This window comes from Glaciihabitans sp. INWT7, from assembly GCF_014217685.1.
Taxonomy (GTDB): Bacteria; Actinomycetota; Actinomycetes; order Actinomycetales; family Microbacteriaceae; genus Lacisediminihabitans.
Window position 1 is genome coordinate 2,663,706 of sequence record NZ_CP043653.1, and the last position, 57,671, is coordinate 2,721,376.

General features: G+C 65.8%; 48 protein-coding genes, 3 rRNA genes and 1 pseudogene (2 of these 52 cut by a window edge). 13 read left to right on the top strand and 39 right to left on the bottom strand.

Translation table 11 applies throughout. From position 1 onward, the window contains the following. Positions 1 to 751: the 5' portion of a 16S rRNA (cytidine(1402)-2'-O)-methyltransferase gene (gene rsmI, locus F1C58_RS12835; protein ID WP_185201472.1), read on the bottom strand. 59 nt of this gene lie to the left of the window's left edge; only the first 751 of its 810 coding nucleotides appear in the window; it begins with the start codon at positions 749 to 751; the stop codon falls past the left edge of the window. Between the two features lie 40 nt (positions 752 to 791). Between rsmI and F1C58_RS12840 the strand changes: the two genes are divergently transcribed. Both F1C58_RS12840 and F1C58_RS12845 read left to right on the top strand, forming a co-directional pair. Then, positions 792 to 2,426 (top strand): dolichyl-phosphate-mannose--protein mannosyltransferase, encoded by a 1,635-nt coding sequence (locus F1C58_RS12840; RefSeq protein ID WP_255461106.1) that lies wholly within the window; start codon positions 792 to 794, stop codon positions 2,424 to 2,426. Positions 2,427 to 2,468: 42 nt separating this feature from the next. Continuing rightward, positions 2,469 to 3,089, top strand: coding sequence for a hypothetical protein (locus tag F1C58_RS12845; RefSeq protein WP_185201474.1), 621 nt, complete (start codon positions 2,469 to 2,471; stop codon positions 3,087 to 3,089). Positions 3,090 to 3,156: 67 nt separating this feature from the next. Here the strand turns inward: F1C58_RS12845 and F1C58_RS12850 are convergent, their stop codons facing one another. Next, on the bottom strand, positions 3,157 to 5,052 hold the full coding sequence (locus F1C58_RS12850; RefSeq protein ID WP_185201475.1) for a thioredoxin domain-containing protein: 1,896 nt from the start codon (positions 5,050 to 5,052) through the stop codon (positions 3,157 to 3,159). A 61-nt stretch (positions 5,053 to 5,113) separates the two neighbouring features. Here F1C58_RS12850 and F1C58_RS12855 point away from each other — a divergent pair, with 61 nt between their 5' ends. After that, positions 5,114 to 5,830 (top strand): MBL fold metallo-hydrolase, encoded by a 717-nt coding sequence (locus F1C58_RS12855; RefSeq protein ID WP_370543659.1) that lies wholly within the window; start codon positions 5,114 to 5,116, stop codon positions 5,828 to 5,830. A 13-nt stretch (positions 5,831 to 5,843) separates the two neighbouring features. Here F1C58_RS12855 and recN read toward each other — a convergent pair whose 3' ends face one another. The 11 genes from recN to F1C58_RS12910 all read right to left on the bottom strand — a co-directional run bounded on the left by recN (position 5,844) and on the right by F1C58_RS12910 (position 20,183). Then, positions 5,844 to 7,550 (bottom strand): DNA repair protein RecN, encoded by a 1,707-nt coding sequence (gene recN / locus F1C58_RS12860; RefSeq protein WP_185201477.1) that lies wholly within the window; start codon positions 7,548 to 7,550, stop codon positions 5,844 to 5,846. Next, complete coding sequence (locus tag F1C58_RS12865; RefSeq protein WP_185204149.1) at positions 7,547 to 8,494, bottom strand: NAD kinase; 948 nt, start codon at positions 8,492 to 8,494, stop codon at positions 7,547 to 7,549. Before F1C58_RS12865 ends, recN begins: the two co-directional genes overlap by 4 nt. 92 nt (positions 8,495 to 8,586) lie before the next feature. Further along, positions 8,587 to 9,396, bottom strand: coding sequence for a TlyA family RNA methyltransferase (locus tag F1C58_RS12870; RefSeq protein ID WP_185201478.1), 810 nt, complete (start codon positions 9,394 to 9,396; stop codon positions 8,587 to 8,589). Then, positions 9,389 to 9,601: a hypothetical protein gene (locus F1C58_RS12875; RefSeq protein WP_185204216.1), complete on the bottom strand. Its 213-nt coding sequence runs from the start codon at positions 9,599 to 9,601 to the stop codon at positions 9,389 to 9,391. The genes F1C58_RS12870 and F1C58_RS12875 overlap by 8 nt, the downstream gene beginning before the upstream one ends. 15 nt (positions 9,602 to 9,616) lie before the next feature. Further along, complete coding sequence (locus tag F1C58_RS12880; protein WP_185201479.1) at positions 9,617 to 10,639, bottom strand: HAD-IIA family hydrolase; 1,023 nt, start codon at positions 10,637 to 10,639, stop codon at positions 9,617 to 9,619. A gap of 4 nt (positions 10,640 to 10,643) precedes the next feature. Next, positions 10,644 to 11,639 (bottom strand): hypothetical protein, encoded by a 996-nt coding sequence (locus F1C58_RS12885; RefSeq protein WP_255461107.1) that lies wholly within the window; start codon positions 11,637 to 11,639, stop codon positions 10,644 to 10,646. Positions 11,640 to 11,770: 131 nt separating this feature from the next. Continuing rightward, positions 11,771 to 11,887: ribosomal RNA gene (gene rrf / locus F1C58_RS12890) — 5S ribosomal RNA — on the bottom strand. 175 nt (positions 11,888 to 12,062) lie between these two features. Further along, positions 12,063 to 15,183: ribosomal RNA gene (locus tag F1C58_RS12895) — 23S ribosomal RNA — on the bottom strand. A 563-nt stretch (positions 15,184 to 15,746) separates the two neighbouring features. Beyond that, positions 15,747 to 17,265 (bottom strand): 16S ribosomal RNA (locus tag F1C58_RS12900). The 16S, 23S and 5S rRNA genes sit together here, the layout of an rRNA operon. A gap of 701 nt (positions 17,266 to 17,966) precedes the next feature. Beyond that, complete coding sequence (tyrS, locus tag F1C58_RS12905) at positions 17,967 to 19,268, bottom strand: tyrosine--tRNA ligase (RefSeq protein ID WP_185201480.1); 1,302 nt, start codon at positions 19,266 to 19,268, stop codon at positions 17,967 to 17,969. A 27-nt stretch (positions 19,269 to 19,295) separates the two neighbouring features. Beyond that, positions 19,296 to 20,183: a DUF817 domain-containing protein gene (locus F1C58_RS12910; RefSeq protein WP_185201481.1), complete on the bottom strand. Its 888-nt coding sequence runs from the start codon at positions 20,181 to 20,183 to the stop codon at positions 19,296 to 19,298. Between the two features lie 124 nt (positions 20,184 to 20,307). Here F1C58_RS12910 and F1C58_RS12915 point away from each other — a divergent pair, with 124 nt between their 5' ends. Together F1C58_RS12915 and F1C58_RS12920 are read left to right on the top strand one after the other, a co-directional pair. After that, a complete protein-coding gene (locus F1C58_RS12915; RefSeq protein ID WP_185201482.1) occupies positions 20,308 to 20,922 on the top strand; it encodes a DNA-binding protein in 615 nt (204 codons plus the stop codon). Next, the gene (locus F1C58_RS12920) at positions 20,919 to 21,488 is read left to right on the top strand and encodes a hypothetical protein (RefSeq protein ID WP_255461108.1); all 570 of its coding nucleotides are present in this window, start codon (positions 20,919 to 20,921) and stop codon (positions 21,486 to 21,488) included. Before F1C58_RS12915 ends, F1C58_RS12920 begins: the two co-directional genes overlap by 4 nt. 52 nt (positions 21,489 to 21,540) lie before the next feature. Here the strand turns inward: F1C58_RS12920 and F1C58_RS12925 are convergent, their stop codons facing one another. The 19 genes from F1C58_RS12925 to infC all read right to left on the bottom strand — a co-directional run bounded on the left by F1C58_RS12925 (position 21,541) and on the right by infC (position 40,007). After that, complete coding sequence (locus F1C58_RS12925) at positions 21,541 to 22,098, bottom strand: DNA-3-methyladenine glycosylase (RefSeq protein ID WP_185201483.1); 558 nt, start codon at positions 22,096 to 22,098, stop codon at positions 21,541 to 21,543. Positions 22,099 to 22,108: 10 nt separating this feature from the next. Next, the gene (locus F1C58_RS12930) at positions 22,109 to 22,255 is read right to left on the bottom strand and encodes a hypothetical protein (protein ID WP_185201484.1); all 147 of its coding nucleotides are present in this window, start codon (positions 22,253 to 22,255) and stop codon (positions 22,109 to 22,111) included. Continuing rightward, positions 22,252 to 23,688 (bottom strand): argininosuccinate lyase, encoded by a 1,437-nt coding sequence (gene argH / locus F1C58_RS12935; RefSeq protein ID WP_185201485.1) that lies wholly within the window; start codon positions 23,686 to 23,688, stop codon positions 22,252 to 22,254. Before argH ends, F1C58_RS12930 begins: the two co-directional genes overlap by 4 nt. Further along, the gene (locus F1C58_RS12940) at positions 23,685 to 24,890 is read right to left on the bottom strand and encodes an argininosuccinate synthase (RefSeq protein ID WP_185201486.1); all 1,206 of its coding nucleotides are present in this window, start codon (positions 24,888 to 24,890) and stop codon (positions 23,685 to 23,687) included. The genes argH and F1C58_RS12940 overlap by 4 nt, the downstream gene beginning before the upstream one ends. A 42-nt stretch (positions 24,891 to 24,932) precedes the next feature. After that, positions 24,933 to 25,853, bottom strand: coding sequence for an ornithine carbamoyltransferase (gene argF / locus F1C58_RS12945; RefSeq protein WP_185201487.1), 921 nt, complete (start codon positions 25,851 to 25,853; stop codon positions 24,933 to 24,935). After that, complete coding sequence (locus F1C58_RS12950) at positions 25,850 to 27,049, bottom strand: acetylornithine transaminase (protein WP_185201488.1); 1,200 nt, start codon at positions 27,047 to 27,049, stop codon at positions 25,850 to 25,852. The genes argF and F1C58_RS12950 overlap by 4 nt, the downstream gene beginning before the upstream one ends. Then, complete coding sequence (gene argB, locus F1C58_RS12955) at positions 27,049 to 27,945, bottom strand: acetylglutamate kinase (protein ID WP_185201489.1); 897 nt, start codon at positions 27,943 to 27,945, stop codon at positions 27,049 to 27,051. Before argB ends, F1C58_RS12950 begins: the two co-directional genes overlap by 1 nt. Next, entirely contained in the window at positions 27,945 to 29,096 is a 1,152-nt protein-coding gene (argJ, locus tag F1C58_RS12960; protein ID WP_185201490.1) for a bifunctional glutamate N-acetyltransferase/amino-acid acetyltransferase ArgJ, read from the bottom strand. The genes argB and argJ overlap by 1 nt, the downstream gene beginning before the upstream one ends. Next, positions 29,093 to 30,136 carry an N-acetyl-gamma-glutamyl-phosphate reductase gene (gene argC, locus F1C58_RS12965; protein WP_185201491.1) on the bottom strand — a complete coding sequence of 348 codons (1,044 nt, stop codon included), beginning with the start codon at positions 30,134 to 30,136 and terminating at the stop codon, positions 29,093 to 29,095. Before argC ends, argJ begins: the two co-directional genes overlap by 4 nt. A gap of 231 nt (positions 30,137 to 30,367) precedes the next feature. Further along, the gene (gene pheT, locus F1C58_RS12970) at positions 30,368 to 32,884 is read right to left on the bottom strand and encodes a phenylalanine--tRNA ligase subunit beta (RefSeq protein ID WP_185201492.1); all 2,517 of its coding nucleotides are present in this window, start codon (positions 32,882 to 32,884) and stop codon (positions 30,368 to 30,370) included. Continuing rightward, a complete protein-coding gene (gene pheS, locus F1C58_RS12975; RefSeq protein ID WP_255461109.1) occupies positions 32,884 to 33,939 on the bottom strand; it encodes a phenylalanine--tRNA ligase subunit alpha in 1,056 nt (351 codons plus the stop codon). The genes pheT and pheS overlap by 1 nt, the downstream gene beginning before the upstream one ends. Positions 33,940 to 33,982: 43 nt before the next feature. Continuing rightward, entirely contained in the window at positions 33,983 to 34,801 is an 819-nt protein-coding gene (locus F1C58_RS12980) for an amino acid ABC transporter permease (protein WP_185201493.1), read from the bottom strand. Next, positions 34,798 to 35,445: an amino acid ABC transporter permease gene (locus F1C58_RS12985; RefSeq protein ID WP_185201494.1), complete on the bottom strand. Its 648-nt coding sequence runs from the start codon at positions 35,443 to 35,445 to the stop codon at positions 34,798 to 34,800. Before F1C58_RS12985 ends, F1C58_RS12980 begins: the two co-directional genes overlap by 4 nt. A 78-nt stretch (positions 35,446 to 35,523) precedes the next feature. Beyond that, positions 35,524 to 36,372: a glutamate ABC transporter substrate-binding protein gene (locus tag F1C58_RS12990; protein WP_255461110.1), complete on the bottom strand. Its 849-nt coding sequence runs from the start codon at positions 36,370 to 36,372 to the stop codon at positions 35,524 to 35,526. Positions 36,373 to 36,426: 54 nt separating this feature from the next. Continuing rightward, entirely contained in the window at positions 36,427 to 37,215 is a 789-nt protein-coding gene (locus F1C58_RS12995; protein ID WP_185201496.1) for an amino acid ABC transporter ATP-binding protein, read from the bottom strand. A gap of 109 nt (positions 37,216 to 37,324) precedes the next feature. Beyond that, complete coding sequence (locus F1C58_RS13000; RefSeq protein ID WP_185201497.1) at positions 37,325 to 38,131, bottom strand: RNA methyltransferase; 807 nt, start codon at positions 38,129 to 38,131, stop codon at positions 37,325 to 37,327. A gap of 168 nt (positions 38,132 to 38,299) precedes the next feature. Continuing rightward, a complete protein-coding gene (gene rplT / locus F1C58_RS13005) occupies positions 38,300 to 38,686 on the bottom strand; it encodes a 50S ribosomal protein L20 (protein WP_185201498.1) in 387 nt (128 codons plus the stop codon). Between the two features lie 31 nt (positions 38,687 to 38,717). Further along, positions 38,718 to 38,912, bottom strand: coding sequence for a 50S ribosomal protein L35 (rpmI, locus tag F1C58_RS13010; RefSeq protein ID WP_185201499.1), 195 nt, complete (start codon positions 38,910 to 38,912; stop codon positions 38,718 to 38,720). Between the two features lie 30 nt (positions 38,913 to 38,942). Continuing rightward, positions 38,943 to 40,007, bottom strand: a complete 1,065-nt coding sequence (gene infC / locus F1C58_RS13015; protein ID WP_255461111.1) for a translation initiation factor IF-3 — start codon at positions 40,005 to 40,007, stop codon at positions 38,943 to 38,945. Between the two features lie 248 nt (positions 40,008 to 40,255). On the opposite strand from infC, the gene F1C58_RS13020 reads away from it, so the two are divergent. Then, a complete protein-coding gene (locus F1C58_RS13020) occupies positions 40,256 to 40,618 on the top strand; it encodes a DUF1844 domain-containing protein (RefSeq protein ID WP_185201500.1) in 363 nt (120 codons plus the stop codon). 117 nt (positions 40,619 to 40,735) lie between these two features. On the opposite strand, the gene F1C58_RS13025 is transcribed toward F1C58_RS13020, so the two are convergent. Genes F1C58_RS13025 through F1C58_RS13045 form a run of 5 tightly spaced genes read right to left on the bottom strand, consistent with a single transcriptional unit; the run spans position 40,736 to position 45,173 of the window. After that, on the bottom strand, positions 40,736 to 40,933 hold the full coding sequence (locus F1C58_RS13025) for a hypothetical protein (RefSeq protein WP_185201501.1): 198 nt from the start codon (positions 40,931 to 40,933) through the stop codon (positions 40,736 to 40,738). An 11-nt stretch (positions 40,934 to 40,944) separates the two neighbouring features. Next, complete coding sequence (locus F1C58_RS13030; RefSeq protein ID WP_185201502.1) at positions 40,945 to 42,072, bottom strand: bifunctional 2-methylcitrate synthase/citrate synthase; 1,128 nt, start codon at positions 42,070 to 42,072, stop codon at positions 40,945 to 40,947. A 10-nt stretch (positions 42,073 to 42,082) separates the two neighbouring features. Then, positions 42,083 to 42,979, bottom strand: a complete 897-nt coding sequence (prpB, locus tag F1C58_RS13035; protein ID WP_185201503.1) for a methylisocitrate lyase — start codon at positions 42,977 to 42,979, stop codon at positions 42,083 to 42,085. Then, positions 42,979 to 44,481, bottom strand: a complete 1,503-nt coding sequence (locus tag F1C58_RS13040; protein WP_185201504.1) for an MmgE/PrpD family protein — start codon at positions 44,479 to 44,481, stop codon at positions 42,979 to 42,981. The genes prpB and F1C58_RS13040 overlap by 1 nt, the downstream gene beginning before the upstream one ends. Further along, complete coding sequence (locus tag F1C58_RS13045) at positions 44,478 to 45,173, bottom strand: GntR family transcriptional regulator (protein WP_185201505.1); 696 nt, start codon at positions 45,171 to 45,173, stop codon at positions 44,478 to 44,480. Before F1C58_RS13045 ends, F1C58_RS13040 begins: the two co-directional genes overlap by 4 nt. Positions 45,174 to 45,298: 125 nt before the next feature. On the opposite strand from F1C58_RS13045, the pseudogene F1C58_RS13050 reads away from it, so the two are divergent. Then, positions 45,299 to 47,236, top strand: a pseudogene (locus tag F1C58_RS13050) (propionyl-CoA synthetase). Here the strand turns inward: F1C58_RS13050 and F1C58_RS13055 are convergent. Then, positions 47,226 to 47,702 (bottom strand): Lrp/AsnC family transcriptional regulator, encoded by a 477-nt coding sequence (locus tag F1C58_RS13055; protein ID WP_185201506.1) that lies wholly within the window; start codon positions 47,700 to 47,702, stop codon positions 47,226 to 47,228. The pseudogene F1C58_RS13050 and the gene F1C58_RS13055 sit on opposite strands and share 11 nt — an antisense overlap. A 167-nt stretch (positions 47,703 to 47,869) precedes the next feature. Between F1C58_RS13055 and pdhA the strand changes: the two genes are divergently transcribed. The 6 genes from pdhA to hrpA all read left to right on the top strand — a co-directional run bounded on the left by pdhA (position 47,870) and on the right by hrpA (position 57,108). Continuing rightward, on the top strand, positions 47,870 to 48,985 hold the full coding sequence (gene pdhA, locus F1C58_RS13060; RefSeq protein ID WP_185201507.1) for a pyruvate dehydrogenase (acetyl-transferring) E1 component subunit alpha: 1,116 nt from the start codon (positions 47,870 to 47,872) through the stop codon (positions 48,983 to 48,985). Then, the gene (locus F1C58_RS13065) at positions 48,982 to 49,962 is read left to right on the top strand and encodes an alpha-ketoacid dehydrogenase subunit beta (RefSeq protein ID WP_185204217.1); all 981 of its coding nucleotides are present in this window, start codon (positions 48,982 to 48,984) and stop codon (positions 49,960 to 49,962) included. Before pdhA ends, F1C58_RS13065 begins: the two co-directional genes overlap by 4 nt. Then, positions 49,962 to 51,257, top strand: coding sequence for a dihydrolipoamide acetyltransferase family protein (locus F1C58_RS13070; protein ID WP_185201508.1), 1,296 nt, complete (start codon positions 49,962 to 49,964; stop codon positions 51,255 to 51,257). Before F1C58_RS13065 ends, F1C58_RS13070 begins: the two co-directional genes overlap by 1 nt. Positions 51,258 to 51,264: 7 nt before the next feature. Then, positions 51,265 to 52,008, top strand: a complete 744-nt coding sequence (locus tag F1C58_RS13075) for a 3-hydroxyacyl-CoA dehydrogenase (protein ID WP_185201509.1) — start codon at positions 51,265 to 51,267, stop codon at positions 52,006 to 52,008. Then, positions 52,005 to 53,201: an acyl-CoA dehydrogenase family protein gene (locus F1C58_RS13080; RefSeq protein WP_185201510.1), complete on the top strand. Its 1,197-nt coding sequence runs from the start codon at positions 52,005 to 52,007 to the stop codon at positions 53,199 to 53,201. The genes F1C58_RS13075 and F1C58_RS13080 overlap by 4 nt, the downstream gene beginning before the upstream one ends. A 97-nt stretch (positions 53,202 to 53,298) precedes the next feature. Then, positions 53,299 to 57,108 carry an ATP-dependent RNA helicase HrpA gene (gene hrpA / locus F1C58_RS13085; RefSeq protein WP_185201511.1) on the top strand — a complete coding sequence of 1,270 codons (3,810 nt, stop codon included), beginning with the start codon at positions 53,299 to 53,301 and terminating at the stop codon, positions 57,106 to 57,108. A 4-nt stretch (positions 57,109 to 57,112) separates the two neighbouring features. Here the strand turns inward: hrpA and F1C58_RS13090 are convergent, their stop codons facing one another. Further along, positions 57,113 to 57,671 carry the 3' portion of an ABC transporter ATP-binding protein gene (locus F1C58_RS13090; RefSeq protein WP_219731976.1) on the bottom strand. The gene runs 533 nt beyond the window's last position, so only the last 559 of its 1,092 coding nucleotides appear in the window; the start codon falls outside the window, past its right edge — the gene reads right to left on this strand; the stop codon is at positions 57,113 to 57,115.

Sequence of the window (57,671 nt, forward strand, 5' to 3'; positions counted from 1 at the left end):
CCACTTCGGATGCCGCGTCCTTGAGCTTCGATCCCGCCGAAACGAGCGACTGCACCTGCGCGATCCCGGCAGCGAGATCGACCTCTTGCGCAGCCCCGCCCTCGACCACGATGCAGATCTCGCCCCTGACGCCGAGAGCAGCCCACTCGGCGAGTTCTGCGGCGCTCCCCCGACGCACTTCCTCGTAGAGTTTGGTCAGCTCGCGGCAGACCGCGACCCGACGATCCGGCCCGAAGGCCGTCGCGATATCCCCGAGGGCATCGGCCAGGCGGTTCGGCGACTCGAAGAACACCATGGTGCGGGGTTCCCTGGCGAGCTGGCGAAGGGAGGCGAGACGAGCTTTGCGCGGCAGGAAGCCCTCGAAGGTGAATCGATCGGTGGGCAGTCCCGAGAGCGCGAGAGCGGTGATCACCGCCGAGGGTCCCGGCAGCGCGGTGACGGTCACTCCGGCGGCCGCGGCCGCCGTCACGATGGAGAACCCGGGGTCGCTGATCGCCGGCATGCCCGCATCGGTGAGCACGAGCACATCCGTATCGCGCGCGAGTTCGGCGATCTCGGCGGCCTTCTCGACCTCGTTGTGTTCGTGCAGGGCGATCAGTCGCGGTCGGTTCTCGATGCCGAGGGCACGCATGAGGTGGATGGTGACTCGCGTGTCTTCCGAGGCGATCACCTCGGCGTTGGTCAGAGCCTCCACCAGCCGGCGGGAGGCATCGCCGAGATTGCCGATCGGAGTCGCAGCGAGGATGATCACCTGCCCATCCTTGCAGCGAACCCTCGTTACCATTGCACCTGTGACCAGAGCCGACTTCGACGCCGTGGTCGGCGCGCCGCGAGCCTCTGGGCCGTCCTCGCCTCCGGTCGAACCGACCGGCACCCGCCTCGACGCGTGGTGGGGTCGACTTCTCGGCCTGCCGGGAGCGGAACGGCTCTGGTACTGGGGCGGCCCGATCGCCGTCACCCTGCTCGCGGCCGTGCTCCGTCTCGTGCGCCTGGGCGACCCCCGGTCTCTCGTGTTCGATGAGACCTTCTACGTGAAGGATGCCTGGACGCTCCTCCACCTCGGCTACGAAGGGTCCTGGCCCAACAACGCCGATCAGGCCTTCAACGCCGGCGATGTCAACACCTTCACAAGCGACGGCTCCTATGTCGCCCATCCCCCTCTCGGCAAGTGGATGATCGCCCTCGGACTGCGCGTCTTCGGCGCGGAGGACACGGTCGGCTGGCGCATCAGCACCGCCGTCGTCGGCATCCTCGCGGTGTTCCTGCTGGTGATCGTGGCCCGCCGGCTCTTCAACTCCACCCTGCTCGCCACCATCGCCGGGGGCCTGTTCGCGATCGACGGTCACGCGATCGTGATGTCGCGCACCGCGCTCCTCGACAACTTCGTCATGATCTTCACGCTGTTGGGATTCGGGGCCGTCCTTCTCGATCGCACCCAGAGCTCCGCCCGCCTGTCGCTGTGGCTCGCACGCCGGGCACGGGCCGGCCGCGGCATCGACTGGGGGCCCGCGATCTGGTGGCGGCCCTGGCTGCTCACCGCGGGCATCCTCTTCGGAGCGGCCACCGCCGTCAAGTGGAGCGGACTGTACTTCCTCGCCGCTTTCGCCGTCTACACCCTGGTGGTCGACGCGCTGGCCCGGCGGGCCGCGGGCATCCCCTTCTTCATCAGCGGCACGATCTTCAAGCAGGGCCCCGTCACCTTCCTGCTCACCATCCCGCTCGCCGCGGCCACCTATCTCGCCAGCTGGACCGGATGGTTCGTCACGAAAGACGGCTACTTCCGCAACTGGGCAGAAGTGCCCGGCAATGCCGCCACCGGGTTGTTCGCCGGGGTGCCGCACTCGGTGCAGAGCTTTCTGCACTATCAGGCGAGCGTCTACGACTTCAATGTCAACGAACACACCTCCCACCCCTACTCGGCGAATCCCTTCACCTGGCTCTTCCTCGTGCGTCCGACCGCCTTCTACTACGTCGGCCAGACCTCCGGGCAGGGGGGTTGCACCGTGTCGAGTTGCGCGGAATACATCACCTCCATCGCCAACCCCATTCTCTGGTGGGCTGCGACGGCCGCCCTGTTCTACCTCGTCTACCGCCTCGTGCGGTATCGGGAGTGGCGTGTCGGCCTCATCCTGATGGGTATGGTCGCCGGCTACCTTCCCTGGCTGCTCTACTCCACCCGCACCATCTTCCAGTTCTATGCGATCGTCTTCGAGCCCTACATGATCCTCGGGCTGGTGTTCGTGATCGGACTGATCCTCGGTCGACCTCAGGATTCCACCTATCGCCGAACGCGCGGAATCGGCCTCGTTGCCGTGTTCCTGTTCTTCGTCGTGCTGGTCAGCGCATTCTTCTACCCGATCTGGACGGGCCTGCAGGTGCCAGAGATCTTCGCGCGACTCCACTACTGGCTGCCCGGCTGGCGCTGATCCGCTGCGGGGCAGCACAGGAAGGTCCCGTAGCATGACGCCATGTCCGCGCGTTCCGTTCTCGCCTACGTCACCGTCGCCCTTCCACCCCTCGCGCTCGCCGCTGTCGGGGTCACCCACCCGATGCACCTCACCGCGACGTCGGCGGAATACTGGCGCAACCTCCACATCGCGATCCTGCCGGTGTTCCCTCTTCTCGCCTTCGCTCCGTGGTTGGTGGCGCGGCATGCCGGCGCCCTCGTGGCGTGGATCGTCGGTGTCCTCGGGTTCGTCTACGCCGCCTTCTACACCGCACTCGATGTGCTCGCGGGCATCGGAGCCGGCGGTCTCAAGCTCGACGGCATGGGCATGGCGACGGGCACGGTCTTCGGTCTCGGCAGCCACATCGGCGAGGTCGGAAGCGTGTCGTTCATCGCGGCAAGCGCGATCGCGGCGGCGACGGCGATGGCCCGCGTCCGCCTGGCCGCCCTCCCCGGCGCGGTGCTCGTGGTCGTCGGCGCGGTGCTATTCCTTCAGGAACACATCTATTTCCCCGTGGGGGTGATCGGCCAGCTCTGTCTCGCACTCGGCTGGCTGTGGCTCTGTGTGCTGATCGAACGGGCGTCGCGCGACCGCGGGCCTCTGATCGAGGCCGTGGACGAAACCGCGGTGCCGACCGTCTGACGGCCCAGCGCACCACAGGGTCAGCGCACCACAGGCCCAGCGCACCACAGGCCCGCGTACCGAGGGGTCAGCCCACGAGATCGAGCGCCTCGGCCAGTTCCCGCAGGTCCACGACGGGAAGTCGGCAGACGAAGTCCCAGCAGAGGTAGGCCGCTTCGCGATCCCGTCCCTCGAACAGCGCAAAGCCGGCGTTCGCGAAACTCGCGGCCTGCGCGGGGGTCACCACGACGCTGAGCAGGCCGCTGCGGTAGCGGCACCGGGCAAGGACGGCCAGATCCGAATTCGGGTCTTCACTCACCACAACGAGCTGCGCGATCGGCTGAGAGAGGGCGGATGCCACCGCGAGGGTCGCCCCGAACGACACCGGGCGCGGCACGGCGAGAGGCAACAGGCTCTTGACCACCCGCTCGGCGGCGTCGCGGTACCGCGGACCGCCCCCGAGGAGGTGCAACGAGACGCAGGCCCGCGCCATCGAGCTCAGCCCGGAGGGATAGGCCCCTTCCGAGGGGTCGTTCTCGATGGCAGTGCCCTGCGCCACCAGCACGGGGTCGGCCCCTCCCGGCACGCCGAAGACGCCGGAACCTGCGGCGTCGAGCGCCCGATCCACCAACGATCGGGCCACCGAGGCATAGCGTCCCTCTCCGGTCGCCGTCGCGAGATCGAGCAGCCCCGATGCCAGCATTCCGTAGTCCTCGAGTGCGGCGTGCGCCGTCGACAGCCGTCCGCCGATCGATGCTCGCACCAGCGTGCCGTCGTGCCGCAGGTGACCGTCGATCACCGCGTCGGCGGCCCGTCGGGCGGCCTCGATCCACTCGTCATGACCGAGAGCGTAGCCAGCGGTCGCCAACGCTCCGATCGCCAGCCCGTTCCAGCCGGTGAGGATCTTGGCATCGATCGGCGGAGGATCCTCTGCCGCACGCTCTGCAGCGCCGAGGGCGAAGTACGCCCCTTCTCGCCGGACTCCGTCGATGGTGCTTTCGCTGTCTTGCGCCGAGGCGAATCCCCCGTCCGGCTGTTGCATGACCCCGATGAGAAAAACGGTGATGCCCTCCGCGACCTCCACGGCCCAGTCCCGCGCCTCGGCGTCGAGCTGGGCGAGCCGGGTGAACGCGGTGAGCAGCTGGGCGTTGTCGTAGAGCATCCGCTCGTAGTGCGGATCCTGCCAGTCCCGTTTCGTGGCGTACCGGAAGAATCCGCCCTCCAGGCGGTCCCTCAGCGCGGCCGTGGGCTGGCCGGCGGCGACGTGCCGACCGGAGAGCGCGGCGAGTGAGCGGGAGGCGAGCGCCTGGGCCGGTGGAGAGTCGGCGCCACGCTCGAGCAGGAAGAGCAGCACCGGCGCGACCGGGAATTTGGGCGCACCGCCGAAGCCCCCGAATTCGGAGTCTTCGTAGGCGAGCAATTCCGCGACCGCCGAATCGAACGCACCAGTGCCGATCTCGCTCGAGCCGGCGGAAGCGCCATCGGCCGGCTGCCGGAGAGCGTCCGCGATCGCGGCCGCCGTGGATTCGACCTGGGGCCGTCGAGCGGTCCAGGCATCCGCCACCGCATCGAGCACCTGTCCGAACGACGGAGTGTCTCCCACCGCTGTCGGCGGCCAGTAGGTGCCCGCATAAAAGGCCTTGCCCTCGGGCGTGACGAAGACGTTGAGGGGCCATCCCAGGTTTACGGTGAAGGCTCCGGCGGCGGCGAGGTAACTCGCATCCACATCGGGATGCTCCTCCCGATCTACCTTCACCGCCACGAAGTCCGCGGCAAGGCGGGAGGCGATCACGGGGTCGCTGAAGGTCTCACGCGACATCACATGACACCAGTGGCAGGTCGAGTACCCGATCGACACCAGCACCGGCACATCCCGTCGCCGCGCCTCGGCGAAGGGCTCATCACCCCAGGGGAACCAGTCGACGGGATTCGCCGCATGGGAGCGAAGATAAGGGCTCACAGCATCCGCGAGTCGATCGGCCATGTCTCCAGCGTAGGCTCGCACTGTGTCTACGACAGCCATCACGTTAATCGGCGGCCCCACCGTGCTTCTGGAGTACGCCGGCCTGCGGATCGTCACCGATCCCACCTTCGATGCTCCCCAGGTCTATGAGGATCCGGATGAGACCACCCTGGAGAAGACAGCCGGTCCGGCCATCGCCAGGACGGATCTCGGCCCGGTGGACCTCGTGCTGCTTTCGCACCACGGCCACAAGGACAATCTCGACTGGGAGGGTCTCGAACTCATCGCGCAGGGCATCCCGACCCTGAGCACCCGCCAGGCTGCCGACGACCTTTTCGGCGGCAGCGTCATCGGTCTCGACAACTGGGAGAGCTACGATTTCGGCACCGTGACGATCACGGCGATGCCCGCCCTGCACGGGCCGCCCGGATCGGAGCCGATGGTGGGCCCGGTCATCGGTTTCATGCTCGAAGCCGAGGGGGAGCCGACGGTCTACGTGAGCGGCGACAACGCGTCCCTCCCGCTCGTGCGCCAGATCGCGGATCGGTTCGCCCCGGTCGATATCGCGCTGCTGTTCGCCGGAGCGGCCCGCGTCGACGAGATCGATGCCGACCTCACCCTCAACTCGAGCGATGCCGCCACCGCGGCGCAGTCACTGGGGGCTCGGCTCGTCGTCGGCCTCCACACCGAAGACTGGACCCACTTCAGCCATACGCGACCCCAACTCGAGGCCGCCTTCGCGGGCACCGGCATCCTGGCCGACACCCCTCGCGGTGTACGCGTCGAACTCGGACGTTAGGCGGATCAGCCGGCTAGCGCGACTCGCTGTCGAGTCCGCGCGCGGTCTCGATGAGTTCGCGGGCATGCTGAAGTCCGCTCTCTGATCCACTCAGGCCGGAGAGCAACCTCGCCATCTCCTCGATCCGCTCCTCGCCCTCGAGCTGTTGCACACTCGAGGCGGTCACCGCTCCGTCGCTGTCTTTCACGACGCGCAGATGGTTGGTCGAGAATGCGGCAACCTGGGCGAGATGGGTCACCACGATCACCTGCGCGGAATGGGAGAGCCTGGCCAGGCGCCGGCCGATCTCGATGGCGGACGCACCCCCGACACCGGCATCCACCTCGTCGAAGATGAAGGTGGGCACGGGATCATTGCCCGCGATCACCACCTCGATCGCCAGCATCACCCGCGAGAGCTCCCCGCCGGAGGCCCCGCGGCCCAGGGCGCGCGGCTCCGCGCCGGGATGCGGTGCGAGCAGGATCGCCACGACGTCGCGTCCGCTGAGCCCGTAGTCCTGCCGCTCCGTGACTTCGACGGTCAACCGCGCGTTGGGCATCGCGAGTGCCACGAGCTCCTCGCTCACCCTCTCGCCGAGTTGCACCGCGAAGTCGCGCCGCACCCTCCCCAGCTCGTCGGCGAGCTCGATCACCCTCGCACGATCGGAGTCGACCTCCGCGCGAAGGCTGTCGATGCGGTCGGAGTCCTGGTCGAGTTCGAGCAGCCTCGAGCTTCCGCTGTCGAGATAGCGGATCGCATCGTCGAGAGCAGGCCCAAACTTGCGGCTGATCTCCCCCAGCTCCGAGCGCCGGTCCTGCACGATCTCCAGTTCGCGGGCGCTGTCGCCGTCGAGGCCCCCGAGGTAGCTCGACAGCTGTGCGGACACGTCGGCGACGAGATAGCTGGCGCTGGCCAGCGCTTCCACGATCGGGGCGAGGGTCGAATCGTGGCCGGATACCCGTTCGAGCTGGCGGCGAGCCGAGTCGAGCAGCCCGAGCGCGTCCCGCGGCTCCACCAGGTCATCGGATGACACGAGCTCATGCGCCTCGGAAGCGGCGAGCCGCAGGTCCTCGAGATTGGTCAATCGGTCGGCCCGTTCGGCGAGCTCCACGTCCTCACCGGGCTGCGGCGCGACGGACTCGATCTCCGCCATCGCCTGGCGGAGTTCTGCGGCTTCGCTCTGCCGGGACTCCTGCTCCGCCACGATCACGTCGAGTTCGCCCTGGTTCGCCTGCCACCGCCGGTAGGTGGCCTGGTAGTCGTCGAGAACCGTCGACAGCGCTGCTCCGGCGAAGCGATCGAGGGCCTCGCGCTGCGCCGTCGACGAGCGCAAGCGCACCTGGTCGGATTGACCGTGCACGACGACCAGTTGTTCGCCGAGCTCTGCGAGCACGCTCACCGGCGTTGTGCGACCGCCGACGGTGGCGCGGCTGCGTCCCTCCTGCGAGACCGAGCGGGCGAGGATCAGTTCGCCATCGTCGAGGTCGCCCCCGGCATCACGCACCCGTTCCGCGACGGCACCATCGTCGTCGACCAGCCAGCGCCCTTCGACGACGGCCGAGCCGCTCCCCTGGCGGAGCACCGAACTGTCCGAGCGATCCCCGAGGAGAAGACCGAGAGCGGTGACCACCATGGTCTTTCCCGCACCGGTCTCGCCGGTGATCGCCGTGAATCCGGGACCGAGGGGAAGTCGCGCTTCGCCGATCACGCCGAGGTCGCGGATGAAGATCTCTTCGATCATGCGATCGCGCCGTCGCCCGGCCCACGCCAGCCGCTGGTCGGGAGGTGGAATTTGTTCACCAGCCGGTCGGTGAATGGCCCGCGGTGCAGGCGGGCGAGTCGCACCGGCACCGGTGAGCGTCGCACGATCACCCTCGCGCCGGGCGGCAGGTAGTGGGTGCGTCGACCGTCGCACCAGAGCACCCCGGTGCCCTGCGTGCGGGCGAGAACCTCCACGGCGAAGACCGACTCCCGCCCGACCACCAGCGGGCGGCCGAACAGCGCGTGCGGGCTGAGGGGCACGAGAAGCATCGCCTCGAGTTCCGGCCAGACGATCGGTCCGCCCGCTGAGAATGAATAGGCCGTTGATCCGGTGGGGGTCGACATCACCACTCCGTCGCAGCCGAATGATGAGAGAGGACGGCCATCGACCTCGATCACGACCTCGAGCATCCGCTCTCGGCTGGCCTTCTCGACCGTCGCCTCGTTGAGAGCCCAGGTCTCGTAGATCACCTCGGCGTCGACCTTGACGCGCACGGCAAGAGTCATGCGCTCTTCGACCTCGTAGTCTCGGCTCAGAGCGCGTCGCACCGTGTCCGTGAGGTTGTCGCGTTCGCTCTCCGCGAGGAAACCGACGTGGCCGAGGTTGACTCCGAGCAGTGGGGCCGTGCAGCCCCGCGTGAGCTCCGCCGCCCGCAGGATCGTGCCGTCACCGCCGAGCACGATGGCCAACTCGACATCCGCGACAGTCACACTGTCGCCGAGCACCGCGATCGCGCTCAGTTCCGGGGCGTTGTCGAGAACATCGTCGTGCTCGTCCTTTTTCATGACGGGAGTGACTCCGGCAGCCAGAAGCTGCCGGGAGACCGTCACGGCCGCATCGAGGGAGTCCTGGCGCCCCGTATGGGCGACCACGAGCATGAAGCGTTCGGACACCGGTTCTCCTTGTGCTTCTCGGGTGATCATCGGCTGGGGATCACTGTCGGGGTCACTCACTGTCGGGGTCACTCACCATCGAGATGTCCGCTGTGCTCATGTTCACTGTGTGCGACTGTGCCTCAGCTGGGGTTTGGTCGAGAGAGCTCGAGCACGCGCTCTCTCCATTCTGTCGGATTGCTGCCCGTGAGCGCGCTGAACCAGACCAGATACTCATGGTTTCCGGCAGCACCGAGGATTGGTGAGGAGATGAGGCCCGCCGTGGGCAGCCCGAGGTCCCACGCTGCCCAGAGCACGTCGCTGATCGCGTCGGCACGAAGTCCGGGATCGTGCACGATGCCCTCCTTCACGCCGGTGCGGCCGACTTCGAACTGCGGCTTGATCAGCAGGAGAAAGTCCGCCTCGGTACCGACGGTGGAGACCAGGGCCGGCAGCACTGTGGTCAGGGAGATGAAAGACAGGTCCGCCACCACGATGCTTACTCGCACGGCGTGGCCGGCCGCGGCATCGAGCGTCGGCACGGTGAGCTCGCGCGCGTTGAATCCTTCGATCACAGTGACGGCCCGATTGCTGCCGATGAACGGATCCAGCTGACCGTGTCCCACATCGAGGGCGACGACCGAATGAGCACCACGCTCGAGCAGCACCTGGGTGAATCCGCCGGTCGAGGCTCCGACATCCAGGGCGTCGCGGCCGGTCACCGGCACGGCGAAAGCGTCGAGTGCCGCGAGGAGTTTGTGGGCGGCACGACTCACGTAGTGGTCTATCGCCGTCAGCGCGAGCACCTGGTCGTCCCCGACCCGGGCGGAGGGCTTGATCACGGTTTTCCCGTCGACGGTGACCGAGCCATCGGCGATCAGTCGTGCGGCATGGGTGCGGGACCGGGCGATCCCCCGTTCCGCCAGGGCGGCATCCAATCGCGCTTCAGCCATGCGAGTTCGACGTGTCGACGCCCCCGTCTCGAACCGATCCCTCGAGCGTTGCCTGCAGGCGGTCGTGGATCTGCACGAAGGCGGCAGCCCGAGATTCGAGCGGTTGGTCCTCGATCACGCGCAGGCGCGGCAGCAGGGCGCTCGCATCGTCGGCGGAAGCGCTGGTTGCGGCGGCCGAGGTCTCGTCGATCGACTCAGGAGTCATAGTCCAACGGTACCGTCACGAATAGAGCTCGGGCGCGACGTCGAGCCCATAGATCGGCAGTCCGGATCCCCAGATGAGAGCCGTCGCCGCGCGCAGCAGATCGATCGGCCGATCGCCGGCGCGATCGATCGTCACAGTGGACTTGGCGAGACGCACGGCGGCGCCGCGCACGGTGACGACCGTGTCGCCGCTGCGGGGATCGGTGGTGCTCACGGCCCGCGGATACTCCTCAGCCAGCTCGCGCAGATCGCCGAGAATGTAGGTGGGGCGGGACTTGGCATTGGCCGCGAGGGCCTGCTTCCGCCCGTCGATGCCCGTGAGCACGAGCACCGAGTCCATCCCGGCGCGATTAGCACCCAGGATGTCGGTGTCGAGGCGATCTCCGATGAACAACGCCTTCGTTCCCCCGAAACGACGTACGGCCTCCTCGAAGATGGCGATCTCCGGCTTTCCGGCGACAACGGGTAGGCGACCGACGGCATTGTGCACCGCACCGACCAGAGTTCCGTTGCCGGGAGCGATGCCTCGCGCCACCGGGATCGTCCAGTCGGTGTTGGTCGCCACCCACGGTCGCTCTGGGTCGTCGTTGAGCGCGAACGAGGCCTCGGCCAGGTCCTTCCAGCCCACATCGGGGGCGAAGCCTTGGATGACGGCGGCCGGCTGGTCGAGCGCCGACCGGGTCACCACGAAGCCGGCCTGCTCGACGACCGAGGTGAGCCCCTCGCCGCCGACCACGAGCACCGTCGCTCCCGAGGGGACGAGCTCGGCGAGCAACCGGATTGCGGCCTGCGGCGAGGTGACGACGTCGTCCTCCACCGCTCTCAACCCGAGGCTCGCGAGGTGTTCGGCGACGGATGCGGCCGTGCGCGACGCATTGTTCGTCAGATACCCGATCCGTCGGGTCTGTCCATCGGCACTGCCGCTGGCCGCATTGAGGCTCTCGACAGCGTGCGGGATGGCCGCGTCGCCCTTGTAGACCACTCCGTCGAGGTCGGCGAGCACGAGGTCGACACCGTCCAGGGGTGTGCGGTCGGTCATGCCGTCAGTCACCCGCGGGCTCTTGCTGGTCTTCTTCGAGAACAACACCGTCCTGGTCCTCCTCCACAATCTCGATCACGTCGTCCTCCGGCTCGCGGTCGCCGGCTTCGATGGCATCGGACGCACGATCGGACCGCTGCCACCACTCCTCTGCCTCGGCCTCGCGGCCCAGATCCTCGAGCACGGCCGCGTAGGCATCGAAGAGGGCGGGACTCCACGAGAAGGCAGTGTTCGGATCGAGCTGCGGGATCTGCAGTTCGTCGAGCGCCGCATCCGTCTGCCCCAGGTCGAGGCGTGCCCCGGACATCGCGATGGCGAGCAGCACCTGCACCTCGACGGCGAGGGAGCTCCTCGGCACGGAACGACCGAGCTCGAGCGCACGATCCGGTCGCCCAAGGCCGCGCTCGCTGTCGACCATGAGCGGCAGCTGGTCGTCACGACCGGAGATCCGGCGATAGGTTCGCAGTTCACGCAGGGCGAGCGCGAAGTCGCCGATCGAATACGCCGTGATGGCCAGGGTCTCTCGCACAACCGCGATCCGGCCGGCCCGGCGGGCGGCGGAGACCGCGTGCGCATGAGCCAGAACCGGATCGGTGTCGATCAACCGTGCCACCATCGCCAGATGCTGGGCGACACCGTCGGCATTCTCTTTGCTCAGGGTCTTCAGTTGCGCCCTGGCAACGCGATCGAGATCCTTGGCCTGCACTTCGTCCGGGATGACGGGATCGTCGTGGCGCGAGCGCACAGACTTCGTGCCGAAGGGATCGCGGTCCTCGATCTCCTGGGCGGAACGCCCCTGGTATCCGGTGCCGGGTCGACGCTCCCGCGGATTCTTCGACAGGTCTGCGTCGGGACGGCCGCGCTGCGGTCGATCCCCCTGGCCGGCGGGACGAGGCGGCCTGCCCGACGCCGGAGCGCCACGCTGGGGTCGGCCGTCGGCCGCTCGTGAGGCGGCGGGACGGTCGCCCGGCCGCTGGGAGCGATCTTGGAATTCGGACACGAATTACCCCTGGATCTGTCGTCACTGGTGAAGTTATGGAATAGCGGCGCGCGTTCGCAACGCGCGCGTTAAAGCAAAATGGCCACCCAACCGCGTCTGTTAAACGTGGTGGGTGGCCATCTTACAAAGAAGTCCGGCGGTGTCCTACTCTCCCACAAGGTCCCCCTTGCAGTACCATCGGCGCAGAGAGTCTTAGCTTCCGGGTTCGGAATGTGACCGGGCGTTTCCCTCTCGCTATGGCCGCCGAAACACTATGGATATAGGTTTCGAATTAGCCAACAGCTCAGCAGATCAGACCTCTCGAAAGAGACCATCACAACTGGTGTTGTGCTGATTCCCGACCGTACATCGGGAACCACTCAGTGGACGCAGAGCATCTCATTCCCACCGGTACCCTTACGGGCCCAGGATGGGAAGAAAAGTGTTATCAAGTTATCGGCTTATTAGTACGGGTCAGCTCCATGGGTCTTTAGTCCCCACTTCCACATCCCGCCTATCAACGCAGTGGTCTAGCTGCGAGCCTCTCGACCTAAGTCATGGAAATCTCATCTTGAAGCTGGCTTCCCGCTTAGATGCTTTCAGCGGTTATCCATTCCGAACGTAGCTAATCAGCGGTGCTCCTGGCGGAACAACTGACACACCAGAGGTTCGTCCATCCCGGTCCTCTCGTACTAGGGATAGATCTTCTCAAATTTCCTGCGCGCGCAGAGGATAGGGACCGAACTGTCTCACGACGTTCTAAACCCAGCTCGCGTACCGCTTTAATGGGCGAACAGCCCAACCCTTGGGACCTACTCCAGCCCCAGGATGCGACGAGCCGACATCGAGGTGCCAAACCATGCCGTCGATATGGACTCTTGGGCAAGATCAGCCTGTTATCCCCGAGGTACCTTTTATCCGTTGAGCGACAGCGCTTCCACAAGCCACTGCCGGATCACTAGTCCCGACTTTCGTCCCTGCTCGACTTGTCAGTCTTACAGTCAAGCTCCCTTGTGCACTTACACTCGACATCTGATTGCCAACCAGATTGAGGGAACCTTTGGGCGCCTCCGTTACTTTTTAGGAGGCAACCGCCCCAGTTAAACTACCCACCAGGCACTGTCCCAGAACCGGATTACGGTTCGTAGTTAGATATCCAAAGTGACCAGAGTGGTATTTCAACAATGACTCCACCTGAACTAGCGTCCAAGCTTCAAAGTCTCCCACCTATCCTACACAAGCCACTCCGAACACCAATACCAAGCTGTAGTAAAGGTCACGGGGTCTTTCCGTCCTTCTGCGCGTAACGAGCATCTTTACTCGTAGTGCAATTTCGCCGAGTTCGCGGTTGAGACAGCTGGGAAGTCGTTACGCCATTCGTGCAGGTCGGAACTTACCCGACAAGGAATTTCGCTACCTTAGGATGGTTATAGTTACCACCGCCGTTTACTGGGGCTTAAATTCTCAGCTTCGCCTTGCGGCTAACCGTTCCTCTTAACCTTCCAGCACCGGGCAGGCGTCAGTCCGTATACATCGTCTTGCGACTTGGCACGGACCTGTGTTTTTAGTAAACAGTCGCTTCCCACTGGTCTCTGCGGCCGTATGGTGCTCCAGGAGCAAGTCCTTTCACACCGCGGGCCCCCCTTCTCCCGAAGTTACGGGGGCATTTTGCCGAGTTCCTTAACCACGATTCTCTCGATCTCCTTGGTATTCTCTACCTGAACACCTGAGTCGGTTTGGGGTACGGGTGACTTGAACCTCGCGTCGATGCTTTTCTTGGCAGCATAGGATCACTGATTTCGTCCGTGAGGACTACCCATCGGGTCTCAGGCTATGTGAACGACGGATTTGCCTATCGTTCGCCCTACATCCTTAGACCGGGACAACCATCGCCCGGCTCAGCTACCTTCCTGCGTCACACCTGTTAATACGCTAAACGCACCAGCATAGGGTCGCACGCTAGGCCCCACGCTTCACCCCGAAGGGATCCATCTAGGGGATTCAGATGCTTAGCATTACTGGATTATCTTGGGCGGTTCTTCATCAGTACGGGAATATCAACCCGTTGTCCATCGACTACGCCTGTCGGCCTCGCCTTAGGTCCCGACTTACCCAGGGCGGATTAGCCTGGCCCTGGAACCCTTGTTCTTTCGGAGGACGGGTTTCTCACCCGTCTTTCGCTACTCATGCCTGCATTCTCACTCGTGTGGCGTCCACGGCTGGTTTACACCGCCGCTTCACTCGCCACACGACGCTCTCCTACCACTCCGTACGCCTGGACCCACAAGTGGGCCGGGCTACTATACGAAATCTACAACTTCGGTGGTGTGCTTGAGCCCCGTTACATTGTCGGCGCGGAATCACTTGACCAGTGAGCTATTACGCACTCTTTCAAGGGTGGCTGCTTCTAAGCCAACCTCCTGGTTGTCTATGCAACTCCACATCCTTTCCCACTTAGCACACGCTTTGGGACCTTAGTTGGTAGTCTGGGTTGTTTCCCTCTCGACGATGAAGCTTATCCCCCACCGTCTCACTGCTGCGCTCTCACTTACCGGCATTCGGAGTTTGGCTAACGTCAGTAACCTTTTGGGGCCCATCAGCTATCCAGTAGCTCTACCTCCGGCAAGAAACACGCAACGCTGCACCTAAATGCATTTCGGAGAGAACCAGCTATCACGAAGTTTGATTGGCCTTTCACCCCTATCCACAGCTCATCCCCTCCATTTTCAACTGAAGTGGGTTCGGTCCTCCACGACGTCTTACCGTCGCTTCAACCTGGCCATGGATAGATCACTTCGCTTCGGGTCTAGACCCAGCGACTATTTCGCCCTATTCAGACTCGCTTTCGCTACGGCTACCCCACTCGGGTTAACCTCGCCACTGAGCACTAACTCGCAGGCTCATTCTTCAAAAGGCACGCTGTCACCCCTACTAAGGAGGCTCCAACGGTTTGTATGCAAACGGTTTCAGGTACTATTTCACTCCCCTCCCGGGGTACTTTTCACCTTTCCCTCACGGTACTTGTCCGCTATCGGTCTTCTGGGAGTATTTAGGCTTATCAGGTGGTCCTGACAGATTCACACGGGATTTCTCGGGCCCCGTGATACTTGGGATACTTCTTCAGCCATTGCGACATTTCGACTACGGGGTTGGCACCCTCTGTGACTGGCCTTTCAATGCCATTCGTCTATATCGCGTTGTAACTGTTGCAGTACGGCAGTAACTGCTAAAAAGTCCCGCAACCCCGACCATGCAACGCCTGCCGGCTATCACACATGATCGGTTTGGCCTCTTCCGGTTTCGCTCGCCACTACTTACGGAATCGCTTTTGCTTTCTCTTCCTGTGGGTACTGAGATGTTTCACTTCCCCACGTTCCCTCTATCCGCCCTATATATTCAGGCGGAAGTCATCAGGTTGTATTGCTACGCCTGGCGGGGTTTCCCCATTCGGAGATCCTCGGATCAAAGCTCTATTATCAGCTCCCCGAGGCTTATCGCAGATTTATACGTCCTTCTTCGGCTCCAGAAGCCAAGGCATTCACCGTTTGCACTTAGAAACTTGATGACAAAATTACACAAAGAACCAGCAATCGCGTTGAATAAACAACGCTGCTTGCTAGATCTTTATTGAAGAGATCAACCCATCAAGGCGGATACCAACCGAAGCCGGTGACCATTTTGACGGGCAGTCTCTAAGATGCTCGCGTCCACTGTGTAGTTCTCAAAGTACGGGCGGTACTTCGTCTTACCTGTGCTTGCCGTGTCATCAGTAATGATGGGCCGGTAGTTCGCCAGGGATCGAAGTCCGAGGTCCGTGGTGACTCCCCCGAAGGGCAGTCTCCAGCGGGTCCAGAGGTCGGTATCCGACCCACCCGTGAAGGAAAGGCCGGCCCGGTCCCTCAGGACCCAACAGCGTGCAGAAGACCAGGTTGATGATCCGAAGTTTTCCTAACCCCTGTAAACAGAGGTTGTACTGGCTTGACGAATCTTCGTCCTGGTCACAATGTCAATGTTCCACCCATGAGCGTCACCGGAGAACGTATGCCTCCGAAATGACTTGGCAGTTAGTTCCAACGAGCGGATGCCTGTAAACAGGGCGTCTTCAGTTGGACTGCACGTGCTCCTTAGAAAGGAGGTGATCCAGCCGCACCTTCCGGTACGGCTACCTTGTTACGACTTAGTCCTAATTACCGATCCCACCTTCGACAGCTCCTTCCTTGCGGTTAGGCCACTGGCTTCGGGTGTTACCGACTTTCATGACTTGACGGGCGGTGTGTACAAGGCCCGGGAACGTATTCACCGCAGCGTTGCTGATCTGCGATTACTAGCGACTCCGACTTCATGGGGTCGAGTTGCAGACCCCAATCCGAACTGAGACCGGCTTTTTGGGATTCGCTCCACCTTGCGGTATTGCAGCCCTTTGTACCGGCCATTGTAGCATGCGTGAAGCCCAAGACATAAGGGGCATGATGATTTGACGTCATCCCCACCTTCCTCCGAGTTGACCCCGGCAGTCTCCTATGAGTTCCCACCATTACGTGCTGGCAACATAGAACGAGGGTTGCGCTCGTTGCGGGACTTAACCCAACATCTCACGACACGAGCTGACGACAACCATGCACCACCTGTATACCGACCTTGCGGGGCGACTGTTTCCAGCCGTTTCCGGTATATGTCAAGCCTTGGTAAGGTTCTTCGCGTTGCATCGAATTAATCCGCATGCTCCGCCGCTTGTGCGGGCCCCCGTCAATTCCTTTGAGTTTTAGCCTTGCGGCCGTACTCCCCAGGCGGGGAACTTAATGCGTTAGCTGCGACACAGAATCCGTGGAATGGACCCTACATCTAGTTCCCAACGTTTACGGCATGGACTACCAGGGTATCTAATCCTGTTCGCTCCCCATGCTTTCGCTCCTCAGCGTCAGTTACGGCCCAGAGATCTGCCTTCGCCATTGGTGTTCCTCCTGATATCTGCGCATTCCACCGCTACACCAGGAATTCCAATCTCCCCTACCGCACTCTAGTCTGCCCGTACCCACTGCAGGCTGGGGGTTGAGCCCCCAGTTTTCACAGCAGACGCGACAAACCGCCTACGAGCTCTTTACGCCCAATAATTCCGGATAACGCTTGCACCCTACGTATTACCGCGGCTGCTGGCACGTAGTTAGCCGGTGCTTTTTCTGCAGGTACCGTCACTTTCGCTTCTTCCCTACTAAAAGAGGTTTACAACCCGAAGGCCGTCGTCCCTCACGCGGCGTTGCTGCATCAGGCTTGCGCCCATTGTGCAATATTCCCCACTGCTGCCTCCCGTAGGAGTCTGGGCCGTGTCTCAGTCCCAGTGTGGCCGGTCACCCTCTCAGGCCGGCTACCCGTCGTCGCCTTGGTGGGCCATTACCTCACCAACTAGCTGATAGGCCGCGAGTCCATCCTTGACCGAAATTCTTTCCAACTCCTAGCCATGCGGCTGAAGTTCGTATCCGGTATTAGACACCGTTTCCAGTGCTTATCCCAGAGTCAAGGGCAGGTTACTCACGTGTTACTCACCCGTTCGCCACTAATCCAGGGAGCAAGCTCCCTTTCATCGTTCGACTTGCATGTGTTAAGCACGCCGCCAGCGTTCATCCTGAGCCAGGATCAAACTCTCCGTAAATGTTTGATTGCACGAACGACCGAAGTCGAACGGCACATCTAGTGCAACCAGCCACCGGAATGGGCGGACAGGTTGCAAGTTTGAAACTGACAGAACAAATCAATACTGACTTGCTTTGTTGTTTTATATCTTTTCCAAAGGAATCCGATGCGGTTCGACGGCTAGAAACCGCTTACACCGCATACGGGTTTTTGGCATTTGACATTGTGCACGCTGTTGAGTTCTCAAGGATCGGATGCTCCTGGTTTTCACCTCGCGGCTTCTACCCAGGGCCATACCATTCGCAGCAAGTGCGCCGTGAAGACGCTGTTTGACTGCAGTAAAACTTGTGTTTGTCACCCTCGCTCTCGCGCCGGGCAACTTGTCTAACTTACCACCTTCGCGGTACTTGTCAAATCGACCTTCGCGGCTTGAAAAGCGCGCGATGAACCGGTTCGATATACTCACGAGGTGGGTTCTTCATCATAAGATCTGAAAACGATCTCCTACAAGAGGTTGACCGCTATTTGACTTAGATTGTGTCCCTCTTGAAGCCGGTAAGCTCTTCCGCTTTCCGAACCTTTGAGGTGACAAGAAAGAAGATTACGTGTCTATCGGGGGTCGGTCAAATCACGACCGCAACCCGGGCGTGTCGCCCTGAAGTACGGGGTTTTCTCGACGCTGCGACGGGAAGCCTGCCCTGTGGTTGGTGAACACGGCGCCTATTCGATGAAGATGCCGGCGAGAGTCTTCTTGCCTCGCCGAAGCACCGCCATGCCACCGGGGAGTGCATCCGTCTCGAGAGTGAGCGAGGCATCCCCCACCTTCATGTTGTTGAGGTATACCCCTCCCTGCTCGACCGCTCGGCGCGATTCCCCGAGACTGGCGGCGAGGCCCGTGTCTACGAGCAACTGCGCCACGGGAGTGTTCGCTGTGGTGGTGGTGTGGGGCAACTCTCGAAGTGCCGCTTCGAGAGTGACGGGATCGAGTTCATGCAACTCACCCTGGCCGAAGAGGGCCGCGGATGCCGCAATGGCAGCCTCCGTCGCATCCGTGCCATGCACCAGGATCGTCACTTCGCGGGCGAGTGCTCGCTGGGCCTCCCGGCGGAACGGTTCCGTTGCGACCAGGCCGGCGAGTCGCTCGATTTCGGCCCGGGTGTTGAAGGTGAAGATCTTCAGCCGTTCGATCACATCGGCATCGTCGGTGTTGAGCCAGAACTGGTAGAACGCGTAGGGACTGGTGAGCGCGGGATCGAGCCACACCGCATTCCCCTCGCTCTTGCCGAACTTCGTGCCATCGGAATTGGTGATGAGGGGCGTGCCGATCGCGTGGGCCGAAGCCCCTTCCGCCTTTCGGATCAGGTCGGTGCCGCTGGTGAGGTTGCCCCACTGGTCACTCCCCCCGGTCTGGAGCACACAGTCGTAACTGCGGAAGAGCTCGAGGAAGTCCATCCCCTGCAGGATCTGGTAGCTGAACTCCGTGTAACTGATGCCGGCGTCGCTGTTGAGGCGCGCGCTGACGGCATCCTTCTTGAGCATGGTGCCGACCCGGAAGTGTTTGCCGACATCCCGAAGGAAATCGATCGCGCTCAGGGGGGCAGTCCAGTCGAGATTGTTGACGAGCCGGGCCGGGTTGTCACCCTCGAAACTCAGGAACTTCGAAACCTGCGCCTGGAGGTAGCCGACGAACTCGGCAACCGTCTCCTTGGAGTTGAGAGTGCGTTCGGCGGTCGGCCGGGGATCGCCGATGAGTCCGGTGGATCCCCCCACGAGCCCGAGGGGCCTGTGCCCGGCGAGCTGGAACCGGCGCATCAACAGCAGCTGCACCAGGTTGCCGAGGTGCAGGCTGGCGGCCGTGGGATCGAATCCGCAGTAGTAGGTGATCGGCGCTCCCGACAACAGCGACCGCAGTTCGGCCTGGTCGGTGGAGACATGGACGAGCCCGCGCCAGACCACCTCGTCCCAGACCGTATCGAATGACTCGTCATTGCGCTGGGAGGACAGGACTTCGGATGCTGGCACGGCCCCAGATTACCAGCGGGGCACCGATCAGGGCCGGGCTTGCGGCTCGCTCGCCTCGAGTGCTCTTGGCGGGTAGACCCACGCCACCAGCACGACGGAGATGATCATCAGCAGCACCCACGACACGAGTTTGGTGATCGAGACCGGTTGCCAGCCGTGCAACTGGTTCGGGTAGGACCACGCATTCGCCCAGGTCGCGATGTTCTCGGCGATCCAGATGAACAGCGCCACGAGCACGAAGGCGAGCACCGTCGGCATCCGCAACCGAAGTCGGAAGACCCGGAAGTGCATGATGCTGCGACCGAAGAGCAGCCCGACGACGACGAGCAGTATCCAGCGGAAGTCCCAGATGTAATGGTGGGTGAAGAAGTTGGCATAGATGAGAGCCGCGAGCACTGCGGTGAGCCAGCGTCGCGGATAGCGGTCGAACCGCAGGTCGAACAGGCGGAACACCCGAACCATGTAGGAGCCGACGGCGGCGTACATGAACCCGCTGTAGAGCGGCACGGAGTAGAGATGCAGCACGCCCGGCCCCTCGTAGATCCAGGATCCGACACTGGTCTTGAAGAGCTCCATCCCCGTGCCGACGAGATGGAACAGGATGATGACACGCAACTCCCGCACGGTCTCGAGCCGGAGGGCGATCATGAGCACCTGGATGACCACGGCTGCGATCGTCACGAAGTCATTGCGAGCGAGGCCCGCGCCTTCGGGATACCAGAGGCGGGTGGCGAAAAGCACCGCGAGCAGCGCCGCTCCGAAGATGCAGGCCCAGGCCTGCTTGAGCCCGAACACGAGGAACTCGACGACGCCGCGCCAGAGCCGGCTATCCGGCGCCCGGGCAAGAAGGTCGCGAGCCCGCGCGTCGATGAAGCGCTCGACCGGCGTGAAGCCCGCATCCCCCTCAGCGCTCATCGGTTCAGGCTAGCCGAGGAACGGAATCGCATCGCGCGATATCACCCTTCTGAGGTTGATTTGATGATATCAACCACTTAGGGTTGATTTGTTCGGATCAACCCCCCGGGCATGAGAGGCGAGGATGTTCGCGATCACCGCGGATCAGGTCGACAGTCGGCACCGACCGGATATCGCCGCTGCGACGATGCTCGCACTCGAATCACTGCTCGGCGCCGGGCTCGTGCTGCCGGTGGATCGCACGGCCGGCGACGAGATCCAGTTGCTTCTCGACACAGCCGACACCGCCCTCACCGCGATTCTCGCGCTCACCCGGGATGGCGAGTGGAGCGTGGGATGCGGGATCGGCGACGTGACTATCCCGCTGCCGAAAAACGCGCGTGAAGCCGGCGGGGCCGCGTTCGTCGCCGCCCGGGAGGCGGTGAATGACGCGAAGAGACGAGATACTCGCTTCGCTCTTCGCAGTCCCGCGACGACTGAGGCCGCGGATGCCGAGGCCTTCGTCGACCTGCTCCTGAACCTGCGAGGGCGGCGGAGCACAGAGGGTTGGGAGATCTGCGACCTGCTCCTCGCCGGCAATAGCCAGGCAGAAGCGGCGAAACAGCTCGGGATCACGCCCCAGGCCGCGAGTAAACGAGCCCGCAGCGCGGCACTCCGCGTCGAGTTCGCGGCGAGGTCCCCCCTCGAACGTAGGCTCGCTGCCGTAGACCTCAGTGCAGGCGAAGGGAGAACGTCGTGATCGTGCAGGTCGTGTTGTGGGTCTTGGCCATCGCCGTCATCGCCGCGGCGCTCGCGGTCTGTCTCGCCGCCATCCGCTTTCGGCTGCCGTCCCTCGCGCTTCTCGCTGCGGTGCCGGTGATCGCGGGGCTCGTCGGGCTCGCCCTCCGCGCCGGGGTTTCTGCGCCGAGCAACGCCGTGGCCGTGGTCGCGGGGATTCTGCTCGCGTTGCTCGGCATCATCGGCGGGAGCCCGGTCACCATCGCCGTGCTCGGCTTCTCCAGCCGGGGTTCGGCACCGGCTGTCGCGGGAGAACACGGCGGAATCGTGGTGAACGACGGGGTCCCGCCGCAGATCCATCGCGCCGAGGTGCTGCGGGGAGGCACGATCATCGGCTACCTCGAACGTCTGGCGCTCATCGCCGCCATCGTGCTCGGCCACCTCGAGATCGTGGCGGTGCTGATCGCCGTGAAGGGGCTCGGCCGGTTCTCCGAGCTCGACAGTCCGGAGATCCGTGAGCGGTTCATCATCGGCACCCTGGTCAGCCTGGTCTGGGCGGGCGCGTGCGCCCTGCTCATCGTGCTCTAGCGGGTCACCCGCGCCGCTTCGGCACATGCGCCTTGTACGGCGAAACGCTGCGCTATCCCGGCAGCCAGAATCGCCAGGGGTAGTCGTCTGACCCTCCCGCGCCGGACACCCCGGTGCGCGGACCGGTCGCGAACGGCAGCGGATGCTGCGGCAGGCTCAACTCGAACGGCGGCGCAGCGAGATCCGCTCCCTCTTCGCCGAGGGTGATGCCTAGCGCCACGACCAGTCGGGCGGGCCCGCGTGCCAGGTCGGCATCCGTCTTCGATGTCGTGCGCCGCGCCCGGGCCAGCTCGACTCCGCAAACCACCTCGCCGCCGCGCATCAGCACGGCGGTCGCCGTGCCGGCGGGCGAGCACGTCACGTTGGCGCACACGTGCATGCCATAGGTGAAGTACGTGTAGAGATGACCCGGTTCTCCATACATCACCGCGTTGCGCTTGCCCGGGCCGCGATACGCGTGCGATCCAGGATCGCGCTCTCCGAGATAGGCCTCCACTTCGGTGAGGCGCACCGCGACGGTGCCCTCGAGCGTGGTGTGGCTCAGGATCGCCCCGAGCAGAAGCGGCGCGACCTCGGTGGACGGGGCTTCGAAGAACTGCCGGTCGAACATCGCCGGGTGCTTAGAAGAGCCTCGCGCCGCTGGTGATGAAGAGGATCGCGGCGATCACGAAGAGCACGGCGGCCACCCCGAAGACGCTCCACATCACGATCTTCTGGGTGCGATTCTGTTCCGGCTTCTGAGGACGGTTGTCTTTGCTGAGAGTCATTGCCAGGCTTCCTTGAGGGTTCGGACGCGGCGGGTGAGCGCTGCGAGCTGCTCCGCGACACGCTCGGGGGCGGTGCCGCCGGAACCGGTGCGACTGCCGATCGATCCGGCGACCGTGAGAACGCTCCGCACACCGGCAGTGAGATGCGGGGAGATCGCCAGGTAGTCGGCATCCGAGGGTTCGTCGAGCTCGAGGCCGTGGCGCTCGCAGAAACTCACCAGCGTGCCGCTGATCTCGTGGGCCTCTCGGAATGGAACGCGCTGGGTGACGAGCCACTCGGCCACATCCGTCGCGAGCGAGAATCCCTGGGGCGCGAGTTGCGCCATGCGATCGGTGTTGAACACGAGTGTCGCGACCATCCCCGTGAAGGCGGGGAGCAGCACCTCGAGCGTCTCGACCGAGTCGAACACCGGCTCCTTGTCTTCCTGGAGATCACGGTTGTAGGCGAGCGGCAGGCCCTTGAGGGTGGCGAGGAGACCGGTGAGGTTGCCGATCAGGCGCCCCGATTTGCCCCGGGCGAGTTCGGCGATATCCGGATTCTTCTTCTGCGGCATGATCGACGACCCGGTCGAGTAGGAGTCGTGAAGGGTGACGAAACCGAATTCGCGGGTGTTCCAGAGGATGATCTCCTCGGCGAACCGGGAGAGATTGATGCCGACGAGGGAGAGGATGAAGGCGAACTCGGCCACGACGTCGCGGCTCGCAGTCGCATCGATCGAGTTCTCCATCGGGCCGGTGAGTCCGAGCTCTGTCGCGACCAACTGCCCGTCGAGTCCGAGGGAACTCCCCGCGAGAGCGCCAGAACCGTAGGGCGAGAACGACGCCCTCACCGACCAGTCCCGCACGCGTTCGAGGTCGCGCACCAGAGGCCAGGCGTGCGCGAGGAGATGATGGGCGAGTAGCACCGGCTGGGCATGCTGCAGGTGTGTGCGACCGGGCATGGCGGCATCCGGATGCGCCTCCGCCTGCGACGCGATCGCGTCGATGAGGTGGGTGAGCAGTTCGGCGATCGCCCGGCCGTGATCGAGCAGGTAGAGCCGCACGAGGGTCGCGATCTGGTCGTTGCGGCTGCGCCCGGCGCGCAGCTTGCCGCCGAGCTCGGGGCCGGCGATGTCGATCAGCCCACGCTCGAGGGCTCCGTGCACGTCTTCGTCCGACTCGCGCTCGAGAAAGCTCCCGTCGGACCAGGCCTCACGCAGGGTCTCGAGGGCCGCATCCATCACGACCAGTTCGTCGGCCGTGAGGTAGCCGGCCGCCGCCAGAGCCTTGGCATGGGCACGGGACCCCAGGATGTCGTAACCGCCGAGCTGCCAGTCGAACTGCGTCGACTTGCTGAGGCGAGCGAGCTCGGGCGACGGGCCGGAAGCGAAGCGGGCGCCCCAGAGGGCACCCTCCGTCGTGGATCCGATATCGCCGCCCGAGCCTGTGGTCACGACTGCTTGCCCGCCAAGTCGCGGCGGGCCGAGATCTTGCTCGGCAGCGACCAGATCTCGATGAAGCCCTTCGAGAGCGACTGGTCGAATGTGTCGCCGGCGTCGTAGGTCGCGAGGTTGAAGTCGTAGAGGCTCTGCTCGCTGCGCTGGCCGGTCACGGTGGCCCGACCGCCCTGCAGCTTCAGGCGGATGTCCCCGCTCACGTACCGCTGGGTGTCGTCGATAAACACATCGAGAGACCGCTTGAGGCTCGAGAACCAGAGCCCGTCGTAGACCAGGTTCGACCACTCAGCCTCGACACCGCGCTTGTAGCGGCCGAGGTCGCGCTCGAGCGTCAGGCTCTCCAGCGCTTCGTGCGCTTCGATGAGAGCCATGGCCGCCGGGGCTTCGTAGACCTCACGGCTCTTGATTCCCACGAGACGGTCCTCGACCACGTCGATGCGGCCGACGCCGTGCTTGCCGGCCAGCTCGTTGAGCTTCTCGATCATCTGCAGCGCGCTGTACGACACGCCATCGAGAGCGACCGGGATGCCGGAGGCGAAGGTGATCGTGACCTCGTCGGCATCCTTTGCCACGGTCGGATCCATCGTGTACTCGTAGAGTTCCTCGATCGGTGCGTTCCACGGGTCCTCGAGGAAGCCGGTCTCGACGGCACGACCCCAGACGTTCTTGTCGATCGAGTACGGGCTCGCCGCGCTCTGGCGGATCGGCAGGTTGTGCTCGTTGGCGTAGATGATGGCCTTGTCACGGGTGAGCGCGAGGTCGCGCACCGGGGCGATGCTCGTGAGCTCCGGAGCGAGTGCCGCGACGGCCGCCTCGAAGCGCACCTGGTCGTTGCCCTTGCCGGTGCAGCCATGAGCGACGCTGTCGGCGCCGAGCTGCTTGGCGACGATCGCGAGATGCTTGGCGATGACCGGTCGGCTGAGCGCGGAGACGAGCGGATACCGCTTCTGGTAGAGCGCGTTGGCCTTGAGCGCCGGCATCAGGAAGTCGTCGGCGAACTCGTCCTTCGCGTCGACGACGATCGCCTCGACGGCACCGCAATCGAGGGCGCGCTGACGGATGTCCTCCATGTCTTCGCCCCCCTGACCGACGTCGACGGCGAGGGCCACGACCTCCTTGCCGGTGGCATCCTTCAGCCAGCCGATACCCACCGAGGTGTCGAGGCCGCCGGAGTAGGCGAGGACAACGCGTTCTGCCATGTGTGGTGCTCCTTGTTTTAGTAGGTCAGTTTATTCGGTGCGCTACTGCTGCAGCAGCCAGGCCATCAGGGCCTTCTGCGCGTGCAGGCGATTCTCCGCCTCATCCCAGACCACGCTCTGCGCACCGTCGATGACCTCGGCGGTGACCTCGTATCCCCGGTCGGCGGGAAGGCAGTGCAGGAAGAGCGCGTCGGGTTTCGCGAGCGCCATGAGCTCGGTGTCCACCCGGTAGGAACCCAGCGTGGTGAGACGCTCGGCCTTCTCCTCCTCTTTGCCCATCGATACCCAGGTGTCGGTCACGACCACGTCGGCGCCGGCGACGGCTTCCACCGGATCCGTGTAGAGAGTGACCGATCCGCCTGTCTTCGCCGCCGCGCGATCGGCGGCCTCGACCACAGAATCGGTGGGGGCGTAGTCCACCGGCGAAGCGACGCGCACGTGCATTCCGGCGGTCGCACCCGCGAGCAGATAAGACTGGGCCATGTTGCTCGCGCCGTCCCCGAGGAAGGTGACGGTGAGGCCGGCAAGGGATCCGCGGTGCTCACGGATGGTGAGCAGGTCGGCAAGCAACTGGCAGGGGTGGAAATCATCCGAGAGCCCGTTGATCACCGGGACTGTGGTGCCGAGAGCCATCTCCTCCAGCCCAGACTGGGCGAAAGTGCGCCAGACGATGGCGGCGACCTGACGTTCGAGCACGCGGGCCGTGTCGGCGGCAGTCTCCTTGCCCCCGAGCTGGCTGTTGGCGGTGGAGATGATGAGCGGAATGCCACCGAGCTCCGCGATACCGACGGCGAACGAGACGCGCGTGCGCGTCGACGACTTGTCGAAGATCACGGCGACGGTCTGCGGCCCCGCGAGGGGGCGAGTGCCGAAGCGATCCTTCTTGAGTTCGACCGCGAGGTCGAGGATCGCGGTCTGTTCGGCCTGGCTGAGGTCGTCGTCGCGCAGGAAGTGTCGGGTCATTTCGCGTCCAATGTGAGGGTCTGCAGGGCGAGGCTGAACTTCTCGCGGAACTCGTCGAGCTCGGCATCTCCGACGATGAGTGGCGGGGCGATTCGGATGCTCGAGTCGTTGGGGGCATTGATGATGAGCCCGTTGGCGAAGGCCGCCGCCGAGAGTGCCCCGGCGACGGGCTGGGAGAGACCGAGGCCGATGAGAGCCCCCTGGCCACGGATCTCGGTGATGAGCGGAGAGCCGAGGGCGTCGATGATGGCGTGCAACTTCGCGCCGATCGCCGAGGCGTTCTCGATCAGTCCGGCCCGCTCGATCTCGCCGAGCACGGCGTTTCCTGCCGCTGTTGCCAGCGGGTTCCCCCCGAAGGTGCTGCCGTGCTGGCCCGGCTGGAACAGCTCGGATGCTGCACCGAAGGTCACGAGCGCACCGATCGGAACCCCTCCGGCAATGCCCTTCGCCAGAGCGAGAGCATCCGGGACGACAGCGGTCTGCTGGAAGGCGAACCAGGTGCCGGTGCGTCCCACGCCGGTCTGGATCTCATCCAGGATCAGCAGCGCGCCGTTCTCGGTGGCGAGTTCCCTGGCGCGCTCGAGGAATCCCTGCGGAAGGTCGAGCACACCCGCCTCTCCCTTGATCGGCTCGATGAAGATCGCTGCGACCGTGTCATCCATCGCCGCTTCGAGCGCCGCGATGGTCGTGTCGATGTGCTCAACTCCGGGCAGCAGCGGTTCGAAGGCCTCACGCAACGCGGTCTTGCCGGTGAGCGAGAGCGAGCCCATCGTGCGCCCGTGGAAGGAGTTGATCAGGGAGAGGATGCGCGTGCGCCGACCGTCTCCCCGGTTGAGGCGGGCGAGCTTGATCGCCGCCTCGATCGCCTCGGCCCCCGAGTTCGCGAAGAACACCCGGCCAGCATCGCCCGCGCCCGTGATGCGACGCAGGCGTTCGGCGAGCTCGAGCTGGGGCGGGGAGGCGAAATAGTTGGAGACGTGCGCGAGCGTCGCTACCTGGCGACTCACGGCATCCACGAGCACCGGATGCGCGTGGCCGAGCGCGTTGACGGCGATGCCCGCGAGGAAGTCGAGGTAACGGTTGCCGTCGACGTCCCACACGTGGGCACCCTCACCGCGTTCGAGCATGGCGAGCGGGGGCGCGAGGGAGCCCATCATCGCGTCGCCGAAGCGTTCGCGCCAGTCGTGCGTGTCCATCACAGGTCCTTTCCGGAAACCACTTCGGTGCCGATCCCCTCGGCGGTGAACGCCTCGAGCAGGATCGAATGCAAAACGCGACCATCGATGATGGCGGCCTTGGGAACTCCGCCGTCGACCGCGTCGAGGCACGCCGTCATCTTGGGGATCATCCCGGATTCGAGGGACGGGAGGAGCTGACGCAACTGGGTCGAGTCGATCGTGGAGATGAGGGAATCGCGATCGGGCCAGTCGCGATAGAGACCGGCGACATCGGTGAGGATCACGAGTTTCTCCGCCTGGAGGGCGATGGCGAGGGAGGCCGCGGCCGAGTCGGCATTCACATTGAGGGACTGCCCGGGGTTGTCGGCATCCGGAGCAATGGAGGAGATCACGGGGATCTGACCGGCGTCGAGGATGGCGTGGACTACCGCCGGATCCACGGCCGTGACGTCGCCGACGAGCCCGAGGTCGACGTGTTCCCCGTCGACCACCGTGCCGCGCCGGGTGCCGGAGAACAGCCCGTCGGTCTCGCCCGACAGAGCCTGCGCGTCGATGCCGTGGGAGTCGATGAGGGTCGCGATCTCCGGGCCGACGCGGGTGGTGAGCACTTCACGCACCACCGAGATGGCCTCGGCGGAGGTCACGCGGAGGCCTCCACGGAATTCGTTCGGGATGCCCCGGGCGGCGAGCTCGGCGGAGATCTGTGGCCCCCCGCCGTGCACGACGACCGGTCGGACGCCCACCTGACGCAGGAAGACCATGTCTTCGGCGAAGGCGTGCTTGAGCTCGTCGTTGACCATGGCGTTGCCGCCGAACTTGACCACGATGGTCTTGCCGTGGAAACGCTGCAGCCACGGCAGGGATTCGATGAGGGCGGATGCCTTCGCGGATGCTTCCCTCGAGTGCGCGCCCATCAGCTGGAGTACGCGCTGTTCTCGTGCACGTAGTCGTGGGTGAGGTCGTTCGTCCAGACCGTGGCGGTGGACGACCCGGCGTGCAGGTCGATCAACAGGTGCATGGCGCGACCGGTGAGGTCGACGCTCTCCCGCGGCTGATCGGGCTCGCCCTTGTGCGCGACCCGAACGCCGTTCATCGACACGTCGATGTCGTAGGGGTCGAAGGCGGCCTGCGTCGTGCCGACGGCCGCGAGCACCCGGCCCCAGTTGGGGTCGTTGCCGAAGACCGCCGCCTTGAAGAGGTTGTTGCGGGCCACGGCCCGGCCCACCTCGACGGCTTCGTCTTCGGAGGCCGAGTTGACCACTTCGATCGTGATGTCATGGGCCGCGCCCTCGGCATCCTGCTGCAGCTGGGTGGCCAGGTCTTCGCAGAGTGCGGTGAGAGCCGAGGTGAACTCCTCGATCGTCGGCGAGATGCCGGATGCGGCGGAGGCGAGCAGTGCGACGGTGTCGTTGGTCGACATCGCGCCGTCCGAGTCGAGGCGGTCGAAGGTCACCCGAGTGGCGTGGCGCAGTGCCGCGTCCAGCTGGCCGGAATCGAGCGCGGCGTCGGTCGTGATCACGACGAGCATGGTCGCGAGCCCCGGAGCGAGCATTCCCGCACCCTTCGCCATGCCACCGATCGACCAGCCCTCGCCCTGGGCGACAGCCTGCTTGGGATGCGTGTCGGTGGTCATGATCGCCGTCGCTGCATCCAGTCCCCCGTCTTCCCGCAGGAAGGCGTGAGCCGCGGTGACACCGAAGCTCACCTTCTGAAGGTCGAGCTGGTCGCCGATGAGGCCGGTGGAGCACACGAGGACATCAGTGGCGGAACTGCCGAGAAGGGATGCCGCGTGCTCCGCCGTCGCGTGAGTCACCTGGAATCCGCGCGCGCCGGTGTAGCAATTCGCGCCGCCCGAGTTGAGCACGACGGCGTTGACGATGCCATCCGCGATCACCTGCTGCGACCAGATCACCGGATTCGCCTTGGCACGATTGCTCGTGAACACCGCAGCCGCCGCCTGGCTCGGCCCCTGGTTGACGACGAGTGCGACATCCTTGCCGCCCTTGCCCTTGAGGCCCGACTCGACTCCGGCTGCGACAAAACCTCTGGGGTGGGTGACGCTCATGGTGCAACTCCGTCGATCGGAAGGCCGCTGGTCTCGTCGAGTCCCAGGGCGATATTGGCTGATTGGATGGCGGCGCCCGCAGTGCCTTTGACGAGGTTGTCGAGGGCCGTGACGGTGACGACGCGACCGGCAGCCTCGTCGACCGCGAGGCCGATGAGGGCGGTGTTGGAGCCGAGCACGTCACCGGTGCGGGGCATCCGGCCCTCTGGCAGCAGGTGCACGAAAGGTTCGTCGGCGTAGGCGGACTCCCACGCGGCGCGGATGTCGCCCGCCGACACTCCCGGCACGAGGCGAGCCGTCGAGGTGGCGAGGATGCCGCGTGCCATCGGCACGATCACCGGAGTGAAGGAGATCGTCGGGGACGTGGCCCCCGCCGCACGCAGGGACTGCTGGATCTCGGGGATGTGGCGATGGGTGCCGCCGACGGCATAGGGATTGGCCGACCCGAGGATCTCGCTCGCTAGATTCTCGAGCTTGAGGCTCTTGCCCGCGCCGGATGGTCCGACCGCGAGCACCGCGACGAGGTCGCGCTCCTCGATCACCCCGGCCGAGATACCCGGCGCGAGCGCGAGTGAGACGGTGCTCGCATTGCAGCCGGGAGCGGCGATGCGGGTGGCGCCGACGAGGGCCGCGCGCTGCTTGCCGGCTCCCACGGGGAGTTCCGGCACGCCGTACGCCCAGGCGCCGAAGTACTCGCCGCCGTAGAACGCCGCCCAGTCCGCGGCATCCGAGAGGCGGTGATCGGCGCCGCAATCGATGACGAGGCTGTCATCACCGAGGTGGGCGGTGAGCTCCCCCGACTTGCCGTGCGGCAGCGCGAGAAACACCAGGTCGTGGCCGCGCAGCACCTCTGGCGTGCTCGGCTGAAGCGTGAGCTGGCCGAAGGAGCGCAGATGCGGCTGCACCTCGGACAGCGATTGGCCCGCGTTCTGGAAGGCGGTGACCGTGACCACCTGGAACTCGGGATGCTGGGACAGCAGCCGAAGCAGCTCCCCGCCCGCATAGCCGCTGGCACCGGCCACGGCAACGGAATAGGACATGGTTACACCTTATTGAGAGTGGATCGACGAGGCCTGGTGCGGCGGCGCTGGTGTCGGATCATGATGCCGGATTCGGCAGTCGATCAGACGGAGAGCGTCGCCTGCAGTCGCTGTCCGCGACGGTCCGAGCGCAGGCGGAGACCGCGGCGCACGGACGTGCGGCGTTCGGTCGAACCGGCGATGCGAAGGATGTCCACCTCTCGAGCCTAGCGGACATCCGCCCGCCTCCCGCTACTCGCGGATGCCCGCGCCGAATCGCTCGGCGGCGAGGGCGGCTCCGGCGAGCTTCGCCTCGGTTGCCTCCGGTGCCGTGAGAGTGCGGTCGTCGGCCCGGAAACGCAGGGCGAAGGTGAGTGACTTCGATCCTTCCGCGATGCCCGATCCGCGGTAGTCGTCCACGAGGTTGGCCACCTCAAGAAGCGGCCCCGCCCCCTCGACGATCGATGACAGCACTTCGCCAGCCGGCACCTCCGCCCCGAGCACGAGCGAGAGGTCCTGGGTTGCCGCGGGGTAGGCGGCGATCGGGCGTGGCGAGACCTCGGCCTCGGCCAGCTCGATGAGCAGGCCGAGTTCGAGCTCGAGCACCGCGGTGACCCGGGGAAGGTCCAGTTCGTCGGCGAGGGCCGGGAGCAACTCCCCCGCGAATCCGATGCTCCGATCGCCGAAGAACAGCTCGGCGGTGCGCCCCGGGTGCAGGGAATGGTGCGAGCCCTTGGCGACCGAGATCGTGGCGCCGAGCGCCTGACCGACCTGGCGAGCCGTGTCGAGCGCATCCGCCACCCCGTGCTGGATCGCGGGCTGGCCGGGCTGCTTCGAGACCGCGGCGCCGGTGAACAGTGCCGCGACGCGAAGAGGCTGCGGGGGGATGCTGCCGAGCAGATCCGCGAGCTCCGCGCTCGTCGGGCGGATGATCCCGGAGGGCAGGTCACCACTTCCGTAGCGCACGCCGGACTCCGGTCGGAACACCGATCCGATCTCGTAGAGGGCGAGATCCACGAGTCCGCGGGAGAGGTTGCGGCGGGCGATCTCGATGAGTCCGGGAAGCAGAGAGGTGCGAAGGAACGGCGCCTCGCCGTCGAGCGGGTTCGCGAGGCGGATGGCGGGGACCACTCCCGCAACGGACGCGCCGAAGCTGTCGTTGGCGCGCTTCGACACGAAGGGATAGGAGAGCACCTCGGTGGCACCGGCGGAGGCGAGCAGCTGCGCCGTGGATCGACGGAGTCGTTGCTCGCGCGTGAGGCCGCGCCCGGGAGGAGCGGTGGGCAGCACCGCGGGAATGCGGTCGTAGCCCACGATGCGGGCCACTTCCTCGGCGAGGGTCGCCTTGTCGGTGAGGTCGGGGCGCCAGCTCGGAGGGGTCACCGAGAGCGCGTGGTCGATCGGCTCGATCGATCCGCCGATGTCCGTGAGGGAACGCAGGATCTCGACATCCGAGTAGTCGGCGCCGACGAGACCGGCGATATAGCCGTCCGGCAGCACGATCGGCTCGCGCGGAGCAACGTCGAACAGGCGGGAGCTCTCGGGGTCGGCTTGCCCATCGGCGAGCTGCAGGAGCAGTTCGACGACCCGGGCGGCGGCGGCATCCGCGACCTCGGGATCGACACCGCGCTCGAACCGGCGGGACGCTTCACTCGGCAGTTTGTGGCGGCGGGCGGAGCGGGCGATCGACACGGGGTCGAAGTTCGCCGCCTCGACGAGAACGTTCGTGGTGGTCGCACCGATCTCGGTGGAGGCTCCGCCCATCACGCCGGCGAGCCCGATCGGCCCGGAGTCGTCGGTGATCAGCAGGTCCTGCGGATCGAGAGTGCGGGTCTGGTCGTCGAGGGTCACGAGCTTCTCGCCGGGCTCGGCACGGCGAACGACCAGCCCTCCGCTGACCCGGTCGAGGTCGTAGCCATGGGTCGGCTGGCCGAGCTCGAGCATCACGTAGTTGGTGATGTCGACGACCAGCGAGATGGAGCGGATGCCGGCGAGGCTCAGTCTCGCGATCATCCACGGCGGGGTGGGGCGGCCGGCATCGATGCCGCGCACCGTGCGGGTGACGAAGACGGTGGAGCCGACGCGCCCGCGGATCGGGGCGCGGTCGTCGATCACGGGCACGGGTCTCGATACGGAGCTCGATGCTCCGTCGTCGCTCGCCACTCGACCACCGAGGACGGCCGGGTCGCGGAAAGCAGCCCCGGTGGCGTGCGCGTACTCTCGGGCGACGCCGCGGATGGAGAAGGCGTAGCCGCGGTCTGGGGTGACGTTGATCTCGACGGCCCAGTCGTCGAGGCCGAGCAGTGCCGTGGCATCCGCTCCCACCTCGGGGTCGAGGCCGAGCGAGGCGAGACGCAGGATGCCGTCGTGCTCCTCACCGAGACCGAGCTCGCGCGCAGACGCGATCATGCCGTCGGAGACGTGACCGTAGGTCTTGCGAGCCGCGATGGGGAACGGGCCAGGCAGGATCGCCCCGGGCAGGGAGACGACGACCTTGTCGCCGACGATGAAGTTGTGCGCGCCGCAGACGATACCTCGGGGCTCGGCCTCCCCCACATCCACCTGGCACCAGTTGATGGTCTTGCCGTTGGACTGCGGCTCCGGCGTGAACTCCAGCACCTTGCCGACGACGATCGGCCCGCTGAGGCCGAAGTCGTGGATGGCCTCCTCTTCGAAGCCCACGCTCACCAGCGCGGCATGAACTTCCTCCGGGGTGACGTCGAGCGGGATATCGACGAACTCCCGCAGCCACGAGATCGGGACGCGCATCAGACCACCATTCCGAACTGCTGCGAGAAGCGGATGTCGCCCTCGACCATGTCGCGCATGTCATTGAGATCGTTGCGGAACTGCAGGGTGCGCTCGATCCCCATGCCGAAGGCGAAGCCCTGGTACTCGTCGGGATCGATGCCCGCGGCGCGCAGCACGTTGCGGTTCACCATGCCGCAGCCCCCCCATTCCACCCAGCGCGCCCCGCCCTTGGCGTTCGGCTGCCAGACATCCATCTCTGCGCTCGGCTCGGTGAAAGGGAAGTAGTTGGGGCGCAGCCGGATCTTCGCCCCGTCGCCGAACATGATGCGGGCGAAGTGCTCGAGCGTGCCGCGCAGGTGCGCCATCGTGAGCCCCTTGTCGATCGCGATGCCTTCGACCTGATGGAACACCGGGGTGTGGGTCGCGTCGAGCTCGTCGGTGCGGAAGACCTTTCCGGGCGAGATGACGTAGACCGGCAGCTCGCGGGTGAGCAACGAGCGGATCTGCACCGGGCTGGTCTGGGTGCGCAGCACCAGGTGCGAGTCGACCGGCTCCACGAAGAAGGTGTCCTGCATGGCGCGGGCCGGGTGGTCCTCGTCGAAGTTGAGCGCGTCGAAGTTGAACCACTCGTTCTCGAGTTCCGGTCCCTCCGCAACCTCCCAGCCCATGCCGACGAAGACATCGGCGATGTATTCCTGCAGCAGGTTGAGCGGATGGCGCGCGCCCGGGGTCCAGCGGGAGGCCACGGCCGTGACATCCACGGCCTCCGCGGCGAGGCGCGCGGTCTCCTCGGCGGCGAAGAGCTCGCCCTCCCGAACGGTGAAGGCCTGGTTGGCGCGTCCGCGGGCTTGGCCGACGAGCTTTCCGAAGGCGGCCTTGTCGGCCGGTGCGACGTCACGAAGCGTCGCGTTGAGCTTCGCGAGCGGTGACGCTTCGCCGAGGTGCTCGGTCTTGACCTGCCTGAGGCTCGCGACATCCGTGGCTTCGCCGATGGCGGTGAGAGCCGCATCGAGAGCGGCGCCGACAGTGGATTCGGAGATCGACAGAGGCGGCGGCGTAATGGGGTCTGACACGGGTCCCAAGCTTAATGCCAATGTGCCGAGGCGTCGGTCGGAGCTAGCGAGAGACCCGTTTGCGCGCGAGACGGCGGGCGAAGGCCGAGAGCGAGAGGTTGATCGCGAGGTAGATGACCAACGTCACTATGAAGAGCGAGAGGAGGTAGCGGTTGCCGTAGAAGCTCGACATGCTGTTCATCGTCGTGCGGATCAGTTCGTTGTATCCCACGATGTAGCCGAGGCTCGTGTCCTTGAGAAGGACCACCAGTTGTGCCACGATCACGGGCAACATCTGCCGGAATGCCTGGGGGAATTCGATCATGGTCTTGGTCTGAAGGCGAGTGAGACCGAGGCTCAGGCCAGCCTCGCGCTGGCCCCGAGGCAGCGAGGCGAGGCCGGCCCGCAAGATCTCGCCGATGATCGCTCCGTTGTAGAGGGCGAGACCGAGCACCACCGCCCAGAACGCGCCGAACGAGCTCGCCAGCAGAATGAAGAGCATCAGCAGGAGCACCGGCATGCCGCGGAAGAACTCGAGCACGACGGCGGCGGGCACCCGCACCCAGGAGAAGACCGAGGTTCGCAGGGTGGCGAAGCCGACACCGATGACGAGCGCCAGCGCCGCGGCCACGGCGGCGGCGCGGAGGGTCGCGAGCGCACCGAGGCCGATGTCCCGCCAGACCCGCGGATCCAGGAAGATGTCCCAGCGACTCGAATCGAACGAACCGGGGAGCGTGATGCCGGAGGACTGGCGCGGCGCGGCGAGCGTCAGCACTGCCCAGAGCAGTACCCCCGCGACGATGACGATCGCGACTATCGAGAAGATCAGCGAACGGCGGCGGGCCTTCGGGCCGGGAGAGTCGAACAAGACCGAGGAGCTCATCGGGCCACCACCCATCTCTTTTCCAGTCGTGACGAGAGGATCCCGAGCGGGATGGTGATCACCAGGTAGAAGAAGGCGACGCCGAGCAGGATCGGGACTATCGAGTTGCCGTTCCCGTTGGCGAGCGCCTTGCCCACCGTGAAGAGTTCCGCCACGAAGAATCCACCGGCGACGGAGGTGTTCTTGGCAAGGGCGACCAGCACGTTGACCAGGGGCGGGATCACCATGCGGAAGGCCTGGGGAAGGATGATGAGCGTGAGCGCCTGGCCGAAACCCATCCCGAGGCTGCGTGCCGCCTCCGCCTGTCCGATGGGTACGCCGTTAACGCCGGATCGGAGTGCCTCCGCGACGAAGGGCGCGGTATAGAGGGTGAGGCCCACCAACGCCGCCGGGAAATACGGGATCCGGGGGGTGAGCTGGGGAAGAACGAACGCGAAGAACAGCAGAACGAGCGTGAGGGGCGTGTTACGAAGCATCTCCGTGTAGGCGGCCGCCGCCCCACGAAGACCCGCGACCGGAGAGATGCGCATCGCCGCAACGATGGTGCCGAGGATGATCGCAGAGACGCCGGCGATGACGAACAGTGACAGCGTGACGCCGAATCCCTGCAAGTACAACGGCAGGTTGTCGATCACCGCGTTCATGGATCGTTCCCGTCGAGAGTCGTGGATCGGGGTGGTGGCCGCCGCGGCGGCCCACCACCCCGATGGGTGAGGAGTCGGTTACAGCGAGTAGTCGTCTACCGCGGGAGGAGCGACATAGGGCAGAACCTTGCCGGCGGTGTCTTCCCACGCCTTCTTGTAGCTTCCGTCCTTGTATGCCTTGGTGAGCACATCGTTGATGAAGGTACGGAAGTCACTGTCGTCGTGCTTGAGACCGATTCCGTAGGGCTCCTCTGTGAAGGGCTTGCCGGCGATCTTGAACTCCCCCTCGTTCTGGGCCGCGAGGCCGGCGAGGATCACGTTGTCCGTGCTGACCGCGACCACCGCACCCGAACGAAGCGGCTCGAGGCAGTTGGAGTAGGTGTCGGTGAGCAGCGGCTTGGCGCCGATCTCGGCGAGCTTCGCTGCCGGGGTGGAGCCCGTCACCGAGCACACCGGCTGCCCGACCAGGTCTTTCTCGGACTTGATCGACTTGTTGTCGGCCTTCACCAGGATGGACTGGCCCGCCGAGTAGTACGGTCCGGCGAAGGAGACGACCTCTTTGCGCTTGTCGTTGATCGTGTAGGTAGCGATCACCAGATCGACCTGCTCGGATTCGATGAATGGCTCGCGGTTGGCGGAGACGGTCTCGGTGAAGGTGATGTCGGAGGCCTTGATGCCCAGGCTGGCCGCGATGAGCTTGCCGATCTCGACGTCGAAACCGACGGGACCGTCCGGGCCTTTGAGCCCGAACAGCGGCTGGTCGAACTTGGTGCCGATGGTGATCTTGCCGGCCTCTGACAGCTTTGCCATCGTGCTGCCGGCGGCGAAGCTGGCGACGGGCTTGGGGTCTGCGGCCGGCTCGTCAGAGCCGGCACATCCGGCCAGGATCAGCATGGATGCTGCGGCTAGTCCAATGACGGACAACATTCTCTTCTTCATGGATTCGTACCTCTCTCGTGCTGTGATGGGGTGCGGGTGGGTCTAGTGGTCGAGGATCTTCGACAGGAAGTCCTGGGCGCGCGCGGTCTGGGGATTCGTGAAGAACTGCTCCGGTGTGGCTTCTTCTTCGATCCGGCCGGCGGCCATGAAGAGAACGCGGTCCGCGGCCTTGCGGGCGAAGCCCATCTCGTGGGTGACGACGACCATGGTCATGCCGTCCTTCGCGAGGCCGACCATCACGTCGAGCACCTCGTTGATCATCTCGGGGTCGAGCGCGCTCGTCGGCTCATCCATCAGGATCAGCTTCGGCGTCATGGCCAGCGACCGGGCGATGGCCACGCGTTGCTGCTGGCCGCCGGAGAGCTGAGCGGGCATCTTGCCGGCCTGGTCGGCGATCCCCACCCTGTCGAGCATCTCCATGCCGCGCTTGTCAGCGTCGGTCTTGGAGAGCTTGCGCACCTTGATCGGCGCGAGGGTCACGTTCTCGAGGATCGTCTTGTGGGCGAAGAGGTTGAAGGACTGGAAAACCATGCCGACATCGGCCCGAAGCTGCGCGAGCTCAGAACCCTCTTCCGGGAGGAGTTCACCGTCGATGGTGATGGTGCCGCTGTCGATGGTCTCCAGCCGGTTTATCGCCCGGCACAGGGTCGACTTGCCCGATCCGCTCGGTCCGATCACGACGACGACTTCACCGCGGTTGACCACGGTGTTGATGTCGTTGAGCACGTGGAGGTCACCGAAGTGCTTGTTCACTCCGTCGAGAATCACCAGGGGTTCTCCTCGAACCACGCTGATGTTCGAGGTCGGGGGCTCGCTTGCGCTTGTCTCCATGTCCCCCAATATAGGGGAGACGAGACGCTCCACTCTCATCGAGGCTCAAAGGGTTGCCTGATCGTTAGCGTGCGACCGAGCGCGCCGACACGGCGACTTGCCTGCTGAGCTACTGCCCGCTTCGCTGCGCGAAGGCACTCTCGTAGAGGCAGACCGAGGCGGCGGTCGCGAGGTTCATCGACTCTGCGTGTCCGTAGATGGGCACGGTTATCGCCCGGTCCGCGAGCGCGAAATGCTCGTCCGACAGTCCGCGGGCCTCGTTGCCGAAGAGCCACGCCGTGGGTGAGTCGAGCACGCCATCGACCCGGGCAGCGAGGAGGTCCTCCCCCTTGATGTCGGCCGCCAACACGGTGAGCCCTGCCTGCTGCACCTTGAGAAGCACGGCTTCGAGCTCCACTCCGACCGCAACGGGCAAATGGAAGATCGAGCCCGTCGATGCGCGCACGACCTTGGGGTTGTAGAGGTCGACGCTGCGGCCGGTGAGGATGACCGCATCCGCTCCCGCGGCGTCCGCCGCCCGGATGATCGTGCCGGCGTTACCCGGGTCGCGCACCTCTTCGAGAATCGCGATCAGCTTCGGCCCTGAGGCCAGGATGTCTTTGAGCGAGGTGGGGAACTGGCGGCAGACCGCGATGATCCCCTGGGGAGTGACCGTGTCGGCCATCGTGTCGAGCACCTGCTCGGTGACGAATTCCACGTCGATGCCGGCATCCTCGGCGCGCTGGGCGATATCGGTGTACCGGTCGAGGGCGGTCGGCGTCGCGAACAGCTCTACGACGAGCTCAGGACGGAACGTCAGCGCCTCCGCAACGGACTGGGGACCCTCGAGCAGAAACTGCCCGCTGGAGATCCTGCCCTCGCGCTTCGCGAGTTTGGCAACGCCTCTTACTCGCGGCGAACGGGGATTATCTAGCACGGGAGCAGTCTATTCTGGCGACCTGAATTAGCCGTGGACGTCGGATTCCCCGGCGCGTATATGTCGACGACCCCTCGAACCGAAGAGTGATCCGGGGGCCCGGAGTGCACGGCGAAGGGCCCGGCGGCCGTGAGGCTACCGGGCCCTTCGAGACAACACGACTGCGGGCTACGCGAGCACCTTCGGAGCGGAGGTGTCGGCCGGGAGAGCGGCCTTCGCGGTGGCCACGAGCGCCGCGAACGTGGCGGGCTCGGTGACGGCGAGGTCGGCGAGGATACGGCGATCCACTCCGACTCCGGCCAGGTTGAGGCCCTGGATGAGGCGGTTGTAGGTGAGGCCGTTCGCACGGGACGCAGCATTGATGCGCTGGATCCACAGGCGACGGAAGTCACCCTTGCGGGCGCGGCGGTCACGGTACGCGTAGACGAGGGAGTGAGTGACCTGCTCCTTGGCCTTGCGGTACAGACGCGAACGCTGGCCGCGGTAACCCTTGGCGCGCTCGAGGATTACCCGACGCTTCTTGTGGGCGTTGACGGCCCTCTTTACTCTTGCCATTTCCGTTTTCCTTTAGTTCTGGGGCTCGGCGTTAGATGCCGAGAAGCTTCTTGATGGCCTTGACGTTCGCCGGGGCGATGACCTGGTCCTGGTTGAGGCGGCGCTTGCGCTGGCCCGACTTGGTTACCAGGTTGTGGCGCATGCCAGCCTGCTGCTTCATGATCTTTCCGCTACCGGTGACCTTGAATCGCTTCTTGGTGCCGGAGTGCGTCTTCTGCTTGGGCATATCTCTCCTTTTTGGTGCTACTCGTCGGAACTAGTCCGACGTCACATCTGCTGGTGCAGTCTTGGGCGGAACCGCGCGCGGCTTCGGCGCGTTTCCGGGGGTGGGGGCCGGGCGAGGTACCGGCTTGGAGGCCGTCGCCGGCGTGGGCTTGGACGCGGCGGCCGGGGTGGGGGTCGCGCGCGGTGCCGGGGTGGCCTTCGCGGCGGCGGCCGGAGCAGCCTTCGCTGCCGGGGCCGGCGAGGCGGCAGCGGTTGTGGCGGGCGCAGCCTTGGTGGCGGGGGACGCAGCCGGCGTGGAGGCGGCCGGGGCCGCCTCCACCGACGGAGCGGCCTTGGTCTCGACCGTGGGTGCCTTCCGTGCTTCGACGCGAGCCGCGGCCGGAGCCTCGCCAACCGGGTGGGCTGCGGCATCCGTCGCGGCCTTGACCGACTCGGGCGGCAGCGCGGGGAGCTCTGCACTCGCGGGGCGCTCGGTGCGCTCCGGCTTCGACTTCGCGACCTTGGCATCATGCTCTGCCTTGACCTCGGCCTTGGTCTTGAGCGGCCCGATCACCATGACCATGTTGCGGCCATCGATCATCGGGGTCGACTCGACGCTGCCGAATTCCGACACATCTTCCGCGAAACGCTGCAGCAGGCGCACACCCTGCTCGGGGCGCGACTGCTCGCGACCACGGAACAGGATCATTGCCTTCACCTTGTCGCCGCCCTGAAGGAATCCTTCGGCGCGCTTGCGCTTGGTCTCGTAGTCGTGCACATCGATCTTGAGGCGGAACCGCACCTCTTTGAGGATGGTGTTGGACTGGTTGCGCTTGGCTTCTTTCGCCTTCTGCGCTGTTTCGTACTTGAACTTGCCGAAGTCCATGATCTTGGCGACGGGAGGCTTGGAATTGGGAGCAACCTCAACCAAATCCAGGTCTGCCTCCTGGGCAAGACGAATAGCGTCTTCAATGCGCACTACACCGACCTGTTCGCCATTGGGGCCAACAAGTCGGACCTCCGGAACGCGGATTCGGTCATTGGTACGGGGATCGCTGATGCGTAACTCCTTAGTCGGTCGTGTTGGCCTGTGGATTCGGCGATGTGCCGGACTCACGACGACTGAAGAAATTCACGCGCCCCCGGCATCCGACTTTCTTCGGACACTTCGGCACGGCGACCTGACTACCCGCACCTCCGTGAGGAGGAACAGGCGGACCGCAACAACCCGGTAACCTCGTCATCAGCGATGTTAAGTAAACACATCACTCAGCGGTCAAGCGCGGGTGGGAGAATCTCCACTTTCGTTCCGGGATCCCTTGCAGGGCCCGGAGCCAGCGTTCAGTGTAACAGAGGAAACGCCCGATGAACCAGCAGGATCATTCAGAACCCGGCCACACCCACGAGAATGATGCCGCGCGGGATATCGCGGACGTTCCCGCGATCGAGGTCATCAATACGGTCGCCGTGCATCTGCTCAGTGCCGCCGCGGTGAAGTGTGGGCTGGCGGACGATCCGGACACCCAGCTCGACCTCGACGAGGCCCGCAAGCTGATCAACGCGCTGGCCGGCCTGATCACCGCCAGCGCCCCCGATCTCGGCGACCAGCACGCCCGCGCGCTGCGGGATGGCCTGCGATCCGTGCAGCTGGCGTTCCGCGAGGCATCCCCGATCCCGGATGCCCCGGGCTTCGGTGCCGGCGAGAAGTGGACCGGCGCGGTCAACTGAGCCGGCGGCAAGCCGTCTCCCAGGCGGGGTGAGTCGCACCCTTGTGTGGCCCGCGACATCCACGAGCCGACAGAAGCACGAGCCGACAGAAACACGAGCCGACAGAAGAGTGCGTCCCTAGCGGGGCTCGTCGTCGAAGAGGTTCGGCGGTCCGGGCCGGTTGCGACGATTGCGCGCCGTGACGATGAAGCCCACCACGGCCCAGGCGACCGCGACGACGAAGAACCACGGCTGCGAAGCGGCCCCCAGCAGCAGGCCGACCAGCACCACGACGAAGCCGAGGTTCAGCCAGAAGTAGACCGAGGGGCGACGCACCTCGTCTCCCCCTAGTTCCGCTCCGATGCCGGAACGTGCCGCTCGTCCGGCCCGTTGTACAGGCTGAGCGGGCGGATGAGCGCGTTCGCTGCGCGCTGTTCCATGATGTGCGCGGTCCAGCCGGTGATGCGGCTCGCGACGAACAGCGGGGTGAACATCTCGGTGTCGTAGCCGATGAGGTTGTAGGCCGGGCCGGAGGGGTAGTCCAGGTTCGGCTTGATGTTCTTCGCCTCGCCCATCGCGGCCTCGAGGCTGTCGTAGAGCTCCGCAAGCGGCTGAGCGTCGTACTCGGCGATCAGAGTGTCGAGGGCCGCCTTCATGGTGGGTACGCGCGAGTCTCCGTTCTTGTAGACCCGGTGGCCGAAGCCCATGATCTTGCGCTTCTCGGCGAGCGCAGTCTCGAGCCACGCCTGGGCCTGGTCTGCGGTGCCGATCTCGTCGAAGACGTGCATGACGGCCTCGTTGGCTCCCCCGTGGAGCGGGCCCTTGAGGGCTCCGACCGCACCGACGACAGCCGAATAGAGATCGGCGAGAGTCGAGGTGATCACCCGCGCGGTGAAGGTGGAGGCGTTGAACGAGTGCTCCGCGTACAGGATCATCGACACGTCGAACGCATTCACGACCACGAGATCGGGCACGTCGCCGAAGGTCATGTGCAGGAAGTTGGCCGAGTATCCGAGGTCGTCGCGCGGCTCGACCAGCTCCTGGTTGCGGCGGCGGCGCTGGTCGTACGAGACGATCGCGGGCAGCTTTGCCAGCAACGAGATGGACTTGGCCAGGTTCGATTCCGCACTCGCATCATCGGCGCTGGGGTCATTTGCGCCGATCACGCTGACCGCGGTGCGCACGACATCCATCGGGTGCGCGGTGAGCGGCAGGTCGTCGATCACTCGCTTCACGTTGTCGTCGAGCGAGCGCTGCGAGCGTTCGAGCGTTTCGAAATCCGCCAGCTGGCGATCATCCGGAAGCTCCCCGTGCCAGAGCAGGTATGCCACCTCTTCGAAGGAGCAGTTGGCTGCGAGCTCCTGCACGGGATAGCCCCGGTACAGCAGCGAATTGGTGTCGGGGTTCACCTTGGAGACCGCGGTGTAGTCGACGACGACTCCCGCGAGACCCTTCTTGATGTCTGGATCTGCCATGTTTCTGCTCCTAGCTGAGGGTGAAGTTGAAGACGCTCGTGTCGAAGGCGTTGTACGCCTCGTAGTCGAGCAGTTCGTAGAGCCGCGCACGCGTCTGCATGTTCGGCACCTCCGAGTTGAGCGAACCTTCCCCCTTGATCGTATCGAGCCCGCGCTCCGCGGCACCCATGGCGAGGCGGAGCAGACTCACCGGGTAGATCACCAGGTTGATGCCCACACCGGCGAGCTGATCGTTCGTGAACAGCTCACTCTTGCCGAACTCGGTCATGTTGGCGAGGATCGGCACATCGACCGCCGCGCGGATAGCCTCGAACTCTCCGAGGTCTTTCATGGCCTCCGGGAAGATCGCGTCGGCACCGGCATCCACGAGCGCCTTCGCACGATCGATGGCGACGGCCAATCCGTCGATCGCCCGGATGTCGGTGCGCGCCATGATCAGCAGGTTCGGGTCGCGGCGCGCATCCACTGCCGCACGGATGCGCTTGGTGGCGGTGTCCGCGTCCACGACGGCCTTGCCGTCGAGGTGACCGCACCGCTTCGGATTGATCTGGTCCTCGATGTGCAGGCCGGCGACACCGGCATCCTCGAGCTCCTGCACCGTGCGGGCGACGTTCATCGGCTCGCCGAATCCGGTGTCCGCGTCGACCAGGGAGGGAAGGTCGGTCATGCGACTGATCTGCTTCGCCCGGTTCGCCACCTCGGTGAGGGTCGTGAGCCCGATGTCGGGCAGGCCCAGGTCGGCGGCGATGACGGCGCCGGAGATGTAGACCCCGTCGAAGCCCTTGTCCTGGATGAGCTTCGCGCTCAGCGGGTTGAAGGCGCCGGGCACCAGCTGGAGGCGTCCGCTCGACAGCGCCGTGCGGAACGTGGCGCGCTTCTCGGCGGGGGTCAAGGAGGAATACAGCATCAGAAGAGTCCCTTCGGGCCGGTGGCCAGCAGTCCGGGCCGGGCGGTGACGGTGAGACCGCCCAGCTCCTCGGCGGTCAGCTCCGGCAGCCGCTGCACGAGCGCGAGGAAGCGCTCGATCTCCGCCGGCTCGAGGATGTCCGCCGCGAGCGCCCGGAATTTCGCGATGTAGTGCTCGCGTGCGAAGGGTCGGGCGCCGAGCGGGTGGGCATCCGCCACCGCGATCTCGTCGACGATCGTGGCGCCGTCGGTGAGGGTGATGGCCACGCTTCCGCCGAACGCTTTCTCGGCCGGGTCGTTGGAGTGGTAGCGGCGTGTCCACTCCGGGTCTTCCTCGGTGACCACACGGTTCCAGAGTGCGACGGTGTCGGGCCGGCCAGCCCGCTCGGGCGCGTAGGACCGCTCATGGTGCCACTCGCCGTCCTGAAGCGCGACCGTGAAGATGTAGGGGATCGAGTGGTCGAGGGTCTCGCGGCTCGCTGTCGGGTCGTACTTCTGCGGGTCGTTCGCGCCGGATCCGATCACGTAGTGGGTGTGGTGCGAGGTACGGATGATGACGCGCTCGATGTTGCCGGCCTGCCCGAGAGCGGGATATTCGTTGTGCAGCTTGCGGGCGAGGTCGATCCAGGCCTGCGCCTGGTACTCGGCCGAATGCTCCTTCGTATAGGTGTCGAGGATGCCCCGCTTCGCCTCCCCGGCCTCGGGAAGGGGAACCTCGTAGTGGGCGTCCGGCCCGTCGAGCAGCCAGGCGATCACGCCGTCCTCGCCCTCGTAGATGGGGGTCGGGCTGGTCTGGCCGCGCATGGCTCGATCCACCGCTTCGACGGCCATCTTGCCGGCGAAGGCAGGAGCGTAGGCCTTCCAGGTGGAGATCTCGCCCTTGCGGGACTGGCGGGTGGCCGTGGTGGTGTGCAGCGCCTGTCCGATCGACTGGAAGATCACCTCCGGCGAGAGGTGGAGCATCGTGCCGATTCCCGCGGCGGCCGACGGGCCGAGGTGAGCCACGTGGTCGATCTTGTGGGCGTGCAGGCTGATCGCCTTCACCAGGTCCACCTGGATCTCATAGCCCGTGGCGATTCCGCGCACGAGGTCGGCGCCGGTGCATCCGACGTGCTGGGCGACCGCGAGGATCGGGGGGATGTTGTCGCCCGGGTGGGAGTACTCGGCCGCGAGGAAGGTGTCGTGATAGTCGAGCTCGCGAACGGCGACGCCGTTGGCCCAGGCCGCCCACTCGGGACCGAAACGCCCGCTGACGCCGAACACGGTGGATCCGGGTTCGTACGGGTGGTCTTCGGCCTGCGCCCGGGCGGCGACGGCCGGAGCGCGGGTGATGGAGGCGGTGGCCACCGCTGCGTTGTCGATCAGTCGGTTGATCACCATCTCGGTGACCTCGGGCGTGACCGCCACGGTGTCGGCTGCGACCTGGGCGATCTTCCACGCGAGCTGGTCTTCGCGGGCGAGGTTCTCAGAACTCGGGTGGACTCTGACGGAGTGCAGTTTCACGGTGTTCCTTTCGGGGCGGGGCTGGTGGCGCCCGCCGGCTGGTGGAGCTGTGCCATCTTCTGGATGTTTCGGAGGGCCTGGTGCAGGTGCACCTGCGTCGCGTGGGCAGCGAGTTCGGCATCCCGGGCGGCGATCGCCTGCACGATCAGCAGGTGCTCCGCCGCAGCGGCGGAGAGCCGAGCCGGGTCGTCGACGGCAAGACGGCGCACGCGCACGAGATGGGTGCGGAGCGTGGACAGGGCCGCCGCGAGGTAAGAGTTGTCGACGGAGTCGTCGATGGCTTCATCGAGGCGGGCGACGAGGCCGTAGTAGGCATGACGGGCCGGGTCATCGTGCTCGAGCAGTTCATTCACCGCGGCGAACTCGATCTCGAGCTGCTGGAATACCGCCGGGTCGCCGCGCCGGGCGGCGAGACGTGCTGCCTGTTCTTCGAGTGCCTGCCGCACTTCGAAGATCTCCCGGATGCTGGCAAGCGACAGCTCGGTGACGACGAGTCCCCGCCCAGACTGGGGGGACACGAGGCCATCCGCCATCAGACGGGCGAGCGCCTCGCGCAGGGGGGTGCGGGAGACCCCGAGCCTTGTGGACTGTTCGACCTCGCCGAGCACGCTTCCCGGGCGCAGCTCCCACTCCACGATCTCATCACGGAGGGTCTGGTATGCCCGGTCGCTCGCGCGCTGAGTGACTGCCATTGCTTCCCTCCGTTGCGATTGCAATTTGGTTCTGTGTACACATTATGGCCCACTTCGACCGCGTTTACCCATCCTGTGTCATACTTCATCCACATTCTGTATACAGAACCGGTAGGGCAACTTCGATGGAGAGGTATTCCGTGAGTGCACCACACGAGCAAACTGTGAACTCCGGCGGTTACCGGCAGGCCTTCGACCAGAGCGTCGACGACCGCGAGGGCTTCTGGCTCGACGCGGCGAAGCTGGTGGACTGGACGGTCGCGCCCACCACCGCCCTCGACAGCAGCACTGCGCCGCTCTACCGGTGGTTCGCGGGCGCGGAACTCAACACCTGTTTCAACGCACTCGACCGCCACGTGCTCGCGGGGCGCGGGGAGAACATCGCCCTGATCTACGACTCCCCCGTGGTCGGCAAGAAGAAGAGCTACACCTACGCGACCCTGCTCGACAAGGTGTCGAGGTTCGCGGGCGTGCTCGCCGATGCCGGGGTGGCCAAAGGCGACCGGGTGATCATCTACATGCCGATGATGCCGCAGGCCCTCGTCGCCATGTTGGCTTGCGCTCGACTCGGGGCGGTGCATTCCGTGGTGTTCGGCGGCTTCGCGGCCAAAGAGCTCGCCGCCCGCATCGATGACGCCGAACCGATCGTGATCGTGACGGCAACCGGTGGAATCGAGCCGAATCGCGTGGTCGAGTACCTTCCCACCATTGCGGCCGCGCTGGAGCTGAGCACCCACACCGTCGGAACCGTGATCGTGAAGGACCGCCCATAGGTGCCAGGGTGGGCCTCCGATCACGCCACTGAGGGCACGGCCTGGTGGGACTGGGACGAGCACTCGATGACGGCGACGCCGCGCGCTGCCGTTGCGGTGGCCGCGACCGATCCGCTCTACATCCTCTACACCTCCGGCACGACGGGTACCCCCAAGGGCGTCGTGCGCGACAACGGCGGGCACGCAGTGGCCATGGCCTGGTCGATGAAGAACATCTACGACATCGGGCCGGGGGATGTGATGTGGACGGCGAGCGACGTCGGCTGGGTCGTCGGCCACTCCTATATCGTCTACGGTCCCCTCATCGCCGGGGCGACGACGGTGCTCTACGAGGGAAAGCCGGTGGGAACCCCGGATGCCGGCGCGTTCTGGCGCGTGGTCTCGGACTATCGCGTGAAGACCCTCTTCACCGCCCCCACCGCGCTGCGCGCCATCCGAAAGGCCGATCCGCACGCCGAACTCTCCCGCCAGTACGACCTCGGGAGCCTCGACGCCCTCTTCCTCGCCGGCGAGCGCCTCGATCCCGACACCTGGACCTGGGCGACCGCGCTGCTCGAGAAACCGGTGATCGACCACTGGTGGCAGACCGAGACGGGTTGGGCGATCTGCGCGAGTCCGCGCGGCCTCGAGGAGCTTCCGTTGCGTGCCGGATCGCCATCCTTCCCCGTGCCCGGGTACAACGTGAGCATCGTGGATGAGCACGGCCAACCGGTGCCGCACCTCGACGAGGGGAACATCGTCATCACCCTGCCGCTGCCCCCCGGCACCCTCGCGACGCTGTGGAACGGCGACGAGCGCTATGTGCACCAATACCTCTCGGTGTTCCCCGGCCACTACCTCACTGGTGACTCCGGCTACTTCGACCGCGAGGGCTACCTCTATGTGATGGGTCGCACCGACGACATCATCAATGTGGCGGGCCACCGACTCTCGACGGGCTCGATGGAACAGGTGCTCGCGCAGCATCCGGCCGTCGCCGAATGCGCGGTGATCGGGGTGCACGACGAGATCAAGGGCCAGAAACCGATGGGCTACGTGGTGCTGAAGAGTGGTGCGGAGATCACCGACGATGCCCTGGCCGCCGACCTGGTCTCGATGGTGCGGGAGCAGATCGGAGCCGTCGCTGCATTCCGCGACGTTGTGGTGGTCTCCGGACTTCCGAAGACCCGGTCGGGCAAGATCCTGCGCAAGACCATGCGTCAGATCGTGAACGGGGAGGACTACGTCGTGCCTCCGACGATCGAAGACACGCAATCGATCGCGGTCATCACCGCGACGGTCAGTCGCTGAGACCGGCGCGCTGCCGCAACAGCGGTGTAGTGCGGTAGGACACCATCTCCCGCATCGACAGCGAGACCTCGGTGCGCTCGATTCCCGGTGACGCCAGGATGACCCCGGCGATGCGGTAGAGATCGTCGGTGTCCTGAGCAACAACACGGATCAGGATGTCGGCGTCCCCGGCGATGCCGTGCACCTCCACCACCTCGGGGATGTCGGTGAGCGCGGACTCGATCTCCTGCAGGCGGTGCTGGTCGACCCGGGCCGCGACGAAGGCGGTGAGCGGATAGCCCAGGGCCCGGTGCTGCACGCGCTGATCCATGCTGCCGAGCAGTTGCCCGGCCTCGAGCCGGGCGAGCCGGGACTGCACGGTGTTGCGGGAGAGACCGAGGCGCTGGGCGAGCTCGACGCCCGAGAGCCGCGCATCGTCGCTGAGGGCGAGGAGGATGCGGGCGTCGGTGCCGTCGAGGTCTTGCATGTATCGCAGTCTGGCACGGTTGGACGCACGATGGTTGTGCATTCTGCTCAACACTCGAGAGATGGGTTGTGCAGTATCGCTGCAGGGCGCACTATTCAGGGACAACTGGCCACAAGCCGGGCAGGCGCAGAAGCCCGCATCCATACACGTCAACGAGGACGGTAGCCATGAGCATCGCATCGATCGAGACCACCGAGCACTCCGAAGCGGTGGCACTCCTGCCGACCGCGGGCGGTGACCTCATCTCCCATCCCGTCTTCTCGAGTCAGGTCAGCGACATCGGTGACGCCGAACTGGTGGAGTTGTACACCGATCTCGTTGTCGTGCGCCGCATCGACGCCGAGGCCACCGCACTGCAGCGCCAGGGCGAGCTCGGCCTCTGGGCGCCGATGCTCGGCCAGGAGGCCGCGCAGGTCGGATCCGCCCACGCCCTGCGCTCGAAGGACTTCGTCTTCGCCAGCTACCGTGAGCACGCCGTCGCCTATCTCCGCGGAGTGGATCCCACCATGATCCTGCGCTTCTGGCGCGGATCGACCCACTCGGGCTGGAACCCCTACGAGGTCAACATGACCACCCCGGCGATCGTCGTCGGTTCGCAGATGCTTCAGGCGGTCGGCTACGGGATGGGCATCCGCCGCGACCGCTCCGACGACATCGCGATCACCTATTTCGGAGATGGCGCGACCAGCCAGGGCGACTTCTCGGAGGCCCTCGGGTTCGCCGCGAGCTTCAACGCCCCGGTCGTCTTCTTCTGCCAGAACAACCAGTACGCCATCTCGGCCCCGGTCGGCGTGCAGACCACGGTGCCGATCGTGCGGCGTGCGGCCGGTTTCGGAATCGAGGGCGTGCAGGTCGACGGCAACGACGTGCTGGCGGTACTCGCCGTCACCCGCTACGCCGCCGAGCGTGCGCGCAACGGCGACGGACCCACCCTCATCGAAGCGGTGACCTACCGCATGGGGCCGCACACCACATCCGACGACCCGACCCGCTATCGCGATGCCGACGAGCTCGCCCGGTGGAAGGAGCGCGACCCGATCGATCGGCTGCGGCGAACCCTCGAGCATCGTGGGCTCGCTACCCCGGAGATGCTCGCCGCGGCGGAAGCGAAGGCCGCCGAGTTCGCGGCCTCCGTGCGCGCCGGATGCCTCGGAACCGTCGAACCGGCACCGGAATCCATCTTCGAGAACGTCTACTCCGAACCGCACTCGCTGCTCGAGGAGGAGCGGGTCGAGTTCCTCGCCTATCACGGCATCCCCGACACGAAGGCGGCCGAGAAGTGACGACCCTCTCCCTCGCCAAGGCGATCAACGCGGGGCTGCGGCGCTCGCTCGACTCGGACGACCGCGTGATGCTGATGGGCGAAGACGTCGGGGCGCTCGGCGGCGTCTTTCGGGTGACCGACCAGCTCCAGGCCGAATTCGGCCGGGAGCGGGTATTCGATACCCCGCTCGCGGAATCCGGCATCATCGGCACCGCCATCGGACTCGCGATGCGGGGCTATCGGCCCGTCTGCGAGATCCAGTTCGACGGCTTCATCTACCCGGCTTTCGACCAGATCGTGTCTCAGCTTGCGAAGATCCACAAGCGCACCGACGGGGCCGTCACCGTGCCGCTGACCATCCGGGTGCCCTACGGCGGGGGGATCGGGGCGGTCGAGCACCACTCCGAGTCGCCCGAGGCCTACTTCGCACACACCGCCGGCCTCCGCGTCGTCTCGTGCTCGTCGGCGGATGACGCCTACGGCATGATCCAGCAGGCCATCGCCTCCGACGACCCTGTGCTGTTCTTCGAACCTAAGCGCCGCTACTGGGACAAGCAGGACGTCGACCTCGAGGGCACCCCGACTCTCGGGCTCTTCGACGCCCGGGTGCTCGCAGAGGGGACGGATCTCACGGTCGTCGCCTACGGACCGATGGTGGCCACCGCCCTCGCCGCCGCCCGCGAGGCGGCCACCGAGGGCACCTCGGTGGAGGTCATCGACCTGCGTTCGCTCTCCCCCATCGACTTCGTCACCGTCGAGCGCTCGGTCGCGAAGACCGGTCGGCTCGTCGTGGTTCACGAGGCTCCCGCGTTCCTCGGGCTCGGGGCCGAGATCGCCGCCCACATCTCCGAGCGCTGCTTCTGGATGCTCGAATCCCCCGTGATCCGGGTGGGCGGGTATTCCACCCCTTACCCGCCGTCCAAGGTGGAGCAGTACTACCTGCCGGACATCGACCGGGTTCTCGACGCCATCGACCGAAGCCTGGCGGTGCAGTGATGGCCACCGACTTCCTGCTCCCCGACCTCGGGGAAGGCCTCACCGATGCGGAGATCGTGCGCTGGCTCGTGAAGGCCGGTGACGAGGTGGCGCTCAACCAGATCATCTGCGAGGTGGAGACCGCCAAGGCCCTGGTCGAGCTGCCCTCACCGATTGTCGGTGTCGTCTCCTCCCTGCGCGTCTCCGAGGGCGAGACGGTGATGGTGGGGGCGCCGATCATCAGCTTCGGCGCCGATGATCTCGCGCGGGAGGAGCCGGACGAAGACGGCCGGTCGAACATGCTCGTCGGCTACGGCCCGAGCGAGACCGACCAGAGGTCGGGCCATCGCCGTCGCCGGGGTGCCCCGGCTGTGGCTGCTGACTCCGCCGCCGCTCCCGCGACTCTCGCCCCTCCCGCCCCTGCTGCGCCGTCGCGCGTGCTCGCCAAGCCGCCGGTGCGGGATCTCGCCCGGCGTCTCGGGCTCGACCTCACGACCGTCATCGGCACGGGATCGAATGGTGCGGTCATCCGCTCGGATGTCGAGGCCGCCAGTGGCGCTCCGGCGACCGGCGGCACCGGCTCCGTCGGCACCGCCTCCGCGGCTGGTGACCGGCCGGAGGAGATCCGCGTACCCATCAGCGGCGTGCGCAAACGCACGGCGGCGGCCATGGTCTCGAGCGCGTTCACCGCGCCCCATGTGACGGAGTTCCTCACCGTGGATGTCACTCCCACCGTCGAGCTGGTGGAGCACCTGCGAGCGCACCCGGCATTCGAGGGAGCGCGGGTCACCCCGCTGCTGCTCGTCGCGAAGGCGCTGGCGACGGTGACTCTGCGGCACCCGGAACTCAACTCCCGCTGGGACGAGGCGAGCCAGGAGATCGTGACCCCCCGGGCGGTCAATCTCGGCATCGCGGTGGCCACACCCCGCGGCCTCATGGTGCCGAACGTCCCAGATGTCAACTCACTGACACTCCGCGAGCTCGCCGATGCGCTCTCCGGTCTGGCGACTCGCGCGCGCGGCGGCAAGACCGGCGTCTCCGAACTATCCGGCGGCACGATCAGCATCACCAACATCGGCAGTTTCGGCATCGACAGCGGCACCCCGATCATCAACCCGGGAGAGGCGGCCATCCTCTGCACCGGGGCGATTCGGCGCCAGCCGTGGGAGTTCCGCGGGGAGATCGCCCTGCGGTCGGTGATGACCCTGAGCGTCTCCTTCGATCACCGTCTCGTGGACGGCGCCGAAGGTTCGGCCTTCCTCGCAGACATCGGCCGTATCCTGGCCGATCCGCTCGAACTCATCGCCCTCGGATAGGAGCAGCATGAACATCACCGACACCGTGGCCATCGTCACGGGAGGGGCCTCGGGCCTCGGGCTCGCGACCGCCCGCGAGCTCGCCTCGGCCGGCGCCCGCGTGGTGATCCTCGATCTGACCGCCCCTGCCGAGGCGCTCGAGAGCACCACCTTCGTCGCCGCCGATGTGACGAGCGAAACGGAGGTCGCGGCCGCGGTGACGACGGCGACAGGGCTCGGCACCCTTCGCCTCCTGGTCAACTGCGCCGGCATAGCGCCCGCGAACCGTGTCGTCGGGCGGGAGGGCCCCCTCCCCCTCGACGTGTTCGAGCGCGCCATCCGGATCAATCTGATCGGGACCTTCAACGTGCTGCGCCTCGCCGCCGCCACCATGCAGCGGAACGAACCGATCGACGGCGAGCGCGGGGTGATCATCAACACGGCCTCGGTGGCGGCGTTCGACGGGCAGATCGGCCAGGCCGCATACTCGGCCTCCAAGGGTGCGGTCGCCGCGATGACCCTGCCGATCGCGCGCGAATTCGCCGGGCACCTCATCCGCGTCATGACCATCGCACCCGGGGTGTTCGAGACCCCGATGATGGCGGCCATGAGCGAAGAGACGAAGCTATCGCTCGGCAGCCAGGTGCCACATCCCGCCCGTCTCGGACGGCCGGACGAATATGCCGCACTCGTGAGGCACATCGTGGAGAACCCCTACCTGAACGGCGAGACGATCCGCCTCGACGGTGCGATCCGGATGACGCCGCGATGAGCATGCCGACCGTCACCGCCGAGACGGACGCCCACCGGCCCCGACCCTCCGACGACTTCCTCGACTACCGCGGCCTGCTCACGCCGGTGGAGCAACTCCGCCTCGTCGACGCCACCGCGATCTTCGATCGCGAGGTGCGTCCGGTCATCGGATCCCACTGGGATGCCTCGACGTTCCCCGTCGAGCTGCTGCCGACCCTCGCCGGTCTCGACCTCATCGGCATCCCCGACGCGGGAGGCAGCCATCTGCTGCGGGGGTTCCTCCATCTCGAACTGTCGCGGGTCGACATGTCGATCTCCACCTTCCTCGGAGTGCACTCCGAACTCGTCAGCGCGGCGATCGCCCGGCTCGGCTCCGACGAGCAGCGCGAACGGCTGCTTCCCGGCCTTCATGACCTGTCGCGCATCGGCGCCTTCGCGCTGACCGAGCCCGATCACGGGTCGGACATCTCGCGCTCGATGAGCACGACGGCCACCCGGCACGGCGACATCTGGAGCATCACCGGCGCGAAACGCTGGATCGGCAACGGCACGATGGCCGACCACATCATCCTCTGGGCGCGCGATACGGCCGACGGCGAGATCAAGGCCTTCATCGTCGACCGCGGCACCCCCGGCCTGCGCACGGAGAAGATCGAGAACAAGATCTCCCTGCGCATCGTGCAGAATGCCGACATCCTGCTCGATGACGTGCGCGTGGACGAGTCGTGCCGGCTGCCCGGTGCGAGTTCTTTCCGCGACGCGAGTGCACTGCTCACCGACTCTCGGGTCTGGGTGGCCTGGCAGACCGTCGGGCTGCAGTTCGCCGCCTACGACCACGCGCTGGCCTACGCACTCGAGCGCCGGCAGTTCGGTAAGCCGATTGCGTCGTTCCAGTTGGTGCAGGAGAAACTCGTGCGAATCCTCGAGAACGCCACGGCGTCGCTCGGCACGATGGTGCGCATCGCCCAGCTCCAACAGCAGGGCACCCTGCGCTCCGAGCACGCGGCGATGGCCAAGGCCTCCGGCAGCGCCCGCATGCGCGAATCGGTGGCGATGGCGCGCGGCATTCTCGGGGGCAACGGCATCTCGACCGACTTCGGCATGGCGCGCGTCTTCGCGGATGCCGAAGCGGTCTACAGCTACGAGGGGAGCTACGAGATCAACACCCTGTTGGTCGGGCGGGCGATCACGGGGATCTCCGCCTTCGAATAGTCCTGCCCTCGACGAGCGCGAGGCTGGCTCGAGCGCCTCTCGCACCTCGCCCGCCGGGAGGAGACGGTGAAGGCGCAGTCGGTAGAATTGGACACCCATGACCGACGTGACCACAGAAAACGCGACCCCCGCGTACGCGATCTCCTACCCCGAAGATCTGCCGGTCAGCCAGCGCCGAGATGACATCGCCGCCGCCATCCGCGACCACCAGGTCGTGATCATCGCCGGCGAGACCGGCTCGGGCAAGACCACCCAGCTGCCCAAGATCCTGCTCGAACTCGGCAAGACGAGCATCGGCCACACCCAGCCGAGACGCATCGCCGCGCGCACCATCGCGGAGCGCATCTCCGATGAACTCGGCACCCCTCTCGGTGGGCTCGTCGGCTACCAGGTGAGATTCACCGACACGGTGGGCCCCGACACGCGCATCAAGCTGATGACCGATGGCATCCTGCTCAACGAGATCCACCGCGACCGACTCCTGCGCAAGTACGACGCGATCATCATCGACGAGGCCCACGAGCGCAGCCTCACCATCGACTTCCTGCTCGGCTATCTCAAACAGTTGATGCCGCAGCGGCCCGACCTCAGCATCATCGTGACGTCCGCCACCATCGACCCCGAGAGCTTCTCCCGCCACTTCGCGGATGCCGCGGGCATCGGCGCCCCGATCGTCGAGGTGAGCGGGCGGACCTTCCCCGTGGAAGTGCGGTACCGCCCCCTCGTGGCCGAGGCGTCGCTGGAAGAGGAGGAGGACGAATCGGAGGCGGAGGCCGACCTCGATCCGATGGAGGGCATCAACGCGGCCCTCGACGAGCTCGCGAGGGAGTCCAACGGTGATGTGCTGGTCTTCCTCAGCGGAGAGAACGAGATCCGGGATGCCGAGGAGGCGATCGGAGGTCGCAACCTGCCGTTCACCGAGGTCCTCCCTCTGTACGGCCGGCTCAGCTCGGCGGAGCAGCACCGGGTGTTCGAGACCGGCCGCTCCCCTGGCATCCGTCGTCGCATCGTGCTGGCCACCAACGTGGCGGAGACCAGCCTCACCGTGCCGGGCATCAAGTACGTGATCGATGCGGGCACCGCCCGAATCTCGCGGTACAGCGTGCGGTCGAAGGTTCAGCGGCTACCCATCGAGGCGATCAGCCAGGCGAGCGCGAACCAGCGCTCTGGCCGAAGCGGTCGCACGAGCGACGGGATCGCCATCCGCCTGTATTCGGAGCAGGACTTCATGCGCCGACCGGAATATACCGAACCGGAGATCCTGCGCACGAACCTCGCCGCCGTGATCCTGCAGATGATCTCGCTCGGGCTCGGTGACATCGCCAGATTCCCCTTCCTTCAGCCACCCGACTCGCGCGGCATCAAGGACGGTCTGGATCTTCTGCGGGAGCTCGGTGCCGTCAAGGCCGGAAGCGGAGACGATCCCCGAATAACGCGCATCGGCAAGCAGCTCACGCAACTGCCGATCGATCCGCGACTCGCCCGCATGGTGGTGGAGTCCAATCAGCACGGGGTTACCCGTGAGGTGATGGCTATCGTCGCCGGGCTGAGCATCCAGGACCCCCGGGAACGACCGCTGGAGAAGCGAGCGCAGGCCGATCAGGCCCATGCTCGTTTCGTGGATCCGACCAGCGACTTCCTCACGCTGCTCAATCTCTGGAACCACCTTCGAGATCGGGAGAAGGAGCTCAGCGGCAACCAATTCCGGCGGCTCTGCCGCAGCGAATACCTCAACTACCTTCGGGTGCGCGAGTGGAAGGATGTCTTCCGCCAGCTCGAGCGGATGGCGAAGCCGCTCGGTCTCGTGGTGGGCGGTGCTTCCACCAACCCCAACGGCATCCACCGCTCGCTCCTTGCGGGCCTGCTGAGCCAGCTGGGCATCCGGGATGTCGCGAAGAAGGACTACATCGGCGCGAGGCAGGTGCGGTTCAGCGTGTTCCCGGGGTCTGCCCTGGCGAAGAAGCAGCCTGCAGAGCTGATGAGCGCCGAGCTGGTGGAGACGAGCCGACTGTTCGCCCGCACGAATGCGGCCATCGACCTCTCGTGGGCGGAGCCCATCGCGGGCGATCTCGTGAAGCGCAGCTACAGCGAGCCGCACTGGGAGAGGAAACAGGGATCCGCGGTGGCGTGGGAGAGGGTCACCCTCTACGGTGTGCCGATCGTGGCCCGTCGGCGTGCTCAGTTCGCCAAGGTGGATCCGGCCTACGCACGCGAGCTGTTCATCCGCCATGCCCTCGTCGACGGCGATTGGGACCTCGATCGGGTCGACAAGCGGGTGAGCGCCTTCGATCGGGCCAACCGCGCCCTGCGCACCGAGCTCGCCGAGCTCGAGGAACGCACGCGTCGACGGGATCTGCTCTTCGACGACGAGGCGGTGTTCGACTTCTACCAGCGCCGCATCCCGACCGAGATCACCAGCCAGCGACTGTTCGAGACGTGGTGGCGAACAGCGCGCCGCGAGACCCCAGACCTGCTCACGATGACGGCCGAGAACCTCATCGACGAGGATGAGGCCGCTCCCGTTGCCGAGCTCGTGGAGACCTCCTACCCGAAGACGTGGAGCCAGGGCGACCAGCAGCTGTCGCTCGGCTACCGGTTCGAGCCGGGGAGCGACGACGACGGGGTCACCGTGCAGGTGCCGATCGCCCTGCTGGCGCGGCTCGACCCGGAGGGTTTCGACTGGCAGGTGCCGGGTTTTCGAGAGGAGCTCGTCACGGCGCTGCTCAAGTCGTTGCCGAAGGCGATCCGCCGCAATGTCGTGCCGGCCAACGACTGGGCACGCCGGCTACTCGCCGACCTCCCCGAGGTGAGCGATGGACGCTCCCTGCGGGCGGCCATCGCCGCCACGATCACCCGGCTCACCTATGTGCCGGTCGCCGTCACCGACTTCGACGAGTCCCGCATCCCCTCCCACCTGCGCATGAGCTTCGCGGTCATCGACGAGCGCTCGCGCACTGTCGCAACGGGCACCGACCTCCGTGCCCTCCAGGAGCAGCTCAAGACGACGGTGCGGGAGAGTGTGGCGCGGGCATCCGTCACCCCCCGAAGCAACCTCGAACGCGCGGGGCTCACCGGCTGGGACTTCGACGAGCTTCCTCGCACCCTCGACACCAAGCAGGGGGGCAACACGATCCGTGCCTATCCGGCACTCGTCGATGAGGGCGCGAGCGTGGCCATCCGCCTCATGACGACCCCGCTGGACCAGTCGAGAGAGCAACGACGCGGGGTGCGGCGCATGCTGCTTCTCGCCATCCCCTCCCCGGTGTCGTACGTGCAGGATCACCTCACCCAGACCGAGAAGCTCACGCTCGCCCAGAGCCCGTACCGGACGACGGCCGAGCTGTTCGCGGATTGCATGGCGGTGTGCATCGACGCCGTGATCGCCGGACGCGAGATCTGGACCCGCGGGGAATTCGAGGCGGCACGGGACGAGATCTCCGCCACGATCATGGAGGCGCTGTTCCAGACCGTCTCGCTGCTCACAAAGGTGATCGCCGGCGCCCGCGATGCTGAGAAGGCCATCAAGGCGGCCTCGAACATCGCCATGCTCAGTCCGCTCGCGGATGCCCGTGAGCAGCTGTCAGCCCTGGTCTATCCCGGTTTCGCCTCGCAGACCGGCCTCTCGCAACTGCGTCGACTGCCGGTGTACCTCGCGGCGATCGTGCATCGCATCGGCAAGCTCGGGGATAATCTCGGCCGCGATCGGGTCTGGATGACAGAGGTGCAGACCGCGACGGCGCGCTACGAACTCGCCGGAGGTCGTCTGCCGCTCGCACCGGACTCTGCAGCGTCGCTGGTGCGCGCCCGCTGGTTGCTCGAGGAGTTGCGACTCAGCCTCTTCGCCCAGCACCTCGGCACCTCGGAGCCGGTCTCGCTCCAGCGCATCGTGCGGGCGCTCTCGGACTGAGGTCTCAGCTGCGTGCGTACACGACGGCGTCGCCGAGCGCACGGAGCACGACCCGGTCGCCGCGGCGATGGGCGGATGCTCCGGTCACCGGGATCTCGACCGACTGCGCACCGGCCAGCTCCAGGGTCAGCAGCTGGGATGCGCCCTGGAACTCGACAGCGACGACACGGGCGATACAGCCCGCGGCATCCGCTCCCGGAAGCAGCGGGTCGACGACGAGCTGCTCTGGTCGGAAGAGAGCAGTGCAGGCCCCGACGAGCGCGCTCGACTGAGCGACGAGTCCGAGCACGCAATGCACCCGTCCGCCCGAGGCTTCCGCGTCGAAGACCACGGCATCCCCGAGGAAGCGCGCGGTGGCGAGATCTGCCGGGGTCGAGTAGAGCGCCACGGGTGTGCCCACCTGGGCGAGGCGTCCGTCGCGCAGCACGGCGACCTGGTCGCCGAAGGTCAGCGCCTCCTCGCGATCGTGGGTCACCAACACCGTCGTGACCCCGGCCGCGCTGAGCGCTGCAGCGACCAATTCGCGGGTCGCCGCCCGCAGTCCGGTGTCCAATGCGGAGAAC

Coding starts and splice junctions, on each gene's coding strand:
- F1C58_RS12845 (WP_185201474.1), top strand. CDS start 2,469: ATGTCCGCGCGTTCCGTTCTCGCCTACGTCACCGTCGCCCTTCCACCC.
- F1C58_RS12850 (WP_185201475.1), bottom strand. CDS start 5,052: ATGGCCGATCGACTCGCGGATGCTGTGAGCCCTTATCTTCGCTCCCAT.
- recN (WP_185201477.1), bottom strand. CDS start 7,550: ATGATCGAAGAGATCTTCATCCGCGACCTCGGCGTGATCGGCGAAGCG.
- F1C58_RS12865 (WP_185204149.1), bottom strand. CDS start 8,494: ATGATCACCCGAGAAGCACAAGGAGAACCGGTGTCCGAACGCTTCATG.
- F1C58_RS12870 (WP_185201478.1), bottom strand. CDS start 9,396: ATGGCTGAAGCGCGATTGGATGCCGCCCTGGCGGAACGGGGGATCGCC.
- F1C58_RS12875 (WP_185204216.1), bottom strand. CDS start 9,601: ATGACTCCTGAGTCGATCGACGAGACCTCGGCCGCCGCAACCAGCGCT.
- F1C58_RS12880 (WP_185201479.1), bottom strand. CDS start 10,639: ATGACCGACCGCACACCCCTGGACGGTGTCGACCTCGTGCTCGCCGAC.
- F1C58_RS12910 (WP_185201481.1), bottom strand. CDS start 20,183: ATGAGCGCTGAGGGGGATGCGGGCTTCACGCCGGTCGAGCGCTTCATC.
- F1C58_RS12915 (WP_185201482.1), top strand. CDS start 20,308: ATGTTCGCGATCACCGCGGATCAGGTCGACAGTCGGCACCGACCGGAT.
- F1C58_RS12925 (WP_185201483.1), bottom strand. CDS start 22,098: ATGTTCGACCGGCAGTTCTTCGAAGCCCCGTCCACCGAGGTCGCGCCG.
- F1C58_RS12930 (WP_185201484.1), bottom strand. CDS start 22,255: ATGACTCTCAGCAAAGACAACCGTCCTCAGAAGCCGGAACAGAATCGC.
- F1C58_RS12940 (WP_185201486.1), bottom strand. CDS start 24,890: ATGGCAGAACGCGTTGTCCTCGCCTACTCCGGCGGCCTCGACACCTCG.
- argF (WP_185201487.1), bottom strand. CDS start 25,853: ATGACCCGACACTTCCTGCGCGACGACGACCTCAGCCAGGCCGAACAG.
- F1C58_RS12950 (WP_185201488.1), bottom strand. CDS start 27,049: ATGGACACGCACGACTGGCGCGAACGCTTCGGCGACGCGATGATGGGC.
- argB (WP_185201489.1), bottom strand. CDS start 27,945: ATGGGCGCGCACTCGAGGGAAGCATCCGCGAAGGCATCCGCCCTCATC.
- argJ (WP_185201490.1), bottom strand. CDS start 29,096: ATGAGCGTCACCCACCCCAGAGGTTTTGTCGCAGCCGGAGTCGAGTCG.
- argC (WP_185201491.1), bottom strand. CDS start 30,136: ATGTCCTATTCCGTTGCCGTGGCCGGTGCCAGCGGCTATGCGGGCGGG.
- pheT (WP_185201492.1), bottom strand. CDS start 32,884: ATGCGCGTCCCGATCTCGTGGCTGCGGGAGTTCGTCGATATCCCGCTC.
- F1C58_RS12980 (WP_185201493.1), bottom strand. CDS start 34,801: ATGAGCTCCTCGGTCTTGTTCGACTCTCCCGGCCCGAAGGCCCGCCGC.
- F1C58_RS12985 (WP_185201494.1), bottom strand. CDS start 35,445: ATGAACGCGGTGATCGACAACCTGCCGTTGTACTTGCAGGGATTCGGC.
- F1C58_RS12990 (WP_255461110.1), bottom strand. CDS start 36,372: ATGTTGTCCGTCATTGGACTAGCCGCAGCATCCATGCTGATCCTGGCC.
- F1C58_RS12995 (WP_185201496.1), bottom strand. CDS start 37,215: ATGGAGACAAGCGCAAGCGAGCCCCCGACCTCGAACATCAGCGTGGTT.
- rplT (WP_185201498.1), bottom strand. CDS start 38,686: ATGGCAAGAGTAAAGAGGGCCGTCAACGCCCACAAGAAGCGTCGGGTA.
- rpmI (WP_185201499.1), bottom strand. CDS start 38,912: ATGCCCAAGCAGAAGACGCACTCCGGCACCAAGAAGCGATTCAAGGTC.
- F1C58_RS13020 (WP_185201500.1), top strand. CDS start 40,256: ATGAACCAGCAGGATCATTCAGAACCCGGCCACACCCACGAGAATGAT.
- F1C58_RS13030 (WP_185201502.1), bottom strand. CDS start 42,072: ATGGCAGATCCAGACATCAAGAAGGGTCTCGCGGGAGTCGTCGTCGAC.
- prpB (WP_185201503.1), bottom strand. CDS start 42,979: ATGCTGTATTCCTCCTTGACCCCCGCCGAGAAGCGCGCCACGTTCCGC.
- F1C58_RS13045 (WP_185201505.1), bottom strand. CDS start 45,173: ATGGCAGTCACTCAGCGCGCGAGCGACCGGGCATACCAGACCCTCCGT.
- F1C58_RS13055 (WP_185201506.1), bottom strand. CDS start 47,702: ATGCAAGACCTCGACGGCACCGACGCCCGCATCCTCCTCGCCCTCAGC.
- pdhA (WP_185201507.1), top strand. CDS start 47,870: ATGAGCATCGCATCGATCGAGACCACCGAGCACTCCGAAGCGGTGGCA.
- F1C58_RS13070 (WP_185201508.1), top strand. CDS start 49,962: ATGGCCACCGACTTCCTGCTCCCCGACCTCGGGGAAGGCCTCACCGAT.
- F1C58_RS13075 (WP_185201509.1), top strand. CDS start 51,265: ATGAACATCACCGACACCGTGGCCATCGTCACGGGAGGGGCCTCGGGC.
- F1C58_RS13080 (WP_185201510.1), top strand. CDS start 52,005: ATGAGCATGCCGACCGTCACCGCCGAGACGGACGCCCACCGGCCCCGA.
- hrpA (WP_185201511.1), top strand. CDS start 53,299: ATGACCGACGTGACCACAGAAAACGCGACCCCCGCGTACGCGATCTCC.